Genomic DNA, 56,719 nt, shown 5'->3' with positions numbered 1-56,719 from the left:
CAGCGGGCCAAGATCGCCAAGACGAAGGCAGGCGAATGGGTGCTCGTCTCGGGGGCGAGCAACCGTCCCTTGCGACGCCAAGTCGTCTGCATCCAACAACGCTCGCTTGAAGGTTCCGTGGACTATCCGACGCCAGCCGTTACCGGTTGCCTCATCGATCCCGGCTGGCGTCTTATGACGAGCTTCGATTGCTCGGCGCTCACAACCTAGGCGGCAAACTCTGCGTGCGGGAGGAGTCATCACGATCTTTCAACAGCTATTTGGAATTGGAGCGTCGTAGATCTCCTTTTTCAAGCCATCCGAGCGCCTTTTCTGTTTCCTCGAACGCGAAGACGCGGATTGTCGGATGCACAAAATAGCGGGCGAGCCGTGGAATGACCCTCAGAAATCGGCTCTCGGTCACCACGGCAACGCGTTCGATCGATCGGTGGTGAGCTGCGATAAATTTCAGGTGGGCTGTGATTGCCTCGAACGTCTCCCAACCTGGGAACGATCGCGTCTTGATCAGTAATCCCGTCAACTTGCCCGTTGAGGCTACCGCGCGTTCAAACTCATTTGCGATCGTCTGAAAATCAGCCCGCGTGAGCGGACCCTGCGGGGTAATAAGGAGGATTTTTTTATCCCTCACGGTGTCAACGCTTATCATCGTCCTCCCTCTATGCCTCCAGTTCCCATTGACTAGATCCCACGTTCCACGTCCCTCTCGCGCTGCGCGCAGGCGTGAAATCTCTTGCAGGACGTCGGCCTCAATCTCAGCGCATATCTTTTCATACTCCCCGAGCCGGGCGCCATCACGCGAATATAGGCTGTGGCGGAACCCGTCCAAAGCGGAACACGCAATGCCGTAGGCTTCGAAGACTTCATCGAAGGCCGATCCCTCCGCGATACTCTGGATTTGTGATCGCGCAGCGGGAAGTTTCAGCATCAGCCTGGTTCGACCAAGCCGCGCCGCCCTCTTGTTTTCTTCGGTTCTCCCGGTATTGCGCGCCATCGAGCGCTCCCTCCATTTCTCCGAGCATGTCATGATGCCCAGCGCGTGCGAAGTATACTACGGTAACCACTGTAGTGCGGAACCGATCCACCGCGTTTCAAACGTATCGCAAGGCGGAACGAGATCTCAGGAAAGTTGAATCCATTTTGGGTTTTACGGATTTTTTACGCTCTCATTTACCGTTACGTACTTCCTCACCGCATGTCTTCGTGCGTTGATGCGGCGTTGTACTGATCTTTTTTCCTTCTGCACACGTGATTGCCTATCGAGCGGAAATCAGCGATTTCTTTGATTGTCGGGAGGGCCCAATGAATTGCGAGGCAGGCAAGTTTGATCCGCGGGATCCAACCGTCCATGACATCGAGCAGCAGGTTGAGCGAATCCTCGAAAGCAATCAGTTCCGAATGCCGAAGCGTGGGCGTGATTTCCTTCGCTTCGTGGTTGCTGAGACGCTTGCTGGCCGTGGCGACTACTTGAAGGCCTTCACCATCGCGCAATTGGTTTTCGGGCGCGATGTAACTTTCGATATCCAGAATGACCCATGCGTGCGAATCGAAGCGGCTCGGGTAAGACGCGAGTTGGAGCGCTATTACCTGGTAGCCGGCGGATCGGATCCGGTTATCATCACTATACCGAAGGGCCGCTACGTTCCCCGGTTCGAGATCAATGAAATTGAGCAAGTGGCCGGACCTAGCCAGAAAGGGATGGTCGACGTTCGCGAGCTGGTCGCCGCACCCCCGATAGGGGCAAGCCGCGAAGAGCGGCCAACGCACGCGTGGTTCCACACGTCGCTCGCAGCAAGCGGCGCGGTGATTGTCTTAGTTGCGTTGGCGGGTTGGTTGTTCCGACCTGTCGCTTGGTCGGATGCAGGAGTGCAAGTGCCACTGCGCATTGACAGCCGTCCAACGGTGCTCGTGGAGCCCTTCGAGAGCGAAGACGGGCTTGCGTCAACCATTTCGCAAGGCGTTAATGACGAAATACTGAATAAACTGGCACACATCAAGGAAGTCATCGCCGTAACACGCGTGCGCTCTCCAGTGGAACCGCCCCGATTTATGCTTCAAGGCAGTACCAGGCTCCAAGGGAACAACGTTCGGTGGTTTGTGCGGCTCGTCCGGACTGCAGATGGAGCGATTGTTTGGGCGAACAAATACGAGGCGAATCTTCTGACGCAGGGTGCTTTGGAAACCCAGAAGACCTTTGCCGACAGTATTTCGGCAGCCATCGCAGGTCCATTCGGCGCTATATCCCGGAATGATGCGAATAACGCATCCGGGAAAATTGGAGCACTAACGCGCATGGAATGTCCCGGTGACCGCAGCGAAATGGCGGGAGGTCACGAGGTCGGGGATTTGTTCACGCCCTGACGACAAGCCTAAGCGGGACATCAAGCCATCTCAAGAGCTTGGAGCCGCGACCGGCGAACCACGCGGGCGTTGGTTGGGGCCGCAAGATCCGGGTATAATGGCTCTGCCAGTCTGACGACCAGCTTGCTGGGCTTCTGCCGGCATGCGGTATTGCAATTGCTTTTGTCGTTAGCCGAGCGGCAGGCCTATCTCGCCCGCCGTGGCGATCGTCTTGGGCGGTCACCTCGTCAAGCCTTGCGCTGTCTTGCTTGTTCTGTGGCCGAAACAATCCCGCCGAGCCGGCGACGCATATCGCGGCCGCCAGGGCACTTGAAAGGGCTTATATCTGAAGATCGTCGGTCGCCGTTGAGCAGCCTTCACTCGTGCCGCAATGCAATTTGTGAGACTATCAAGCGCGCGCGTGACACTGAGGAGGCTACACAATCTCTAACGACATTCGTGCCTATGAGAGTGCCCCATCATGAGGCGCAAAGACGCCGCTTCCTTGTATTTTTGGGAACACCTGCGGGTAGATTCTCGGGCGAAAAGGATGCCAAGTTCGCAGACAACCCAAAAGATGAGCCAGAGCGCTCAGGCTGATTGCCCGTGTCACGGCGGTATTCTGGTTGCTTTCGTCAGCGTTGCGATGGAAACCTGCCTCGGATCCGCTTATGTTTCGTTCTAGGCGAGAGCGTTCATACGGTGAAAGGCACGACAATGACCGATGTAGATCGGTCTGCCCAGCGCTTCGGACACTTTCCGAAAGGCGCGTCCGGTGAGTGACGGAGCAATTGAATGTACGCTGCAGTCAACACATTCGTACTCGTACTCGCGTCGGTCTTTCCGGTTGTCAATCCGCCCGGATCTGCGCTCGTTTTTCTAGGATTAACCAGCGGCGCCACCCCCGATGTCCGTGCCGCCCTGGCACGTCGAATCGCGCTAAATTCGTTCGTTCTGCTTGTGTGTTCTTTTCTGCTGGGCGCGCTTATTCTGCAATTTTACGGGATTTCCGTGCCGATCCTTCGCGTCGCCGGCGGGATCATTGTCGCTGTGTCAGGGTGGCAGCTTCTTAACGAAGGAAGTCGAAAGGAACTGGATGCAGCAGCAGGCGATGTTTTTCGAGGCAACTTGTTGGATCAAGCCTTTTATCCCCTGACGCTGCCACTAACGACGGGGCCGGGGTCGATCGCAATTGTCATCAGCATCGGACTTTCGGACGCAACCATCACCGGCCCTGCCGACAGAATCATATTCCTCTTAGCGAGCCTGCTCGCCATTGCTGTCCTTGCACTGACGATCCTGGTCTGTTTCGCCTACGCGGATCGCGTCCAAAGGCTACTCGGCCGGGGCGGAACCGACATAGCCGTGCGACTGTCTGCATTCATCCTCTTTTGCCTGGGATTGCAAATCCTCTGGTCGGGCGCGAATGACCTATTGAGAGCCGTCCTCTCCGCAGTCCCCATACAGTTGTTCCCAGAACCGTGAAAAAGCCGCCAGGCGGGTTCGACGTTTTACCACGGCTCATTGGCGCGGGGACCTTAAGCCCCTCTGCATCGCACCGTCGAGCGCCTGCTGTTGACGTTCATCGGCGGGAAGGCGATTGGTGCGGACCAGCATTCTTTACCTAGGTTAAACTGCAAATTGCCACACTGCAGACCACGCTTGCCACAACAATGCGCGATCACGCTGCTTCCGCTGGTCAATGGAAAAGCGAACTCCGACCGCCCGATCCCAGAGGGACACGTTAAGCTTTGAGGACCGGCAGCAAACTACCAACCCTGCGCTGCCGCGTGGACTCCCCCGTTCGCGCGGAACACAAAGATGCCCGGCCGGGAGTTTCGTGCACCTTGCCCGAGAGCCGCAAGCTCGGCAGCGTACTGGGGCAACGAAGCGAAGCGGGCGTGTCCGAACCCCTCGGCATCCTTCAAAGAGGTAATGTCGATAACGCGCACATCGTAGCGCTTAGCGGCGGCCCGAACCGCTGGATCGTCGGCCGACAGGCTTCCCACGCGCTTTCTTTCGCCTGCTATGAAACTCGAGAGCCTCAGGGCCCGGTCTTTGTTCGAGACGAGCAGGGTTATAGGCGTCGATACTCTACCGATCGTCTCCACCTGGGTCCTGAATACATCCGCGTCTATGTCTGGGGCGGCAAGGACGATGGAAAGCCTCTCCACGACATCGGTCCGCCCCTCAAGCTTCAACTGTCGCGCGGTCTCCATCACGAGGAAGCCTCCCATGCTGTGCCCGAACAAAACGATCCGTTTGACGCCCGGGTCGGAAGCCAGGCTGATCAGCAGCGAAGCGAGGGCGTCTCTTGACGTAAGACTGGAATCCTTGTCGGCAAGATAAGCAGTCGCTTTTGCCTGTGACGGCCAGGAAAACAGAATTGGTATCGCCTTCAGATTCGCGTCGGATGCGATCTGAGCAAGCCGGAACAAGCCTTCCTGGTAGCTATAGTTGTAGCCGGGTACGAAGAGACCGATGGTGCCGTCCCCCGCCGCCGCAGCGACCAACAGACGGTCCTTCGAAAGCCTTGTCCGGGACGTGACTACGAAGTCGGAAAGAGGATTGGGCGTGGTGCCAGGATATTCGATCACCGAAGCCTTGTGATCAGGAGGGACGGACAGAATATACTTCTCGAAGGTCAGCATGTCTGCCCGGTCGCCACCGAAACCCCCATCCGGTGCCTGTTGGCGGTTCGTCGCCGAGAGAAGGACCACCTCTCTTTTCGCCAATGTGACGGGCGTTGCCCTCAGGACGGTCGCATCGGGGCGGCTGGCGCAGCCTGCAAGTGTGCAAGCCAAAATGACGGCGAACATCATAGCAATGGCCAGAGATATAGTCTTCCCAGTTGGCGATAAGATCATGTCCCGACCAATCCCATTTCGCTTCGGCAAGTGCCGCGGCGCCGCCGATCGCGTAACGGGCGAGCCAATCCTCAGCTTTCCGTCGGTCTTGGGCTTCCTGCCGATGGCGGGAACAACTTCGGAGAACTGCTCTTCGCCACTATGGGCATAATGCTTGGCGCCACAATAAAAAACAGCGCGTGCGCTGAAGATGATCATCGGTTTCGACGCCCATGGCTCCGGCGGTAGTGCCTGTGAGGAGCGTTTGGTGCGAACTGCTCCGGCCCACGTGCTGGTGGCACAATGGCATGCATGACATACTCTGTGGCAAGCATGCCGCGGAGGTCGCCCCCCGGCGTTGCCGTTCTGTACGATCCCTTCGTCAAGGAACGGGCGTCGTGAACGCGGCAATGCGATTTGGTCAGGAAAAGGACTCCTGCGTAAATTCTATAAAAATGCGGGTATTCCTCAGCCTATCGTGCTATTATTAGTTGTTTCTAAATTGCGACCTGCCGCGGTCGGTTCTGGCTACGGCCCTTGTGGTTTCCAAACACATCACCGCACACACGAGCACTCGCTCTGGCAGGGCGAGGCTGTTTGGGAGGACGACTATGATACGTCTTGTTTCAATTGCACTAGCAGTTGCGGGCCTTGGCTTGGCAGGCCAGGCATTGACCGCGGAAGTCGACATGTCGAAGGTTACCTGCAAGGAAGTCGGCGACATGCCGGCCGCCAAGACCATTGGCGTGGCCATGTGGGTGAACGGGTACGTTCATGGCAAAGCTGGCAGCGCCATGATTGACGGCGACAAAGCCCACGCGAATGCGGAGAAGGTCGCTGCCTATTGCAAGAGCAACACGAGTGCTACGCTTGCCGACGCCATGGAAGCAGTCTCGAAGATGTAGGATATTTTGTCGGTGGCGGCAGTGAGGCCGCCACCATTGCATTGAGGTCATATCGTGACCTCTGTGAGGAGGACGAACCATGTCTGTATTCAAGTCACTATGTGCCGCGTTTGTAGCTGCGATCATCTTGGCAGGCGCACCTGCGATGTCCTGGGCAACAGAACAGGGGCAACAGCGCAAGGCAGCGCGTGATGTCCGCCAGGACAGCCGTCAGGGCGCGCGAGCTACCAAGCAGGAGTGCCGCTCCGCCAACGATAAAAGCAACGCGGCGTGCCGACAGGACAAGCGCGACACCAAGCAGACCGGGCGTCAAACCGGCAGAGACATCAAATATTGAGCGCATGCATGCGGACCAAGGGCAGTGTCTGAGTACCTGACTTTTTGCTGAAAGCGCGAAGGGAGGCCGGGGTTCACCGACCAATCACCCTGCGCTAAAGCAATTCGATGTGGATGGCTTACGGTCCTTTGCCGATCATATCAGGCTCGGCCAAGCCATTGTCCACATTGAAAAACGTGACCATGACGCTGCGCTCCAGCAGAAGATTCCGATGCCCGTTGATTGATCGTGCGCAATGCGCGCCCGACGCGGATGAGTATCTTGTAGAACGACGCTCGTTTTGCCTTCGGGAGGCTGAGATGTGGAAAATAGGCTTGATGACAATTATTTCTCTGTTGGTTGTGATGGATGCGATCCCTCTTCAGGCCCAGCAGGACAGACGTGAATTTCGCAGGATGAACTTGAGTGAGAGTCTCCCGGATGCGGTCCGGACATATCATGGGAAGCGGATCTCTATCGTAAGCTACAGAACGGCAAGCTTTTCGGAGACCGGTTCGCATCCATCGCCGGGGAGTGCTCAGCATGTCGAGGCGATCAGGGCTGCCGCACGATCAAACAAGTGGCTCGTCGGGCAGCTCAGGGCCAAAAGGCTGACGCCCAACGATATCGAGTGGGTCTGGCGTGCACGCAATGGCAATATGGTGTTTTATGTCGAATGAATGATGCCCGACGCGGTGTCCCGGCTTCCGTTTCGGCGTTCGTGCGCTCGTCGCAGATGTTCCATAAAATTGACTACGCCGCAAGGCAGGAAATTGCAGCTACTTAAGTGAGTTGTACGCCGGGGGGTAGGTTGCAGGACAGGCGAGCGATGTGAAAAGAGGCGGCGCCTGTCAGGTGCGCGCAAATTCCAGCAGCGGCGCAATATCATGATTGTCTGCTGCGCGCAGGGCTGCGACGTATCGAGCACGTAATTCGCCAACGTCGGCCAGACTCCCGCCGCCCCAACTGAAACGCTCGCTGCCCATGCGTTCGATCAGAAGGTCAGCCGCCAGGCGAGCGTGACGGCCATTTCCATTCGGAAACGGGTGAATCGCGACCAGGCGATGGTGGAACCTCATCGCAATCTCATCCGGTGGAAATGTCTCGTGCTCGATCCAATAACGAATGTCGCTCAACAAGCCAGCAAGCTCTACGCCAATACGGTAAGCCTCAACACCGATGTTGCGCTCCGTCGTTCGGAACGTGCCGGCCCACTCCCAGACGTCTCCGAACATCTGCCTGTGCAGGGTTCGCATGAGGTCTTCGCTGAGCATTCGCTCAAGTGACACGCGCCGGCGGCCGCGCGCCCAAGCTGCACCCTCGACGATGTTTTCCTGCTCCGCCTCGTTGAGGTCGCGGCGATGTGTTATCCATGTCTGAAGCAATCCCTCTCGCTCATGCGGCTCAAGTGGAGTAGCGTCCTCAGGCTCCTGAAACAGGTCCGTCATATCTCGTTCCAGAGGTCGCGTTCGGAGAGTTTGTCGCGAATGTATGCCTGGACGCGGGGTTCGAAGTCTGCCTCGTCTGTGCCTTGTGCTTCGAGCCGCATCGTATGCGCGACGCGCTGAAGCTCGCGCGTTGCGATTTTCCGCGCGCGCGTCTCGATGACAGTCTCAAGTGAACTGTTTGGAACGAGGGCGTAGACGAGCGTGCAATCCAGCGCCTCGGCGGCGCGACGTAAGGTGTTGAGTTGGATCGTGCCTGCGGCTTCCGACTTCTCGATGGCTTCAACAGTTTGAGGGCGGACGCCAATGCGTTTGCCGAGTTGCGCTCCCGTCATCCCAAGCGCGTCGCGTAGTGCGCGCACCCATCCCTTCGGCGGCGCCCTGAACTGATCGATCGGTTTGAGCGCTCGAAGTCTTTCGTCGAGTCGCAAACGCCCCCTCTTTCGACCGTCGCTCTTCATCCCTTGACCTCAGACTGTAAGCTGATCACAAGATCAGTAATTATCAGTATATCGGCTGATTATCAATACATATAAATCAGTCTGTGAATTGATATACGGAGTAAAAATATCAGTCTGCACTCTGCTGATGATTCGCGAAAAATCAGTCTGTAGTCTGTCAGATACTATCTGTTCAAGGGATTCCAACAATTTGGTCCTTCTTCAAGGCGGACCAACTGCCCCTGTGATGTGATTGCCGATGGGAAGAGCGTTGGTGCACGGATCGTTTAGCGGTGGTGGTGTAGGCGATCGGCAACCTCAATAACCGATCAGTGGCCTTGATGCCTTTCAAACATAATGCGGCCCGCCGCCATCGCATAGACAGGATGAATTTCAGGGTGGCGAACTGACCGGAGTATGAGGCGGGACTTCGTCGGCGTGGCAGTCTGACTTTGTGGCTGACACCAGACGCCCTGTCCGGATGGCAAGCACCAAGACGCAAGACCCGGGGCGGCCAGCACCGTTATTCCGATCTGGCGATCGAGACCGCCTTGACGCTGGGCCTGGTGTTTGGTCTGCGGCTGCGCCAAGTAGAGGGCTTGTTGGAATCTGTGCTGCCATTGATGGGGCTGGCGCTTGCCGTCCCCGCATACCACCCTGAGCGAATTTCTCCTGGCTCGAAACCCGCAACAGCCCGGCGGAAACCCATCTCGGTTTTGACAATTCGGAATGCTTCCCGGTCCAGCCGAGGTTGGACGGCCCCTACTATCCAGTGTCTGACGCTGTGGGACTTGGGATCGAAGTGAATGAGGAGCTGATTGCAAAGCAGAGTTTCGAATATTGGGAGGCTCCGCATCTCAAGCGGCGCGATGGCTCGGTGACAAACTGGTAGAGTATCGGGACGTTGGCAGGGAGAGAGAAATGCTGAGCACATCAACGCGGTGGAAAACCCACGTCGGCGCTTCCGCCATTTGGCTCTTCCAGGCTGGAGCGGCATCCAGCGGCTGGCGCATCTCGTGTTCACCACGCGTCACGGCCTGCCGCCCGGAGTAGGCAAATTCATCGCCAGCGTCGTCGCTGGCTTTCAAAAGGATGCATTGGGGTACCCAATACGTTTCGCAAGACCAAAGCCTTGGAGCGCGTTAGGCAGATCCTCGTGCAACGAGGCTGCAAGGCAGCCGTACGACGCCGGGTTCAAATTTCTCGCCGCGAGAAAGCCCAAGGATCGCCAAGCCCGCCCGATGACCGAGTTCCTTGAGTTCCATGTCGATCGTCGTAAGCGGTGGCCGCGTCTGCCTCGAGACGACTTCCCAGTTATCAAACCCGACGACAGCCACGTCGTCGGGGATCGAAATACCGCGATCACGAAGCGCATCGATAACGCCGCGCGCAATCTCGTCGCTGCCACAGAAGATTGCATCGGGTTTCGGAGCTGATCGGGAATAGACCGCATCTATCGCGGAATGCCCCCATTCCTCGGACCACTCACCGAACATCACCTGGCCGTAAGACCCCGCAAGTTCCCTGTAGGCGTCCGCCCGGATGCGGGCAGCGAGATAGTTCTGCTCGCCGGTGATATGCAAGATGCGTGACCTGCCCAAGGTCTGGAGATGTTGCACGGCGATGCGCGCCCCCTGGGCATCATCAGGATGGAAGCTCACGCTATCGGAGGGCCCCTGCGCGAATGCGTAGATAACAGGAATCCGGAGTTTCAGGAGCTCCGGCGGGGGCTCCAGGTCGATCCGCGTGGCGGTGAAGATGATCCCGTCGACCTGGCGGTCCAGCAGCGCATCGATATGGAGCTTGGCAAGTCGCGGATCATTGTTGGTCGCGCAAAGGAAGAGCGAGACCCCATGGTCGACAAGGATCTCGGAGACACCCGCCGCCATCGGGAGCGTCAGTCGGCCATAGGTATCGTTCGTCAGCATTCCGATGGCATGGCTTCGCTTTGTTAGCAACCCACGCGCGAGTGCATTCGGCCGGAAGCCAAGCTCGTCGGCGATCCGCTTGACCTTTTCGCGCGTTTCGGCGTTCGTCCTGCCGATGCCGTTCAGCGCGTTTGAAGCGGTTGAAATGCTGACGCCCGCCGCTTTCGCCACATCGCGGATTGTTCGTCGCTTGTCGTCCGGACTGGTCAAAGTTCGGTGCTCCTAGTCTGTGTGATAAAACCTTTTAACAGAAAAAATATAGGAGATAAAAGGTTTTATCAAAAACACGCCTTTGGCGCCTGGCACGCTGTCGACATAAAGTATTTTCTGATCTAACGTTGCCTTCGTCTTGAGGTCATGAAGCCTCGCATAAGAAAAGGGGAACCCGCATGTACCGTCTAAAAACTGCGATTGCAGCTGTTGCACTGCTGGCGAGCACTTCTCTCGCCGGTGCTGAAGAAATCACGCTATGGGTGCGGACGTCATCTGGGGCAGTGCTCCAGGGGCTGGCTGAAAAATACAACGCCGCCCATTCCGATAAAGTCAATGTAACCCAGATCACCGCTGAACAGATGGTGCCGAAGCTCGGTGCCGCGATCGCCGGCGGTGCGGCGCCCGATGGCGCGGTTCTCGACCTCATCTACCTCCCGACCTTTGCCGCAAACGACAGCCTTGAAGACATCAGCGATTTCGTAAAGGGTCTTCCATACGCCGCCGCGCTCAGCCCCTCGCATATTCGCCTGGCCACCTATGATGGCAAGGTTTACGGCGTTCCAGCTTTGCCTGATGCTTCGATCATTGCTTACAACACCGACCTCTTCAAGAAGGCCGGTCTTGATCCGGACAAGGCGCCGGCCTCTCTCGAAGAGATTGCTGCCGACGCCAAGAAGATCCATGCGCTCGACAAGGAGACCTACGGCTTCTATTTCGTCGCCAATTCCGGCAGTTGGCTGATCTACGACTTCCTGCCGCATCTCTGGGCAGCCAGCGCCGATGTGCTGAGCGATGACGGCCGCACCGCGACCGTCGATACGCCGGCGCTGCGCGATACGGTTGCCGCTTATCGCGACATGTGGAAGTCCGGCGCCATCCACCCGACCTCACGTTCGGGCAATGGCAACAACGCGGTTGAAGCCTTTGCATCGGGTAAGGTCGGCATCCTCATGACCGGCTCCTATATCGTCAACCTGCTCACCAGCAAGTATCCGGACGTCAAGTTCGCGGTTGCTCCGATTCCCGGCCCAAAGGGCGGCGCGTCGAGCTTTGCCGGCGGCGATACACTGGCGCTCATCAAGGGCGTCAGCGAGGAAAAGAAGAAAGTCGCCCTCGACTTCGTGAAATTCTACATGGAGCCGGAACAGCAGGTCTACATCACGCAGGAATCCGGCATGCCGTCGCGCACGGATCTCACCAAGGAAGCCTACGCGAAATTCGACCAGCGCAACCTCATTGCCTATGACATTCTGGCGAAGGCCCGCACGCCTTACACGTTCTCGTCGGATGAGCTGTTCGTCAGCCGCACCGGACCGTTCCTCAACCTGATCCAGGGCACGATCTTCGGCGATGATGTCGATGGATCGATGAAGAAGGCGCAGGACGATTTCACCAAGATTCTCGACCGCACCAACCCGTAATAACTGAGTGCGGGGTGGGCCTTTCCGCCCCGCACTTGTCCAATCGCTGATGCGCATTTTCGAGCTCTTCGAGGGATGATAGTGGTCGATACCCCGACAAAGGATATGAAGCAGCCAATCTCCGGGGAACCGGAGCCGCGAGGTTGGCTCGGACTGGCATTCATCCTGCCGGGCTTCCTGTTTATCCTGGTCCTGTTTCTTGTTCCGCTCGCCATGACGATATGGATGAGCTTCTACAACTGGCCCCTGCTTGGGCGGAAGAAATTCATCGGTTTTGCCAATTACAGTGAACTCCTTGGCGATATGCAGCTCTGGCACTCGCTGGGCTTCACCATGCTTTACACGGTGCTGGTAACGGCTGCGATCTTTGCCGTGGCCTTCCCCTTGGCGCTGCTTGTCGATCGCCCCCTTCGATCGGCTGGCGTCTTTCGTACGATCTTCTTCATGCCCGTTGTCATTGGCTTCGGTGCGGCATCCACGCTCTGGATGTGGTTGCTCAACCCCGATAGCGGCGTCTTTGCCCAGGTCCTGCGCGGCATCGGCCTTATCAGCGCAGCACCACGCCCGCTTGAAAGCTTCTGGCCGGCGCTTGCCGTAATCATCCTGATGGTCGTCTGGAAGACCGCCGGCTTCACCATGGTCATTCTGCTGACAGGTCTGCAGGGCATTTCCAACGACGTGATCGAGGCTGCCAAGATCGATGGCGCCAGCGTCTTCAGTCGCTTTCGCCGGATCACACTGCCGCTCATGCGCAATTCCCTTGTGCTGGCCCTGGTTCTCAACGTCACCTCGTCGATGCTCGCCTTCGATCAGTTCTTTATCATCACGCAAGGTGGCCCCGAAAACAGCACGATCTCGGCTGTGTTCTCGATCTATCTTGCATCCTTCTCATCCTACCGGCTCGGTTACGGTTCTGCGCTCTCCTTTGCGCTGCTAATCGTCCTGGTTGCCATTAGTGCCATTCAATTCGTGCTGTTGCGCGAACGCGCGGAGGAAGGTTGATGACCTCCACCCAATCCAATCCGAGTAGCAACCCACGCGGCAGTCAGGTCGGTTACCTGCTCTTCCTGATCGTATCGATCCTGTTTGCGATCTTCTTTATCATGCCGATCGTCTGGTCGCTGGCGAATTCGTTCAAGCCAGCCGCGGAAGCGCTCGCCAATCCGGCCGCGTTGTTCTCGAAGACCTTCTCGCTGGAAAACTACCGTCGCCTCGAGAATGTCGGTGCCGGATGGTACGTCTATGCGGGCAACTCGGTTTTGATCGCGATCGGGACGGTCCTGCTGACAATCATCGTTTCGGTGCCTGCCGGCTATGGCTTCTCCAAGTTCAAGTTCCCCGGCCAGTCGATGCTCTTCGTCTTGATCATGGCGACGATGATGATCCCGTTTCAGTCGATCCTGACGCCGCTGTTCCTCATCCTGAAGATGCTCAGCCTGCAGAACAGCCTGTTCGGGCTTGTTCTGATTTACGCAACGTTCCAGCTACCGTTTTCCGTCTTCATGATGCGCAATGCCTTTGATGCCGTGCCCAAGGCGCTGATCGAAGCGGCGCGCATTGACGGCGCTTCGCAGGCGACGATCCTGCGGCGGATCATGTTACCGATCGCCTTGCCTGGCGTAGCGACGGTGGCGATGTTCGCCTTCCTGAATTCGTGGAACGAGTTCCTGGCCGCGCTCATCTTCTTGTCGGACCAGAACAAGTTCACCCTGCCGATCATGCTGGTGAACGTTTCCTCGGGACTCTACGGCATCATCGATTGGGGCGCACTGCAGGCTGGCATCGCCGTCACCATGATCCCCTGCATCATCCTCTTCCTTCTTCTGCAACGCTACTATGTGCGCGGCCTGACGGCTGGTGCCGTGAAATGAGAAGCGGTCCGTCCGCTCAAGGAGTCTTCATGTCTAATGCCCAGAAAGCACAGCCGCGGTTGCCGATCGACCGCTACGTTCCGGCCGACCATACGCGCGTCACGTTCGACGGCGGTTTTTGGAAAAGCTGGACGGACACCGTCCGCGACGTCACCATTCCGACCCAGCACATGCGGTTGGACGAGGAAGGCTTCCTCGAAGTTCTCGACTTCGACAAGCCGGCCGGTCCGCTTGCTCGCCCGATCCAGCCGAGCGGCCTGTCGATGCAGCACTTCTTCGATTCCGACTTCGGCAAGTGGATCGAGGCCGCGAGCTACACGCTGAAGAACAGCCCGAATCCTAATGTCGAGGCAAAGATCGATGCGATCGTCGAGAAACTCGAACACGGCCAGATGGCTGATGGCTATTTGAACAGCTGGTTCATTCGCCGCGAGCCGGAGAGGCGTTGGACCAACCTGCGTGATCTTCACGAGATGTATTCGATGGGCCACCTCCTGGAAGGAGCTGTCGCCTATTTCGAAGCAACAGGAAAGCGTCGCTTCCTCGACGTGATGATCCGCGCCGTTGATCATATCATCGATACTTTCGGTCGCGAGCCGGGCAAACTTCGCGGCTATGATGCGCACGAGGAGATCGAGCTGGCACTCATCAAGCTCTACCGCGTGACTAAGGATCCGCGCCACCTGAAGCTGGCGACCTACTTTGTCGACGAGCGCGGCCAGATGCCTTCATACTATGACGATGAAGCGCGCAAGCGCGGCGAGGATCCCGCGAGCTACGTCTTCCAGACTTATGCCTATAGCCAGGCTCACATGCCGGTGCGGGAACAGACCCAGGTCGTTGGCCATGCCGTACGCGCGATGTACCTGTTCTCAGCCATGGCGGATCTCGCCTTCGAGAACGACGATGAAAGCCTGAAGAGCACCTGTGACCGGCTGTTCGACAATCTGGTCGGGCGTCAGCTCTATGTCACCGGCGGCCTCGGCCCATCGGCTTCCAACGAAGGCTTCACGCGCGAATACCATTTGCCGAACGAGACGGCTTATGCCGAGACCTGTGCGGCTGTCGCGCTCGGCTTCTTCAGCCACCGCATGGCCCAGATCGAGCTCGACAGCAAATTCACCGACAAGCTCGAAACGGTGCTCTACAATGGCGCCCTTTCCGGAATTTCGCGCGACGGCGAGCATTACTTCTACGAGAATGTTCTGGAGAGCCACGGGCAGAACCGTCGCTGGAAGTGGCACTACTGCCCTTGCTGTCCGACCAACATCGCCCGGTTCATTACGTCGCTTGGCCAGTATTTCTATTCCACGAAGGCCGATGAGGTGGCGATCCATCTCTACGGGGAGAACACGGCCGAACTTTCCGTGGGTAATGCCTTCCTGCGCCTGCAGCAGAAGAGCCAATACCCGTGGAACGGTGATGTCGCCATCTCGCTTGGCCTTGATCAGGCAAAGCGCTTTGCCCTGCGGCTTCGCATTCCGGGCTGGTGCCGCGACGCGCGCGTCTTCGTCAACGGCGAGGCCATCAAGCTCGATGTCACAAAGGGCTACGCGGCAATCGAACGGGAGTGGAAAGACGGCGATACGGTCAGACTGGCCTTCGACATGCCGGTCGACCGCCTCTATGCCCATCCCGCGGCGACTGAAGACAACGGCCGCTTTGCGCTGCGGCGCGGCCCGGTGATTTTCTGCGTGGAGGAGGCCGATCTTGGCACCGAACCTCAACGGCTGAGACTGCCGGCGCAGGGCGAGATCGCCGTCAGCTTCGACGAGACGCTTCTTGGCGGGGCCACCGTGCTTGAAGGTGATGCACTCGAAGCAGATGCATCCGATTGGCAGGAGACACTCTATCGCACGCAGCCGCCGGCGCTAAAGCCGACGCGCTTCAAGGCAATCCCGTACCACCTCTGGGCAAACAGAGATCCGGGCGCGATGGCCGTTTGGCTGCACGAGAAGTAGGGGAATACGATGGCTCGCCTTGAACTTCGCAATGTGTTCAAATCCTACGGCATCTACGAAGCCGTGCGCGGCATCAACCTCACGATAGAGGATAACGAGTTTGTCGTCTTCGTCGGCCCGTCTGGCTGCGGCAAGTCTACGACGCTTCGCATGATTGCCGGCCTGGAACATATCACCGGTGGCGACATCGTCATCGGCGATCAGGTCGTCAATCGGCTCGGGCCCGGCAAGCGCGATATCGCCATGGTCTTCCAGAACTATGCGCTCTATCCACATATGAATGTCAGGGAGAACATCTCCTTCTGCCTGGAGCAGCAGAAGCTGCCGAAAGCGCAGATCGACGAGCGCATCACCCGCGCCGCCGAGACGCTGCATATCACCGAACTCCTGTCGCGACGTCCCGGCCAACTTTCGGGGGGGCAGCGACAGCGGGTCGCCATGGGGCGTGCCATCGTACGCAACCCGAAGGTCTTCCTGTTCGACGAGCCACTTTCCAATCTCGACGCCAAGCTGCGTGTTCAGATGCGCACCGAGATCAAGCGCCTGCATCAATTGCTTCCGACGACGACGGTCTATGTCACCCATGACCAGGTGGAGGCGATGACAATGGCCGATCGCGTCGTCGTCATGAACGGCGGCATCATCGAACAGGCGGGGCCGCCGCAAGAGATGTACCATCGCCCGGTCAGTCAGTTCGTGGCAGGCTTCATCGGCTCGCCGTCGATGAATTTCCTAAACGCGAGGCTTGAGAGCGTTGGAGACGGGTTGGTTGTCGTTCTCGACGATGGTAGCCGGCTTGCCGTTCCCGTATCTCGGACCGCCGAATACAGGCCGCATGCGGGCAGGCCGGTCGTATTCGGTATCCGGCCTGAATCGATATCGAGCCTGGCGCCGAAAGCTGGCTATGAAACGGTCGAGGCGAATATCGATCTCGTTGAACCGCTTGGACCGGAAACAATGATCTACTTCAATATCGGGCCGGTCAGTCTTTGCGCCAATGTCGATCCGGAAAGTGAACCGCGTCCGGGTACGCGCATGCCGCTTTCCTTCAACATGAACCGCATGCACCTCTTTGATCCGGCCGGGGGCCGCTCGCTCTCAGCCTGATGGTGTCAACGATGCGCGGATAGAGGCGTCCTGGCACAGTCGCCAACCAGGACAGGCAGCTCTTGGTTCTAGCCGAAGAGGACGCCACGCTCGCGCACCATCTGCCGGAGGCGGGCAAAGACGGTCGAGGACTGGCGGATGCCGTCGTGCTCGAACTCGTTGGTCACCCAAGCCTGGACATTGCCGACATCCTTCGCCGTCGCCAGCGACAGTTCGGCATCGACGTACATATCGTCAAAATAGACGGCCGCGGCAACGGGAATCTCGCTTGAGGCCAGCCGAGCGGGATCGTAGAGCGGCTCGAACTGGTCGTAGCGGGCGAGCGCCTCGACGGCGTCCCGGAACGGCCGCAGCGAGCGAATTTCCTCGAACATCCATGGGTACATCATCTCGCCGGTCAGGAGCAGCGGTCGGCTTCCTTCGCCAAACTCAGAGAATTCTGGCCTTACTCGTTCGGCAGCCCAACCTGTCGCGCCCACGCCTTGGCCATAGATGCTTTCCTGCAGCGCGGCGAACATCGGGTTGCCGTCATACGAGGTGAGCGACATGACCGATGCCAGGAAAGCGTCGGAGAAGCGTGTTTCCTCGTGGTCGGAGAAAGCCTCGTCGACCAGCCAGTGGATATTTTCGTATCCCGGTGCCATGCCGAAATCGATGCCGACGGTCTGCAATCTGCGGATCGTCAACCGATCGCCATCAGGAAGACGGATATCCTCCGCCGCAAGCTTGTCCGCGATCCGACCGATGCGGTCGCGGTCGGCAGGGTATCGCTTGTAGTATTCGCGGTTCTTGGCAGCGACACGCGGATAGGTGCGCCTGTAAACGTCGTCGGCGGTCGCTGAAAGTCCTGCAAGGCCGCCCGTAACATAGCAAGCTGCCAATCCGTCGGGCGCTCGCGACAGATATGTCAGGGTCAGGAAGCCGCCATAGCTCTGGCCAAGGGTCTCCCAACGCGCGCCGCCAAAGACGGTCTTTCTAAGATGCTCGCAATCGGCAACGACGCTGTCGGCCCGAAAGTGGCTGAGATAACGGGCTCCAGTGTTTCCATCGGCAAACGCAGCCATCGTGGCGCTTTCGATACGCGTGCTTCTGCCGGTGCCGCGCTGGTCGAGCAGGATGACGCGGTAATTCTTGAGCGCTTCTCCGAGCCATGATGGGCCTCCCCCGACGGGACGCGGTGACTTGCCGCCTGGGCCGCCTTGAAGGAAAAGCAGCGTGGGAAGCGTTTCATTCTTACGTGCGGGATCGCAGACCTCGCGCGCGAATACCTTGATCGTTGCGCCACCCGGCTTCCTCCAATCGAGAGGCATATCGACGAGGTGGTCGCGGACATGGACGCCGGGGATCGTGTATTCGCTGACGAGCATAATGAAATCCTGGAGAATGTTGTGTCCCGACTGGGCTATAGCCGAGGGACACGGGTATCAAGCCTCAATCGCTACAACGTGCGGTGCTTGCGGCGAAATCCCTTGGGTCAATGTATGGCAACCGCCCAGCTTCGGTGTTTCGCCTCCGGGTGTCGTTTGGCACTTAAATGTCAGGGCGGCATTCGTCGACTGGCCCAAAGCCGGCCGAACCACCGTCACACGTGGCCCACCCGGCGGCGATTGAGTATAATTCACCGCCAGCTTTGCAAATCTGTTCGCGGGGCTACGATGCTGACCTCTGTGACGGTTGCAAAACCTCCGTTAGTGGATTTTTCAGTGACTGCTCCGACTTGGCGTCGAAGATCTGCACTTTTGTGAGATCCGGCCTGATCGCGATCGTGTCTCCTGACTGAAGTGCAAGACGATCGCGAATGGTGGCCACGATCTGTGCTGGTCCCAAGGTGGCCGATATCTGTGTCTCGGCACCGGTCGGTTCGATGAGCGTGACGTCTGCTATGGCTCCGCCTTGGTTGATGACGAGATGTTCCGGGCGGATGCCATAGATGACCTCCTGTCCTCTATCCAGCGGCAGGCCGGCGGGGAGCGGCAGTCGTGCGCCTCCCTCCGCCACGAATTCGACCGGACCCTCGGCGCTGACCTTGCCGTTGAGGAAATTCATTCCCGGCGAGCCGATGAAGCCGGCGACGAAGAGATTGGCAGGCCGGTCGTAGAGGTCGAGGGGCGATCCGATCTGCTCCACGTAGCCATCGCGCATGACGACGATGCGGTCAGCCATCGTCATCGCCTCGATCTGGTCGTGGGTGACGTAGATGGTCGTGGTCTTTAGACGCTGGTGCAACTGCTTGATCTCAGAACGCATTTGCACGCGGAGCTTGGCATCCAGGTTGGACAGCGGCTCGTCAAACAGGAAGACCTGCGGCTGACGGACGATCGCGCGACCCATGGCAACACGCTGGCGCTGGCCGCCGGACAGGTTTCTAGGGTGTCGATCAAGAAGATGCTCGAGCCCCAAAATCTGCGCCGCCTCGCGCACGCGTCCCTTGATCTCTTCCTTCGGCGCTTTCGCCAGCCGCAGCGAGAACCCCATATTGGCCTCGACCGTCATATGTGGATACAGGGCGTAGGACTGGAACACCATCGCGATGTCGCGTTCCTTCGGTGCCACGTTGTTAACGACCCGGCCACCGATTGAGATCCGCCCATCGGAAATCTCCTCCAGACCTGCGATCATCCGCAGCAAGGTGGATTTTCCGCAACCCGACGGGCCGACCAGAATGACGAATTCCCCGTCCTGGATGTCGATATCGACTCCATGAAGGATTTCCAGATTACCATAGTTCTTGCGGGCATTCGCGACGCTGACTGACGCCATAATTCTCTCCAGCTGAAATTCTCAAATGCAAGGCCGCCCGAAATTGTCAGGCGCTTTCGAAACTTAGTGGCGGCTGGCCGTGGCCGCGGAATAGGGTGCAAGTGCCGCATCGATCGCGGCGAGGCAGAGATCGCGAGCCCGCGGGGCCACGCGTCCTGTGACGACATCAGGATAAACACGGGCCAGATACTGACTGATCAGCGTTTCCGGAATTTGATCGGGAAGTCCCGCGATCAACGCATCTACCGCGCTGGAAGCCCGCTCGTCCGGCCAATAGTAGCGAATTCGATCGCTGTAGCTGAAATGGCGCTGCAGACGTATTTCGTCGAACGAACCGGTGTAGTGACCCGCCCAATGCTGCGGCTGGGTCAGCATGATCGCCTCCATCTCGGCATGAAGGCTGTCCGACCCGCCATCGAGTGCGTGCCTGATAGCGTCGAGCCCGTACAGCGCCTCGCGCAATGCGAAGGTCAAGCCAGGGCCGACCTTCAGGATGGCGAAGCCGTCCTCGACAAGAGCCGAAAGCTCGCAGCCGGTCTGGTAGTCCGTCGAGTGCGCCTCGAAGAGAAGTCCCGGCATCCGGAAAAGTGTGGATGCCAGTCCCTGGGTGCGATCCGGTTTGTACAGGACGACATTGGCGTTCCCGAACTCGACGCCCGGCTGTACGACGATACCGATCACCCGGTCCATCGCCGACCCGACGCCAGCCTTCTCGAAGGCCGTTGCGTGGATATCGAGCGTCTTCAATGCCGCTTCGGGGTTCGTCACCTCGAGTTCTTCGATCGCGTGCGTCGCACCGCCGGGGGGAGGGACTTCAGTGCCTATGACATAGACCGGCGGGCGCCGCCCATTGCGGCGCGCCGTCTCCTCCGCGACGCTTGCCAGACGTGCTGCCCTTTCGGCGGTCACTTCATCGTCAAGTGCCGCCGGTTCTCCCGCGCATCCCATCGACGTGTCGAGATGGAGCTTCTCGAAGCCGGCTTCGACATAAGCCGCGACCATCTCTTCTGCTCGCGCCATCGCTTCGTCCGCACCCAGCTTCTTCCAGGGATTGGGACCGAGATGATCGCCACCGAAGATGATGGACTCCAGCGGAAACGCGACCTCTTTGGCGATCCGCTCGATGAACCGCCGGAAGGCAGCTGGCGTCATTCCGGTATATCCGCCTTCCTGGTTGACCTGATTGCACGTGGCCTCGATCAGAACCACAGCGCCTTCCATCGTCGCCCGTCGCAAGGCGGCTTCGATCACGAGCGGATGGGCTGAGCAGACCGACGTGATACCGCGGGGCAGAGTGCCCTGGCGCGTGCCGAAGAGCTTGGAGAAGGCACTCGTGCGGTTTTGATCGAGAATGTCGGTCATGCCAGCGTCACAACTTTTGTCAGGTGCCGTGGCGATACAGTGTCGATGCCTCTCGATTGCGCGACACGCTCACCGAGGATCTGCAGGGCGGGGAGAACGACGAGTGCTGCGACCGAGAGATCGGCATCAACAGGCAGTTCGATATCGCCAGGGCCGCCGAGGCCGATGACGATGGCTCCCTTTTCCCGGAGCTCTTCGACGAGCTTGGCTTCGGCATCCTTCTGATCGGGGCTGTAAAGCATGATGACCGCGGTCTTCTCATCGACAAGGCTGATCGGGCCGTGTCGATATTCGAGCGGATGGAACGGCTGCGTCAGGACCTGGCTCATTTCCATCAGCTTAAGCGCGCCTTCTGCGGCAATGCCGAAGAGCGGACCGCCGCCGAGAAAGACGAAATGGCTGCGATCCAGAACGCGTTTGCTGAGGGAAGTGTCGAGCGCATCGGCGAGCTTGATTGCGGATGCGACGGTCGATGCCGGGATCGTATGGCCGATCATCTGCAGACCGAGCAGCAGCATGAGACTGGCCGAGACCGACATGACGATGCCTTCTTCGCGGTGGGTCGGCGAGGCAACGACGTTGTCACTGCATTTCGCAAGCGAGCTCTCCGCCTCGACGGTCAGGGCGGTGACGAAGGCGCCGTTCTCGCGGCCCTTCCTGGCGGCGGCGACCGTCTCGGTCGTTTCTCCGCTGCGTGAGATCGCAACCACATGCGTGTTTTTCCACTCGGGCCAGAAGAATGACGGGCGATTGAGCCATTCGGCACCGGGTACGGCGATTGCGCGGCGTCCCGCACTGTTCGCATAGGCTGCCAGCGACATGGCGAGATAGTAGGACGTTCCGCAACCGACATAGACGAGCACATCGTCACGCGCGGTCGCGGCGTTTGATCCTAGCGCCTTCTCCCAGAAGGGGAACTGTTCGCGGATGACTTTTTCGGTCGTGTTCATGGTGGCTCCGATTACTTGACCGAGCCGGCCAGCAGACCGCTGACGAGGTATCGGTTGAGGAAGATGACGACGAGGGCCGGGATGACGATCGCGATTGAACCGCTGGCCGTGATCAGCCCGTAGTCGATGAAGTTTTTCGTGACGAACTCGGGAATGAGAACAGTCAATGGCTTGGTCGCCTGCGGCGAGAAGATGAGGGGCACGAGGTATTGTCCCCAGGCGCCGAGGAAGGTGAGGATCGCCGCGGCCGTGAGACCTGGGCCGGCGAGCGGCAGCACGATGTTGAAGAATATGTAGAGACGTCCCGCGCCATCGAGCTGTGCGGCCTCCTCCAGTGCCAGCGGCAGTGCCTCGAAGACGCTGCGCAGCAGCCAGAGCGAAAGCGGCAGGTAAGCCGAGACATAGATCAGAGCGACGCCGACATAGGTGTCGACGAGATGCATCTTGATCATGATCTGGTAGAGCGGGATCAGCACGGCATAGGCGGGGATCGCCAGCGTCGCGACAACAAGGCCGAAGAGTGCGTTGCGGCCAGGGAAACGCATGCGGGTGAAAGCATAGGCACCCAGCGCGGAAATGGCCACGCATAGCAGCGTTGCTGCTACCGATGTGACGACGCTGTTTAACAGTGCCGCGCGAAACTGCCGCCATACCTCCACGCCGCCGATGCGGTCGACGTTGATGCCGAGCAGGCGGGAATAGTGGTCGAAGGTAAAGTGCTGCGGGAAGAAGTGGATCGGCCTCACCGAGAAGTCGTCCGTCGGCGTCACGGAACTGGCGATCGTCCAGTAGATCGGACCGAGCGACCAGATCAGCAGCACGGCGACGCCGATCCATATCAGAAGGCGATAGAGAAGGGTGGGTTTCATCAGTCGAACCGTGTGTTGCGATAGACCTGAAGGACGTAGATGAGCGAGACGAGAAGCGAGACGAAGGTGATGACGACAGAAAGCGCCATGCCGTAGGAGAACCGCAAGTTCTGGAAGGTCTCCAGATAGATCTGCACGAGGATCGGGCGCGTCTCGAGACTGGACCCGGCAAGAACCCAGGCTTCGTCGAATAGGTTGAAGGCGTTCACCGTGGCGTTGGTCATGGCAACCGCAATGGCGCTGCGAACAAGCGGAAGCGTAACGAGCGCGAACATCTGCGGACGCGTCGCGCCATCGATGCGCGCTGCTTCGTAAAGATGCGAGGGAATGCTCTGCATGGCCGCGAGAACGATGACGATCGTCAGGGGCATCATCCGCCATACATGCACGACGGTGACGGCGATGATCGCGCTCGTCCGATCGTTGAACCAGACGTGGTTTTCGAACGGAAGCCCGAGCGACGTGAGGATGCCGTTCAGGAGACCGGCGCCAGGCTGATAGATCCACAACCAGATCACGGAGTTGACGACACCCGGAAGCGCCCAGGGCAGGATGACCGCGGCAAGAACCCACTGCCGACCGACCCTCAGCTGATTGATCAGAGAGGCGGCGAGCACGCCGAATATCGTTTCCGCGAGCACGGCCAGTACGACATAAATGAGGGTGTTGACCCAGGTCGTGCCGAGCTGCGCGTCGGACAGCATGCGCGTGTAGTTCTCAAGCCCGACGAAGGGCCTGCCAGCCTGCATCGGGTTCACCCGGTGGAGGCTGTCCCACAGCGTTCGCGCCATCGGATAGAAGACGAGCGCCGCCATGGTGATGAGGATGGGGGAGACCAGCAGCACCCCCAGAGTGGTGTCGGCATTTGAGCCGACACCCTTCTTGGCTGCAGTCTCCTTATAGGCGACAGCGGTCATTGCGCCATCGCCTGCTTGGCGGCGTAAGCGATGCTCTCGACAGCCTGGTCAACCGTCATCTGGTCCTTGGCAGCGCTGTTGATCGCGGTGTTCACGCCGCTGGAGAACTGCGGATACCACGGAGGCGTACCCTGCGGGAACAGTGCCTCGACCGTCTTCGACTGCGCGACGAGCGCATCGCCGCTGTTCAGCTTGCCTTCCGAGTTAAGCTCGGCCAATGCCGACGTACGGGTCGGCAGGAAGCCGTTCGCTATGTTTTTCTTCTGGAACTCGCGGCTCGTGAACCACTTGACGAAAGCAACGGCCGCTTCCTTGTTGGGCGAGACGTTCGGGATCGCCAGAGCTTCCGGCAGACCGAAGCTGCGGGTCTCGCCGCTCTCGGTCGGCACCAGGATCGCTTCGACCTGGCCGGCCACCTTCGACTGCTTGGGATCGTTCATCTGTCCGAGACGGCCGGGCTCACCCGAGATCATGATGCTGGTGAGGCCCTGGGAGAACATGCCTTCGTTGATCTGGCTGTCCTTGAGGCCGGTGGAGGCCGGATCAACGAGACCTTCCTTCAGGAGCATCAGTTCGAAGGCCAGCGCCTTGTAGCCGGCGGAATCAGGCTTGGTGAAGAGCGGGTTGAAGTCCTTGTCGAACAGTTCACCGCCGAATGCCTTGGTCAGGAGGTACCAGCTCGTCGAGGCGCCTTCTGTTGCAGACACCGGCAGGCCGATCGGATAGGTGGCGATGCCCTTTTCCTTGATCTGCTTGGCGGCTGCCACCAGTTGGTCGAGCGTCTTCGGGGTTTCGGTGACGCCGGCGTCGGCGAAGTGCTTCTTGTTGATGAGCATCACGCGGAAGTCGTTCGTATAGGGCACGCCGAGCAGCTTTCCGTCGACCGTAAAGATCTTGGCAACGCCGATGTCCTTGACGGAGTCGGCATCAATCACGTCGTTGAGCGGCATGTACCAGTCGGCTGCTGCGAACTGGCCGGTCCAGGACCAGTCGAATTCCGTCACGTCGGCCGGCGCCGTGCCGGCAACCAGCGCTGTCACCAGCTTCGGTCGGATGTCGTCCCACGACAGCGTCTGCAGGTCGACATGGATGCCGGTCTCTGCTTCGAACGCGGCTGCGATGTCGGGCCCCTGCGGCGACGGCATCAGCACGGTAATTGATTGCCCGGCGAGCGGTTTGTCTTGCGCCGCGGCGGGAAGAGCAACAGCCAGGGCGGCTGAGGCGAGCAGTGATAAGATTGTTCTACGCATGGTTCCCATCCTTCTTTGTTATCAAGGCTTTACATTATTTTATTGCGCAAACGCCGCTTTTGCCGATGCGGCGACGTGCCCGATCCAGCCTTCGTCTGTGGGCCAGTCGAGAAGTTGGGCGGCAGCGAAAAGCGCTCCGCCGATCGGTGGTAATTTCGGAGCAATCGGTGGGCGGCCGATACGTCGCTCGAGCGCCTTCCGGAGCACTGTGCTCCGGAACGTACCGCCGGCAAAAGTCCAGTCGGCTCTCGGCTCGCAGTGACCGGCAATCGCGCAGTGGTGCTTGGCGAGTTCGTTCGCCGCAAGGTCGAGCAGGCCAATGGCCGCGGCGTCTCCGCCGAGCGCAGTGCGATCGACCACTGCGGACAGGGCGGCAATACTTGACCGGTTCGCACATGACGTCGCCCAAGCACCGAGGCTGTCCATCAGGTCGGCCTGATCGAGCCCAAGATGATCGAAGACCGCCTTGGCCAAGGCGGTCGGCGGCAGGCGTCCATCAAGGCTCTGGCTGATCACGTTGAGTGCCAGCCGGCCAATCCAGTAGCTGCTCCCTTCGTCGCCAATGACGTCGCCCCAGCCGCCGGTTCGAGCAGGCTTGCCCTCGGCGTTGCGGGCCCAGGCCATGGATCCGGTTCCGGAGAGGATGAGAATGCCGGACTTGCCAGCCAGTGCGCCGAGGTGAGCTGCATCGACATCGTTAAGGACGCGTGTCCGCGCATTCGGAAAGGCTTGTTCGATGGTCTCTTCGAGAAGGAGCGAGAGATGGGCGACCTCTCCGTAGACGGGCAACGCTGCCGCGACAGCGGTCAGGCGCTTCTCGCGGCGAAACGGCTCGATATGCGTCTCGAGTTCGGTCCGCCAATCCGGGTTGTCCATGGCGTTCACACCGCCGGCCAGACCGGTGCGAAGGATGCGTCCGCTGCGATCGGCAAGCGCCACCATCATCTTGGTGCCGCCGCCATCGATGCCGAGGATCAGATCTTCGCTCAAGACTTCGCTCCCTGATCGGCAAAAATGGTCTCGACACCCAGATCAATGAGCTGTGCACGCCAGTCCTTTGAGAGATCAGCGTCGGTGATCAGCTTGGCGCTGTTTAAGGGAGCAACCTTGTAGGTCGCCGTCGTGCCGAACTTCGAGGAATCCGCCAGGACGAACCGATTGCTGGATCGCGAGAGCATCTTCCGGTTCAGGCTCGATTCGGCGCTGTCCACACTGTAGATCGCGCCATCGCCGCTCACCGCGCTTGCACCGAGAAACAGCTGGTCGAACCAGATCGTTTCCAGCATGGCTTCGGCCTGCGGACCAACCAGCGATGCGTTTTCGCTGCGCAACTGCCCGCCGAGAAGGACGACGTCAAGGTTCGGGACGTTCATGAATTCCTGCGCCACGATCAGGCCGTTCGTGAAGATGCGCAGCGGCATGGGATCGATGCGGATCAGCTTGGCAAGCTGAAGCACCGTCGTGCCGGCATCCAGGAAGATTGCGGTCCGTGGAGACAGGCGCTTATAGGCAGCATTCGAGATCGCTCGCTTGGCGCCCAGCTGACGTTTTTCGCGCTCCTGAAACGCCAGTTCGACTGAAGACCCTTTGGCGATGCGGGCGCCGCCGTGAACACGATCAATCGCACCAGCCTCCTGCAACAGCTGGAGATCGCGCCGCACGGTCGCAAGCGATGCGCCGACGGCATCCGCGATGTCCTGGATCGTCGAAAAGCCGTTGGCATAGAGATGGCTGCGGATGAGACCCTGCCGATCAGTCTTGAGGCCGCCGCTCTGGTTCAAGGCAGGTTCCCTTTTGGCTATCTAATTTCACTCAGATTTTCATTTGGAAAGATCAATGTCAATCATCATTGTGATGTTTTTTGATCGTTTTGTTTACGTGTAAAGAAAACGGCGCCTCCGGGAAGGCGCCGCTGATGAAGGGGTAGGGCTTGGTCAGTGATACTTGGGCAGCAGGTCACCGTGTTGTTCGATCAGATCGTCGACCATGTGCCAGATCTCGTCAGGGGATAGTTCGGCCGATGTGTGAGGATCGAGCAGGGCCGCCTGATAGATCCGGTCTCGTTTCCCGGTCAGCGCCGCTTCCACGGTCAGTTCCTGCACGGAAATGCTCAACCGCATGACGGCGGCCAGCTGGGACGGGATCCTGCCTATGCGGGTCGGCTGGATGCCATTGCGATCGACATGGCAGGGAACTTCCACAATGCATTCCGGCGGAAGATTTTCGATCATGCCGTTGTTCGGCACATTGCCGTAGATCAGCGCCGGTTTCCCGGTTACCGCCGCGTGGATGATGCCGGCCGCATATTCGTTGCTGCGGCACACCTCGATCGGCTTGCCGCCTTCGAGCTCCTGGCGCAGCGCATGCCATTCGGCGATCTGCACCTCGCAACGACGGATATATTCGTCGAGCGGAATGTTGAGCTGCTCCACCATTTCCGGCCGCCGATCCTTGATGTACCAGGACGTATACTCCGAGAAGTGCTCGCTGGATTCAGTGACGAAGTGGCCGAGCCGTTTCAGGGCGTCGAAACGGACCCGGTCGTCGGTGGGAACCTTGCCCTCGGCGGCAAGCGCCTTGAGCCTCGGATACAGGTCTTGGCGGCCACCATTGGCGTCGACCTTCTCGTACTTGAGAAAGAACGCGATGTGATTGATCCCGGCCGAGAGGTAGTTGATGCCATCGATGTTTTCGCCGAGGCAGCTGGCAAGATGCTGCGCGGTGTGCTGCACACTGTGGCAGAGGCCAACGTTGCGGATGCTCGGCGCGATTTCTTTTATAGCCCAGCAGTTGATCGCCATCGGGTTGACATACTGCATCAGCAACGCATTGGGGCACACCTCCTCCATGTCGCGGCAAATCGCCTCGAGGACCGGGATTGTTCTGAGGCCCCGGAAGATGCCCCCGATGCCGAGTGTATCGGCGATCGTCTGTCGCAGGCCGTACTTCTTCGGCACCTCGAAATCTGTGACCGTCGCTGGCTTGTAGCCGCCGACCTGCATCATGAGAATCACAAAGTCCGATCCTCTTAGCGCCTGCCGACGATCAAGCGTCGCTTCGATGCGCACCGAATTGAGCTTCAGCGTCTCGCATATGCGTCGCGCAACGATCTCCGATGTCTTTAGACGTTCGGGGTCGATATCGAACAGGCTAATGACATAGTCGTGCTTCGATGGCGTCGACAGGACGTCGCCGAGGATGTTCTGGGCAAAAACGGTGCTTCCGGCTCCGACAAGGCAAATTTTCGGCATGTGGTTCTCCTCTGGTGGGTCGAACCGTAATGCCTCTTCCAATCGGGATTTTCTTCCTGCAAAAAGCAAAAGAATTCTCGGATCGGAGCAATCGTCTATGAGCGGGGGGAATAGCACAGCAGAGAAGTGGGTCGGATCGCCGCGCGATTTTCTAATCGAGCAACATGTGGCCGATACGATGACATCGGCGCATTGGCATGATCACATAGAGATCAACCTCCTGCTCGAGGGATCGATGACCTACCTGTTCAACGGGAAGCAGGAATATGTCGAGGCCGGGCGCCTTGTTCTGTTTTGGGCGGCCATCCCCCACCAGACCATCTTCGTCACCCCGCAATCGCCGCTTGTCTGCGTCTATCTCCCGCTCGTTGATTTTCTCGCGATGCCGATCGAAACGAGCGCAAGACAGGCGATTTTGCAGGGGGCGTTCATCCACGAGCCTAATCCTTCCGATGGCGCCTCGGGTGCCCGCTGGCTCGATGAGTGGGGCCGTGGCGATCAAGCGTGGCGGCAACTGGTGACCGACGAGGTCAGGCTGCGTGTGCGGCGGCTGATCCTGGATCATGCGGATGTCGGTTTCGATCGCCGCGAAGCGACGGCGTTGGCAGGACCCGGCATCAGGTACACGCAGGTTCTCACTGACCTGATCAGCACGCGCTATGCGCAAGCGCTGACACTCACCTCGATCGCGAAACTCGCGCGCGTTCATCCAACGACGGCAAACCGGGCATTCCGCGATGTGCTTGGAATTTCTGTGATGGAATATCTCACGCGTTTTCGGCTGGCTCGCGCGATGCAACGGCTGGCCGAGACGGACGATCCAATACTGGAGATCGCCCACGACTGCGGCTTCGGCTCGGCCGCGCGCTTCTACGACATATTCAGGAAACGGACTGAAACAACGCCACGCCAGTTTCGTCTCATGACGCGATCGGGGTAGGTTGGGACCTTGCACAGTGCTAGTGTTGGGACTCCGCACAGTGCTATTGATGCCTGCAAAGCGATGTCTCAGTGACTGCCGAGCGCACAATTGGGCGGTTTAGTTTCGACTTGGAATTTTTCCCAGCTATCGTTGGCCGAAACTGCACCCGTGGCTAAAATTACCGCTTGCCCTTGGCCGCAAGTTTCTTGGCCTGGGCTTTGGTGGTATTCGCGAGCAGGCTTGGCCAACCTAGCTGCAAGATGAAATTGTGTACGTTCAATGCGCCACATGTGATGAACTTGCCGGAACGAAATCCCCTCTCGCGCTTATTGCTTGAATCCATACCGGAGACCGCGATAGTCGCTTAGTATGCCTGTCGCCTCATGGGCGACCGCCAACGTTTCAAGCCATCCGGCAAGTTTCTCTGGGATTTCTTCTTCGCCCGATTCCCACGCATCAACCAGTGCGAGATCGCATTGCAGCAGACTCGCCAGATTCATTGGTGTCCAGCGGATATGGAGAAGGCATTCGGTAAAGCGCGCAGGGGTCATCGGCTCACGATTCAGGCTCCGGTAAGCCTTGCCGAAACAGAGCTTCTAGTCAAGTTTCCGCATCACATCGACTGATATCCGCCATCTGCTAGCCCGACATTTTAAAGGCATGGGGCGATCGGGCCCAGGCGCAGTCAAGTGGTATCCGGCCTCAAAAACGTCATGCGCGAAGTCGCAACGTCGTGCCCAATTGCAACACCGCGTTCAGGCTGATGTCAGTAAATGAGGTCATCGGGATCGATTGGCGGAAGGCAAGTCTCAAATTCTGAGGTCTTCCACGTTGACCGTTGCGGAGACATTGAGTTGATTGAGACTAAATCCATACGTGGCGCGCAGGTTTTCCGACCTGAAATTGGAAGCGTTATGCTCTGTGTGTTGGCGACGGCTTATGTGCTGATCGCCACAAACAAGACTTTCTGGTGGAAGGCGCTTGGGTATTTTGCCGCCGATCACTTCGCATTCGCTCTCTTCGTTCTTGGCATTGCCGCGGCCAGCATGGCTGTAGTCACAGCCTTCTCTGCGAAGTACGCAACCAAGCCGTTTCTGATCTTCTTGATAGTTTCCGCTTCAGCGGCATCGTGGTTCACGGATGAATTCGGCGTGACTGTGGACAAGGAGATGATCCGAAACGCCGCGGTTTCGACAGGCGCAGAAGCGGGGCATCTGATTACCGCGAGATTTGGCCTGCATCTTTTCCTTACCGCTGTCCTGCCATCGCTGCTCATCCTTTGGGTTCGGGTTCGGCATCGGCCCCTTCTCCAGAAGCTTGCGCACAATACAGCCGTCATTTTGGCCTGCGTCGCGGTCTTTGCGGTTGTGGGCCTCGGAGACTATCGGACATTCGCTGGAGTAGGGCGTGCGCACAACGACATACTGGATACGCTCAACCCCTTTGCCCCGATCACCAATGCAATCAAGTTTGCCGTCTCGTCCGGGCAGGATGCCAATGTAGTCGCTCATCCTCTGGGATCAGACGCCCACGTCGTCAACAGCAACGGAACGGGCAAGCCCCGAGTGGTGATTGTCGTTGCTGGCGAAACAGCAAGGGCGGACGATTTTTCGCTCGGCGGGTACCAACGCGAGACGAATCCGGAGCTGGCGAAGCGGGATGTCGTGTACTTTCCGAACACAAGCAGCTGCGGCACGGCCACTGCAGTATCGCTGCCATGCATGTTCTCGGTCTACCCCAGGACCGAGTATACGCACCGCAAGGGTCTGGAAACGCAAAACCTTCTTGATGTTTTCGTCCATGCCAAGGTGAATGTCACTTGGCTCGACAACGATACTGGAAGCTACCATATCACGGACCGGGTTCCTTACGAGTTTCTCCCGGATTCGGCGGACCCACGGTTTTGCAAGGACGGTGAATGCCAGGATGCCATCCTCCTTGACAGGGTCGATGGTTGGCTCGACCAGGTAAAGTCGGACAGTGTCCTTGTCCTACATCAGCTCGGGAGCCATGGTCCGGCCTACTACGCGCGATACCCCGAGGCTTTTCGTCGCTTCAAGCCGGACTGCCGCGCCGATGATTTCGGGAGCTGCTCGCCTGAAGAGATCAGGAATGCTTACGATAACACTGTCCTCTATACCGACCATGTGGTTTCCACTGTTATCGAAAGGCTGAAACAACGGTCTGACCGGTTTGTCACATCCATGGTCTATGTCTCCGATCATGGAGAGTCATTGGGGGAAAATGGCATCTACCTGCACGGCGCGCCCTATATCATTGCGCCGCCGCAGCAGACACATGTTCCCTTCATGGTATGGCTGTCGCCAGAATTACAGACGACGGCCGGCTTCGACATGGCATGTTTGGCAAGGACGGCACGCGGTCAACACTCCCACGATAATTTCTTCCACAGCCTCCTTGGCCTGATGGACGTTGCCACCAAAGTCTACCGGCCAGAGCTCGACGTCTTCTCAGGCTGCAGGAAGGAACGCACGCACGTCGCCAGCGCTGATACGAACGCGGACGGGCGGGCACGCACGTTCCGATCCCCTTCGGCGCCTCTAAGTTCGGGTGGCCGACGATCTAGTTGAGGGTCGCGATGGCGCCGGGTCGGCGGCGGCCATATCTGCACTAAGGTCGAAACGTCACAACGGAATCGACGAATTTTTATTGGTCAGCGCATGCGCAGTTCGACCGTTTTGCCGGGTCGCGTCATCATCGAGTTTATGCCGCGAGAACGTGAAAGCCGAATGGCACTTAACGCTGGCGGCCGAGCGCAAATAACAACGCTGTTGGTGCGGGCCGAAAGCCGGCCCGCACAGGACTTTCACGCCGCCCGCTTGAGCGCTTCGCTGATCGTTGAAACAATTTCGCCGATCTGGGACTTCTCAATGATCAGGGGAGGCGACAGGGCGATGATGTCGCCGGTCACTCGGATCAGGAGACCCTTCTTGAAGCAGTCGACGAAGACGTCGTAGGCGCGCGTTCCCGGAGCACCGTCGCGCGGTGCCAGTTCGATGGCGCCGACGAGACCCAGGTTTCTGATGTCGACGACATGCGAGGAACCTTTCAGGGAGTGGAGCGCCTCCTGCCAGTGTTCGGCGAGTTCGGCGGCGCGGGTCAGAAGGCTCTCCTCCTCGTAGATTTCCAGCGTGGCAATGCCCGCCGCGCAGGCGACCGGATGTCCCGAGTAGGTGTAGCCGTGGAACAGTTCGATCGCGTTTTCCGCGCCCACCATCAGTCCGTCATAGACCTCGCGACTTGCAAAGACCGCCCCCATCGGAATGGTGCCGTTGGTGAGGCCCTTGGCGGTCGTGACGAGGTCGGGGACGACGTCGAAATAGTCGGTGGCGAACGGAGTTCCGAGGCGGCCGAAACCGGTGATGACTTCGTCGAAGATCAGCAAAATGCCGTACTTGTCCGCGGTCGCGCGAAGTTTCTGGAGATAGCCCTTCGGAGGAAGAATGACGCCTGCCGAACCCGACATCGGTTCGACGATGACGGCGGCGATCGTCTCTGCTCCGTGGAGCTGGACGAGGCGTTCCAGATCGTCCGCCAGTTCGACGCCGTGCTCTGGAAGGCCCTTCGAGTAGGCGTTGCGTTCGATATCCAGCGTATGGCGCATGTGGTCGGCCGGGATCTGCGGGAACATGCGGCGGTTGTTGACCAGGCCGCCGACCGAAATGCCGCCGAAGCCGACGCCGTGATAGCCCTTTTCACGACCGATGATCCGGGTACGGGTTCCCTGGCCGATGGCGCGCTGATAGGCGATCGCGATCTTCAGAGCGGTGTCGACTGACTCCGATCCGGAGCCGGTGAAGAAAACCCGGTCGAGCCGGTTGTCAGGTCCGCCGGGCGCGATCTTCGCAAGCTTTGCGGCGAAGTCGAAGGCGATGGGGTGGCCCATCTGGAAGGTAGGGGCGAAGTCCAACGTCGAGAGCTGGCGCTCGACCGCCTGGGAGATCTTCCTGCGCCCGTGGCCGGCGTTGCAGCACCACAGGCCGGCGGTGCCGTCCAGCACCCGGTTACCGTCAACGTCGGTGTAGTACATGCCCTCGGCCGAGGCGAGGAGACGCGGCGCAGCCTTGAACTGGCGGTTCGCGGTAAACGGCATCCAGAGGTTATCCAGCACCGGTTCGTTCTTAATATTGATCTGATCCATCTTGCCCTCCTTCGGCGTCACGCAGGTTTCAGTCATTTCAGATTTCCGAACAAGCCCTTTTCTTCCGCGGCGTAACCCATTGAAATTGATGTGGCTCGGTGTATTGTTTTGGCTATCTTGAACAACGCGAACACTCGCCCATGACGTTTGATATCGGAAACCGGCTGCGATACGTCCGGACCGCACACAACCTGTCGCAACGCGAGCTTGCGAAGAAGACCGGCGTGCCGAACTCGACGATCTCGCTGATCGAGTCGAACAGCACCAATCCGTCTGTCGGAGCTTTGAAGCGAATCCTTGACGGCATCCCGATCGGCCTGGCCGAATTCTTCGCCATCGAACCGGAGGCGCCCAAAAAGGCGTTCTACGCGGCCGAAGAACTCGTGGAAATCGGAAAGGGGGGCATATCCTACCGACAGGTAGGAGAGAACATGTTTGGAAGAAACCTTCAGATCCTGAAAGAGTGCTACCAGCCAGGCACAGACACCGGAAAGGTGCCGCTCGTCCACGAAGGCGAGGAGGGCGGCGTCGTTTTGTCCGGAAGGCTCGAGGTCACCGTTGACGACGAGCGGCGAATCCTTGGACCCGGCGACGCCTACTACTTCGAGAGCAGGCGTCCGCATCGGTTCAGATGTATTGGTCCCGTGCCGTGCGAGGTTATCAGCGCCTGCACGCCTCCGACCTTTTAATCACTTTGCATCATCTGCTGCGAACTGGTCGACGTGGAGCACGAACTCTGAATGGCTGCCGTCGGGTTGTCGCTATTCGGCAGCCTTCATAGGTCCTAGCGCGACATCCGTCGTATAGTTCTCACGCATGAAATTGATGAAGTTGTCTTGAAACTGCCTTGTGTGGGCATGCGCCAACTCATCTGCCAGATCGACATTACGATCGCGGATCGCCTCGAACATCTGGTTATGTTCGTCCGTCAGGAGATAACCCTCGTGCGTCCTCTCGAGATATTCGAAATGCAGATGAAGCATGCGCTGGCCCTGGGAAAGAAGCTTCTCGTAGAAGGACGCGAGGTATTGGTTCTTGCCGGCATAGGCGATCGCCATGTGGAACTCCTTGTTGGCTTCCGACATGGCGAGATGGTTTCCGGTCTTGACCGCCGCCGCGAACGCCTTGTCGCGTTTGGCGATGACCTTGAGATCGGCGTCAGTCCGTAGCGCTGCAGCCAGACGCGTGTTCATCCGTTGCGCGATATCGAGCGCTTCCACGTACTTGGGGAACGTCGCCACCTCGATCGGGGCGACGATCGTGCTGCGGTTTGAAAGGGTGACGACCAATTCGTCAGAACCGAGCCGGATGAGCGCTTCCCGCACCGGAGCGCGAGACATGTTGAAACGCTCGGCAAGGGTTGTCTCGTCAAGGAGCTGCCCTGGCGGGAGAGCGAGCGAAAGGATCTCGTTCCTCAGGCTTTCGTATACGCTTCGCGAGCCGGTTCCACGCGCGCGTTTCATTTCGGTCTCGTCAGACACTTAGGTCCCTTTCCTTCGCAGGTGCGGTATTGGGCCAGAAAATCCGGCTGCTCGCAATGTAATTTTTCTGCTTGACTTTGTCGACACGCTGTTGACAAAATAACCTCAGTCGACACCAAGCCGACAGATAAAAGCAAGAAAAGCGGCTTCAGCCGACGAGTGGAACAACGCGCTTCGCGCACAGCAAAGAGGAATGCCGATGCTTTCGAAGATGATTACGTCCGCCATGCGGGCGCTGCCCGCGCTCGCCCTTTTGGCAGGCATGTCCGTCACCTCTGCTCACGCCCAGACTGCCGAAGGATATTGGCAGGGCGTACAGAAGGCAGGCGTTCTGAAATGTGGTGCGGCCGTCGCCCCGCCATACATCATGCGTGATCCTGCAACCGGCGAATACTCGGGCTTCTACGCGGATCTTTGCCGGGAATTCGCCGATGCCCTGAAGGTCAAGCCGGAGTTCGTCGATACCACCTGGGACAACATTGTAGCGGGTCTGCAAGCGGGTAAATGGGACGTCTCCCTGGCGCTCAACCGGACGCCAGCACGGGCCATGGCTGTACAGTTCTCGATCCCGGCGATGGAGTATCAGATCTCCCTCGCTTACAACAAAAACAACCCAAAGGTCCCGCAGGGCGCGAGCTCGGTCGCGGATATCGACAAGGCGGGCGTGACGCTCGCCGTCATGTCCGGCACCGCGCAGGACAAGGCAATCTCGGCCGCGGTGAAGACCGCGACCATCATGCGCCTGCCTGGCAACGACGAGACGCGCATGGCGCTGACGTCCAAGCGTGCCGACATCCTGGTGGACGCTTCCGACACAAACCTGCTTCTGACGCAGGCCAATCCGGACTGGGCGGTCGCGCTTAGCCCGACGCCGGCGCTCGCCAAGCAAGGCGTGTCCTTCGGTCTGCCGCACGACATGTCGGCTTCCGACGTCGAAGTGGTCAACATCTTCCTGGAAGAAAAGGTGGCGACCGGCCACGTCGACGAGCTGATCAAGAAGGCCGTCGATCAGGTCCTCAAGGGCTCGAACTGACCATCGCAGCAGCGCCGGCGTTAAAGTCGGCGCTGTCCCGCACTCGATGTGAACCGAGATCGGCCATGACCATGTCTTTCAGTCTTCCTCTCGTAAAAATGCAGGCGCTGCACAAGAGCTACGGCGATGGTGCAGTCCAGGTGCTCAAGGGCATCGATATCGAAATGAAGCCCGGCGACCGCGTCGTGGTGATCGGCCCGAGCGGCGGCGGCAAGAGTACTTTGCTTCGCGTCATGATGGGCCTCGAACAGATCGACAGCGGCACAATCAGTTTCGACGGGAAACCGTACATCTCTTCGGAAGGACGCGGTAAGAAAACCGCAATCGACACGAACGTCCGCCGATCGATCGGCATGGTGTTTCAGCACTACACGCTGTTCCCTCATCTTAGCGTCATACAGAACCTGATGCTTGCGCCATGCAAGGTTCGCGGCGAACCGAAGGCGAGGGCGCAGGCCCGCGCGCAGGCACTCCTTGAGCGGTTCGGCTTGGGCGCAAAAGCCAAGGCTTACCCCGCCCAACTATCCGGTGGCCAGAAGCAGCGCGTCGCCATTGCACGTGCCTTGATGCTTGATCCGAAGCTGATGCTGTTCGACGAGGTGACTTCTGCGCTCGACCCGGAACTTGTCAGTGAGGTCGAGCAGGTCATCATGCAGCTTGCCTCCCAGAACATGCCGATGATGATCGTGACGCATGACATGTGGTTTGCCAAGAACATCGCATCGCGCGTGATCTTCTGCGCCGGCGGCGTCGTCGTCGAGGACGGCCCTCCCGAACAGGTGCTGGGTTCTCCGAAGGAAGAGCGCACCAAGGAATTCATCGACCGCGTCTTCCACATCAAGCAATAGGAGGTGGCGATGAACTACACGTTCGATTTCAACTCCATCTCCTTTGGGCCGCTTTTGCGGGGACTGGTGGTTTCGCTCGAGCTTACCGTCGCTGCGAACGTCATCGGCATCGTCGCGGGCTTTGGCCTCGCCCTGCTGCTGATGAGCCCGTACCGGCTCCTGCGCATGCCGTTCATGCTGTTCGTCGAGTTCTTTCGGTGTACGCCGGCGATCGTCCAGATCGTCTGGATCTTCTACTGCGTGCCCATGCTGTTCGATGTCTTTCTCGATCCGATAACCATGGGGGTGCTGGCGCTCGGGTTGAACCTGACGGCCTTCAACGCGGAGGCTTACCGCGCATCGATCCAGGCTGTTCCGAAGGAACAGATCGACGCCGGCATCGCGCTCGGTCTCAATCCCTGGCAACGCGTTCTCTACATCGTGTTTCCGACTGCCTTTCGCGCCTCGGTCCCCGTGCTTCTGACGAACGGCATCGTCATCTTCCAGCAGAGCGCGCTCGTCGCCATCGTTGCGATCGCCGATCTCATGTACGAGGCGAAGTCGCTTGCGACGGAAACCTATCGTCCGATCGAGACCTTCACCGTCGTCGCTCTCATATACTTCGCGGTCTCGTTCCCCGTCACCCAGATCGTCGGCCTGCTCGAACGCCGCCGCCAACAGCTCGCAAGCTAGGAGGTTCAAATGTCGCTTGATTTCTCCGTCCTCGCCCGGTTCGAACATGCGCTTCTTCTCGGGCTCATGACGACATTGGAGCTTACCGTCGTCTGCATCTTGCTGGGATGCACGCTAGGCTTCCTGGTAGGACTCGCACGGACATCAAGCAGCACCGTCCTTCGCCTGATCTCGGGAACCTACGTCGAGTTCTTCCGCGGCACGCCTGTGCTCATCCAGCTTTTCTGGATTTTCTTCTGCCTGCCTCTGATCCTGGGCGTCGAACTTTCGAACTTCGCTTCCGGCGTCATCGCATTGACCCTCTACATGGGCGCTATCACCAGCGAAACCTTCCGGGCGAGCCTCAAGTCTATCGGCCCTGAGCAGAGGGATGCATGTGTTGCACTCGGTCTGCCCCCGCGTGTTCAGGTGACGAGCGTTATTCTGCCTCAAGCGGTGCTGCGCGCGATCCCGACGCTTCTCTCGAACTGCGTCAGCCTCTTCAAGGAGAGCGCGCTGGTTTCGGCCGTCGGCATGGCCGATCTGATGTTCGTCGGCCAGAACATATCCAACAACACGGCCCGGCCAGTCGAAGTGCTGACCGTCGTCGCCCTGATCTACTTCGTCATCGCCTTCCCGTTGACCCGAGCAGTCACGCTCGTCGAGGGACGCATCCTCAAGAAACTCGCAATCTAGCGGTCCGTTACAGGAGATTATTCCATGAAACTTTCCGGCGTCATGCCAGCTCTCATCACCCCGTTCGACGCGAATGGAAAGGTCGACTTCAAGGCCTACGAAAAGCACCTGTCCGCGCTCCGTGCGGCCGGTGTCACCGGATGGGTCCCGATGGGATCGACGGGCGAATATTCCGCCCTTTCCAACGACGAGCGCCTGGAAGTGCTAAAGTTCGTCAAGGACTTCGCGAACGAAGACGAAATCCTGATTGCCGGCACGAACGCGCCCGCGACCCGCGAAGTCATCGAGAACACCCTCGCGGCCAAGGAGATCGGTTATGATACCGTCTTGCTTGCCACCCCGTTCTACACGCGACCGACGCAGGACGAACTTCTCGCGCACTTCCAGACGGTGTTGAAGGAAACGGACGTCAACCTTGTGCTCTACAGCTATCCCTACAAGGACGGTGTGGAGATCGGTTTCGACATTCTGGACGCTCTTGCCGACGATCCGCGCGTGCTTGGGATCAAGGAGAGTTCCGGTTCGCTCCAGCGTGCCATCGATATCCACGCCCGCTACAACGGCCGCATCGATCTCGTCTCAGGATCCGACGACATAGCGCTCGACTTCATGTTCTGGGGGGCCAATTCATGGATCTGCGGGCCTGCCAACTGCATGGCAAAGGCCTGCGTCGATCTCGACCGCACCTTCCGTTCAGGCGACCTGAAGGCCGCGCGGGAAAAGATGATCGTCCTCTACCGCGCCATGAACATTCTGGAGAGTGGGAAGTTCGTGCAGAAGGTGAAGTACGGCTGCGAACTCCAGGGGCTTCCAGTCGGCATCACCCGTGCTCCTCTCGGAGAGCTGACCGCTGAAGAAAAGGCGGAATTCAAGGGCGCGATGCAGCCGATCCTGAACTGGTAAGAGATGCTGTCGGCCGGGGTCGAACCTCCGGCCATCTTCTCTAGATCGAGGAACTGAATTGGCTCAAACCATCGTCATCGGTGCCGGGATCATCGGCACAGCAATCGCCTATCAGCTACAGCGACGTGGCGAGACGGTCGTGCTCTTGGACCGGAACGCTCCGGGGACCGGCGCGTCCTACGGCAACATGGCCAGCATCGCCGTGACGGAGTTCATGCCGGCATCCCGTCCAGGGATCTGGGCGCAAATGCCTGGATGGATGCTGGATCCCGAGGGGCCGGTTCGAATTCGGCCCTCCTACATGCCGAAGCTCATACCCTGGTTCCTTCGCTTCGTGTCCGCTAGCCGTCCTTCGAAGCTTCGCGAGCTCGAGGCGGCGGGCGCCGTCCTATGTCGCCGGGTCTACCAAGACCTCGACGCGCTGCTCGCCGAAACCGGCCTCCAGTACATGATCTCCGCCGAGGGCTGCCTCAGCGTCTATACCGACGAGGCGGAGTTCAAGGCCGACCACGAACATATCGAAATTCTTGACCGCTTCGGTTTCCGCTACGAAGTCATTGGCGGGAACGCAATTCGCGACCTCGAACCCGCCGTCACGACAAAGATCGGCAAGGCGGTGCTCTTCCCGGATAACAGGTCCATCGCCAATCCCTACGCGCTCGTCGTCGCGCTTGCGGACCAGTTCAGGAAGCTTGGTGGTTGCGTTGAGAGAGGCGAGGTAGTGAGCTTCGAACACGACAGCGCAGGCGTTAATGCCGTGCGCATGCAGGATGGCCGAAAGCTGCAGGCGGGCAGGGTAGTCCTTGCCGCGGGCGCCTTCACCGGGCGCCTTTCTGCCATGCTCGGCGAGCCAATTCCGCTTGAAACAGAGCGGGGCTACCATACCCAAATCCAGGCGCCTGGCGTCTCCATGCGTCATTCGCTGATCTGGCCGGCGCGTGCCTTCATGGTGACGCCGACCGCAGGCGGCATTCGTGTCGGGGGCACCGTCGAGATGGCGGGGCTCGATGCGGCCCCGGACTACCGTCGCGCGAAGGTGCTGGTGAAGAGAGCAAAGGAAGCGCTTCCCGAGCTGAAGGTCGAGGGCGCCTCGGAATGGATGGGCCACCGTCCCGCAATGCCCGACACGGTACCGGTCATGGGCCCTTCCGCCAAGCGGTGCAACGTCTGGTACGCGACGGGTCACGGACATCTCGGCCTGACCTACGGCGCCACCACCGCCCGTCTCATGGCGGATCTCATTACGGGCGTAACGCCGCCTGTCGACATGAAACCCTATCGCGTCGATCGGTTCTGATCCGATTACGACCAACGAAAGCAAGGGAACTAAATGCGAAGCGAACTATACATCGACGGCAAATGGGTAAAGCCCATCAAGGGCGGCACCTCCGATGTCACAAACCCGGCAACCGAGGAAGTCATCCAGACTATCGCCTCTGCCACTGCCGAGGATGTCGATATCGCCGTAAAGGCCGCCCGTCGGGCATTTGACAAAGACGGCTGGCCCAAGCTGACGGGTGCGCAACGCGCCAAGTTTCTGCGTGCCATCGCAGAGGGCATCCGCGCCCGACAATTGGAAATCGCCCGGCTCGAAGTCCTCGACAACGGCAAGCCATTTCCCGAAGCCGACTGGGATATCGCAGACGCGGCAGGTTGCTTCGAATTCTATGCGGGCCTCGCCGAGCAGCTCGACAGCAAGCCCGAAGAGATCATCTCGCTCCCCGATGACCGCTTCACATCGAAGGCGGTCAAGGAACCGGTGGGCGTCGCCGGCGCGATCATCCCGTGGAACTTCCCGCTCCTGATGGCGGCGTGGAAGGTCGCGCCCGCACTTGCAGCAGGCTGCACGATGGTGCTTAAGCCTGCCGAACTCACCTCGCTGACCGCACTGGAGCTTGCAGCGGTCGTGGACCAGGCGGGCCTTCCGCCAGGCGTTTTGAACATCATCACGGGCTCCGGCTCGGTCGCCGGGCAGGCCATTATTGATCACAAGGGTGTCGACAAGCTGGCCTTTACAGGTTCCGGTCCTGTAGGCTCCAAGATCATGGCTGCCGCCGCGCGTGACATCAAGCGCGTCAGCCTCGAACTCGGCGGCAAGTCGCCTTTTGTCGTCTTCGAGGATGCTGACATTGACGATGCCGTTGAATGGGTCTTGTTCGGCATCTTCTGGAACCAGGGACAGGTCTGCTCTGGTACGTCGCGTGTTCTGGTCCAGGACACGATCTACGACCGTTTCATGACCCGTCTGGTCGAGGAGACGAAAAAGATCAAGATTGGCAACGGTCTCGACGAAGGCGTCCTTCTCGGACCGCTGGTTTCCAAGAAGCAGCACGAGAACGTTGTCGCTGCGATCGAAGGCGCGCGCAAGGCGGGGGCCACCGTCGCCTATGGCGGCGAGCGTCCGGAAGGTTTCGACAAGGGCTACTATCTGCAGCCCACAATCCTGACAGACGTGCCGTTGGACAGCGACGCCTGGATCGAAGAGATCTTCGGGCCCGTAGTCTGCGTCAAACCGTTCAAGACCGAGGAAGAAGCAATCGAACTTTCGAACGACTCCCGCTTCGGTCTTGGCGCGGCAGTGATGTCAAAGGACGACGTCCGCGCCGAACGCGTTGCGGCTTCCTTCCGTGCGGGCATCGTCTGGATCAATTGCTCGCAGCCGACATTCACCGAAGCACCGTGGGGCGGCTACAAGGAGTCAGGCATTGGTCGTGAACTTGGACGCTGGGGTCTCGAAAACTACCTCGAGACCAAGCAGATCACGAAGTACGTGACCGACAAGCCCTGGGGCTGGTACATCAAGTGAGGTTCACGAACATGGAATCCGGGAAGCATCTCGAACTCCTGCTGGTCCATTGCCAGGGCGAACTTGGCCACGTCTTGATCGATGGTGCCCCGGAGATCCCCGGAGCGACCATGCTGGACAAGATGAACCACATCAACAACGTCGACGACAGCCTTCGGCGCTTCGTCACGTTCGAGCCACGCGCCAACGTCGCCATGTCGGTGAACCTGCTCGTCCCTCCGACGCGACCGGATGCCGATGCTGGTTTCATAGTCCTGCAGGCAGACCGTGCGCATCCGATGTCCGGCAGCAACTGCATCTGCGTCGTGACGGCTCTGCTGGAGAGCGGCCGCATTCCAATGAAAGAACCCGAGACTACAGTCCGGCTGGATACGCCAGCCGGACTAATCGTTGCCCGTGCTCGTTGCGAGAACGACCGTTGCATCGGTGTCAGCCTCGACAACGTCCCGAGTTTCGCCGAGTTGCTCGACCGTGAGGTCGATACTCCCGAGTGGGGGCGCATTAAGGTCGATATCGCCTTCGGCGGCGTCTATTACGCTTTGGTGGATGTCGGACAGGTCGGACTGACGATCATTCCCGACAATGCTCGTGCGCTGGCCGAGGCCGGTATAGAGCTCAAGCGGCTCCTCGCCCAGCAGATCCTGGTCTCTCATCCGACGCTGCCGGGCGTGGACGAGATCGCCTACGTCATGTTCCGTGACAAGGAACCGGATGGCGCTGTACGCACCTGCACCACGCTCCAGCCGGGACGCGTCGACCGCTCTCCATGCGGAACGGGAAGCTCCGCAAACCTCGCTACCCTTCATGCGCGCGGTCTCGTCCAAGTAGGCGACGCCCGCACGTCCAGATCGATCATCGGCGGTGAGTTTCTAGCCGAAGCGATCGGAGAGACGGAGATTGGAGGCCGCATGGCCGTTCTTCCGCGCATCACGGGACGCGGCTTTGTTTATGGTCGCACCGAACTGCGTGTCGAAAATGATGACCCGTTCATGACGGGCTTTGCGCTATCGGATACCTGGGGGCCGCAAGTCGGCCTTTTGAAATAGGATGAGAACGTGACCACCATGCTGGAAGGGCAAACCATACTCGTGACTGGTGCCTCAGGGGGCATTGGCGCGGCGATCGTCAGGCAGCTCGCTGCTGAAGGCGCCCGGCCAATTATCCACTATGGTCGGGACAAGGCAGGTGCCGAGGCGTTGCTGTCCGAAGTCGGCGGCAAGGGTTGGATCATGCAAGCCGATCTGTCGTCGGATCAGGGTGCGTTCGATCTCTGGGAGAAATCAGTTGCTGCGGCGGGACGCATCAATGCGCTCGTAAACAATGCCGGGATCCGTACCGAGATTTCGATCGAAGCAACGCCTTCTGACTGGAAATCTGCTTGGCAAAGGGAATTTCAGATCAATTTCTTCGCTGCCGCCGATTTGTCGAAGGAAGCAATCCGGCACTTCAAGGAGAACGGCGGGGGACGCATCGTCAACATCGCAAGTCGCGCCGCGCAGCGTGGATATGCCGCCGATGCGATGCCGTATGGGGCGACCAAGGCGGCACTCGTCAATCTGACCAAATCGATCGCCCGCAGCTTTGGTGCCGATGGCGTGACGGCGATCGCGATTGCGCCCGGTTGGGTTCGCACGGACATGGCGGAAGAGTTCATCGCAACACACGGAAAGGCCGCCGCAGTGGCGGACATCCCGATCGGCGAGATGGCCGCGCCGAACGAGGTCGCAGAGCTGGTCGCGTTCGTTCTACGTCCGGGGCAGGCGTCGCTCAATGGCGCGACGCTGGATGTCAACGGCGGCAGCTACATCAGATAACGAGGAATATCTCCATGAAGCGGTTTGAGAATAAAGTTGCGATTGTTACGGGTGCCGGCGGTGGTATTGGTTCTGCCATCGCGCGCCGTCTATCGGCCGAGGGTGCGCTCGTTGTCGTCACTGACGTAAACGAAGAGGCCGCTCGGGAAGTGGCCAAGGGAATCGAAGCGGAAGGTGGCGTGGCTAGCGTCATTGCGGCGGACATTTCAAAGAAAGAATCCTGTTTTGAACTTGTGGAGAGAGCTTTTGCGCTCAACGAGCGAATCGACATTCTTGTCAACAATGCGGGAATAAACCGTCGTGGAAACCTGCTCTCTCTATCCGACGAGGACTGGAACATCAGCTTCACAGTGAATCTCGACTCGATGTTCCATCTTTGCCGCGCCACCCTTCCGCATATGATAGCAGGTGGCGGCGGTGCCATCGTCAACACCGCTTCGCAGTGGGGGCTTTATCCGGCTCCGAACCACATCGCCTACAACACAACGAAGGCGGCCGTCGCCGCCTTCACGCAGAACCTCGCACGGGACTATGCTCCAGACAAGATTCGCGTGAACGCTGTTTGCCCGGGCGAGATCCATACGCCGATGCTGGAAGCAGGCGTTAAACGGTCGGGTCGCACAATTGCCGATCTTGATAGGATGGTACCATTCGGCCGCATCGGAAAACCTGATGAGGTAGCGGCGTTGGTCGCGTTTTTGGCTTCCGATGAGGCCGCGTTCATGTGCGGATCATTGGTAGAGATCACTGGGGCACAGGCGGTGGCTTGAAAATGATATACGGCTTTATCGGAACAGGTACCATCACTGCTGCCATGATCGAGGGCATGATGTCATCGGCCCTCCCGGTGTCGGGGGTGATTGTTTCGCCAAGGAATGCTGATCTTGCTTCAAGTCTTGCCGAGAGGTTTTCCCAGGTACGGGTTGCCACAAGCAACCAGGCCGTAGCCGACGAAGCGGAAGTGCTCGTACTCGCGGTACGACCTCAGATCGCAGAGGATGTGCTCACATCTATCAGCATCCCGCCCGGTCGGACGCTGATAAGCGTGATCGCTGCGACGAGCCACGAGATGCTTTCAGGCTGGACTGGATATGATGCGGCGCAGATTGTCCGTGCCATACCGCTCCCATTCGTTTCATACCGGGAAGGGGTGACTGCAATATTTCCGGCGAACTCGGCGGCATCGAAGCTTTTCGGGGCAATCGGTCAAGCGATCGAAAGCGACGATCAGGATGAGTTCGATGTTCTCGCTGCAGCAAGTGCCATGATGGGTACTTACTACGGCTTGATGGAGAACATCTCGGGCTGGATGGAATCGCACGGCATGCCGGAACACAAGGCACGCGCCTATCTCACGCAGCTTTTCGGAAGCCTGTCACAAGTTGCGGCGAGATCTCCCTCCATCAGCTACGATCAGCTTCGGCGCGATTTCTCGACGATAGGCGGACTGAATGAGCAAGTCTTCAAGGGGTTCCACGAAAACGGCGGGTCGGTGGCGTTGATCGACGCGCTGGAAGGGGTTCTTGCTCGTATCAAGAAATAGGTTCTAAGCGATAGCGGCCGGAACGGCTGAAATATTCCCGGGCTGTCCTCATGAACCACATCAAGCAGTACTGGCGCCGATGCCCTACGGTCCGTACTCAATAAGGTTGCGCCCGCGCTGTTTGGCTGATTCATTGTCGCGACGTTGGTCGAGGGGCGGAGATTGGTTGAGCGATGTGGAGTAGGCTCCTAGGGCTTTGCGCCGGATCACGCCAGGGTCGATCGCCTCGTTCTTGATCCGCTCGTGAATAAACAACGGCCAATTTCCAACCGGGGCACCAGATTGAAGGCACCAAGACGAACGACGATATTAATATATGAAGATCGAGTTACATGAGGCGGGGCAGCTCGAGAGCCAGATGATCCAGGGCAATCCGGATCTTGGCGGTCAGTACGTCTTTGTGCCAGAGAGCGTGGTTGTGATAGGAGTAGCTCCGGCCTAAAAAGGGAACAGATACAAGCTCTCCGTCCTCAATGCGCTTGCGAACCAGCCAACTCGGCAGCCACGCGAGGCCGCGTCCTGCCGCAGCCGCGTCCGCAATCGCTGCAAGATCGTCCATCACGAAACGTCCGTGCGGCTCAATCTCGATCGGAATTCCATCCTCATTGGTGAACCGCCATCTCTGTGGCCGCGCAATTCTGCCGAATGCGATAGTCTCATGAGCGGTGATGCCGGCATGATCTATCGCCTCCCCTCGCTCGGCCAGATAAGTTGGCGAGGCGCATATGAGCATCTGATGGGTCGATAGACGGCGTGTCATCATGCCAGCGCCCCCGGCAACGCCATCGTGGTGTTCGCCCAGACTCCGGATCGCCAAATCATAGTCGTCGAGATCAACTATATCATCGCTGAACGACATTTCGAGTTTAAGCCTGGGAAGGTCAACAGCCATCCGCAGCAGGATAGGTGCAATACAGACCCGACCGAGCAAGCTTGGCATCGTAACGCGTAGTCTGCCTTGCGGCGCGGCAAGGTCTTCCGAGGCCGCGGTTTCGGCCGCGTCGATATCGGCCAGAATAGTCCGGCATTGGTCGTAATACACGCGGCCGGCCTCGGTGAGTGATTGACGCCTGGTCGTGCGATTGATCAAGCGCACCCCCAGACGCTGCTCCAGCGAATGGACGTGTTTTCCCACCATGGGAGCGGAGAGCCCAAGTATATCGGCGGCCTGAGCAAAAGAGCCGGTTTCTACCGCCCTAACAAATGCTGTCATGCTCGCAACCCGGTCCAATTCGAAACTCCTAGTTTCGTGAGAATTGCCAGTAAGGGCATTTTTCAAGCATTTGCAATCTGCGATCAACCAATTCGAAAATGCATATAAGGAGTTACCATGTCACGAATAGTACGTTTCCATGAAATCGGCGGACCAGAAGTCCTGCGCATCGAAGACATTGCCCCTACTGCGCCAGGTCCGGGCGAAGTGCGTATCCGGGTCAAGGCCATCGGCGTGAATCGTGCGGATATTCTGATGCGCTCCGGCACCTACATCCAGACACCTTCCCTTCCCAGTGGGTTGGGACTTGAAGCAGCGGGGTTTGTTGACGAGATCGGTGCTGACGTCGAGGGACTTTCACCCGGCGACAGAGTCAGCGTGATTCCCTCCGTGTCCATGGAACGATGGCCGGCGTATGGGGAGATGGCGATTTTTCCGGCGCATCTGGTAGTCAGGCATCCCTCGTCGATCAGCTTTGAGGTAGCAGCAGCAAGCTGGATGCAATACCTGACGGCATACGGCGCGCTGATTGACATTGCTTCAGTGAGCGCAAATGAACCCGTCCTGATCACTGCTGCATCCAGCAGCGTTGGACTTGCGGCCATCCAGATCGCCAACCTGGTAGGCGCTCGCCCGGTAGCGGTTACCCGTGGCGGAGCTAAGGCGCGGGCGCTCCGAGAGGCTGGTGCTTACGATGTGATCTTCTCGGAAGACGATGATTTCCAAGCTCAACTGATCGCCGCAGGTGGGGAAAGTGGATTTCGGGTTGTGTTTGATCCCGTCGCGGGTCCCGCCTTTACGGCTATCACGACCTCAATGGCTGTGGGTGGCATTCTGATCGAATACGGCGGATTAAGTCCGCACCCAACGCCTTTTCCGGTGGGGCCTGTACTTTCGAAGAGCCTGATATTGAAGGGATATCTTGTTCACGAAATCGTTCGAGATCCTGTCCGTTTGGACAAAGCGAAGAACTTCGTCATTAGCGCCCTCGTCTCAGGTGCTTTGAAACCGGTGATCGCAAAGACATTCGCCTTTGAAGAAATCGCAGAGGCGCACCGGTTCCTTGAGACAAACCAACATCTGGGAAAAGTGGTTGTAACGGTCTAGGGCAAGGCAAGGGCCGTACCGCTGACAAGTTCGGCAGGGAAACAGACTCCCTGCCGAACTTGGGTTTCACCGGGCTGAGCTTGTTGCGCGTCTGGTTCGGCATTTTGGAGGCGCTCACCGGACATAGCGGTGTGTGGGGAACGATGGCGATCGAGCTACCCACATTAAGGCACATCGCTCCGCAGCCGGCGCAAAAGGGCTGGCGCGGCGGCTGGGTGCTGGCTGCTGGAGCGGCGACGGATTGGGGATCCGGCCGTAAAACGGAAAACTCGGGGTGGGACACCCGCCCGCTTCGGCTGGATTTGTTTCGCTGGCCCTGGCCTGTGCTCGTCCTTCAAGCGTGACGTGCCGTCCCGTTATATGTAGCTTGCTTCGAACAATTCACGCGAATAGGCGTCATGCGTCGTGCCGGTCTCGAGATCCCGTTTCGAGAGTTCGTCAATGAAACGACCATTCTTCATGATCAGAACGCGATCGCACATATGCGCGATCACGGCGAGATCGTGACTGACGAGGAGATAGGTCAGTTCCCTCTCATCACGTTGGTCCGCCAGCAGATTGAGCACTTCCGCCTGTATCGAGACATCGAGCGCCGAGGTCGGCTCGTCGAGAAGCAGGATGGGCGGCGACAGGATCAGCGCTCTTGCGATTGCGACGCGCTGGCGCTGACCGCCCGAAAGTTCGTGTGGGAAACGGTTCGAGAATGCAGCCGGCAGGCCGACCTGCTGAAGAGACCGTTCCACGGTTTGCCAAATCTCCGGTCTACCCATCGCCCGTAAAGGCTCTGCCAGCGCGGTCCCGATCCGGTGGCGTGGGTGCAGCGAGCCGTAGGGATCCTGGAACACCATCTGGGCGCATTTCAGGTCATCGAGGCTTCTTGATTTGCCGACAGTCCTGCCCGCAAGCCTGATTTCTCCCGACCACCCTCTTTCCATGCCCGACAGGCATCGCAGGACGGTGGACTTGCCGCAGCCCGATTCACCGACGATGCCGAGCGTTTCGCCACGAGCCACGCTGAAGCTGACATCCTTGACGACATGGTTTTGCTGTTTGCCGGACGAGAATGTGACGTCGAGACCGCGCACTTCGATCATCTTGCCTGCTCCAGGTCGATTTTAGAACGGTCGAGAACCGCAAGACGTCGCACCGGATGCCTCGGGTCAGGCAGCGCCGCGATCAGCCCCTTTGTGTAGGAATGTTTTGCATCCTCTAGCCGCGTCAGCGTCTCGACGATGCGCCCGGCATACATGACAATGATCCGCTCGCAGAATGCCGAGACCATGCGAATATCATGGCTGATCAGCAGCAGGCCGGAATTGTTTTCCCGGACCAGCTCGTCCAGCAGCGTCAGCACATCCTTCCGGACGCTGACATCCAGCGCGGAGGTTGGCTCGTCGGCTATCACGAGTTTCGGCTTGGCAAGAAGCATCATGGCAATCATCACACGCTGGCCCATTCCACCGGAGATCTGGTGTGGATATTGTGCCAACACACGTTCCGCGTCCGTGATCCGAACCCGCTGGAGCATGGCTTTGGCCGCAGCGGTCGCCGCGCCGCCGCGCAGATTGAGATGCAGGCGGGCCGCTTCGGCGATCTGCTTTCCAACCGTCAGGACCGGATTGAGCGAATATCGCGGGTCCTGCATGATAAGCGCGATATCCTTGCCGCGTATCTTTCCCATTTGCCGCTCGGACAGGGACAGGAGAGGATTGCCGTCGAGTTCGAGACGGCCTGCCGAGATTGTAGCGCCTGCCGGCAGCAGGCGCATGATCGCCCGCCCAGTCGTCGATTTCCCCGAGCCGGACTCGCCGACGATGCCGACGCGCTCGCGACCAACATCAAAGCTTACATGAGAGACGGCAGGAACAGCGCTTTGGCCGAAGCTGACGTTCAAGTCTCTGACGGAGAGGACTGGCTTCATATCAAGATCTGGCATGGCGAGGATCCAGAATGTCGCGAAGCGCGTCACCTGCGACGTTGAAGGCAAGACTGGTGACCAGGATGGCAACACCGGGCATCACTGCAACCCACCAATAGTCCAGCATGAACTTGCGCCCGCTCGAGATCATCGCACCCCATTCGGGTGCTGGAGGCTGCGCACCCAGACCGAGGAAGCCAAGTGACGCCGCCGTTAGAATGATCCCGGCCATGTTCAGAGTCACGCGCACGATCACCGACGGGATGCACATGGGAGCAATGTAGACGAACAGGATTCGCAAGGGCGAAGCGCCATAAAGGCGGGCCGCCGCGACATAGTCGGCGTTCCTGACGACAAGTGCCTCGGCACGCGCCAGGCGTGCGATTGGTGGCCACGCCGTCAGTGAAATCGCGATGATTGCGGTCGTCAGTCCTGCGCCTAGTGCGGCGGCAAAGGCCAGCGCCAGGATCAGCGAGGGAAAGGAGAGCACGATGTCGGTTGCCCGCATAAGGATCGCGTCTGTCCGGCCGCCGAAGAAGCCGGCGACGACACCGATCAGAAGACCGATCGGGCCGACGATCAGAGAGATGGAAAGAACCGTCTGGATGTTGATCCGCGTTCCGTAGATAAGGCGGCTCAGGATATCGCGGCCGAACTCGTCCGTTCCCGCCCAATGCGCCGCACTCGGCGGCTGCAACGCGTCGGACAGAACCTGGATGTTGGGATCATAGGGCGCGAGAAGAGGTGCGAGGACAGCGACAAGGCAGAGGAGCGACAGGATGATGAAGCCCGCCATGCCGAGCGGCTCGCGCCCGAGCCTCGAGACGATCCGCATAGTTGAAGCCGAAATCCGCGCAGGTAGGCTCGGTGGACGCAGGGCGAGATCGGTTTGGATCGCGTCGCTCATTGTGCAGCCTCCCGGGTTCGCGGATCGAATATCGCATAAGCGATGTCCGCAATGAAATTGAGGAACATGAAGATGAAGCCGATGATGATGGTGCCTGCAACGACGGCGTTCATGTCGCCGATCATCAGGGCGTTCGTCATGTACTGGCCAATACCGGGCCAGGAAAAGACGATCTCCGTCACCACCGCGCCTTCCAGAAGGCCGCCATAGGAAATCGCCAGGATGGTGATCAACTGCACGGCGATATTCGGCAGGACGTGGCCGATCACCGTGCGAGCCGGCCCAACGCCCTTGGCGCGAGCAGCAATCACATAGTCCTGGCTCAACTGCTCCAGGGTGAAGCTCCGGGTCATACGGGTGATGTAGGCCATGGCGGCATAGGCCAGGATGACGGCGGGAAGGATGATGTGCGAGAGCGCATTCCAGAAGATCTCCGTCTCCCCCTGCAGCAGGCTGTCGACCAGCAAGAGGCCGGTCTGCGGCGTCACCATGCCCTCGTAAAAGACGTCGACGCGTCCCGGGCCCCCGACCCAATTCAGCCCGGCATAGAAGATCACCAGGCCGACGATCCCGAACCAGAATACAGGAATGGAATGGCCGACCAGGGCCACGACACGGGCGATCTTGTCGATGAAAGTGTCCCGAAAGAGCGCCGCCGTCAGACCGAGTGGGACGCCGAGGAACGTCGAGATCAGGATCGCCAGGGTGGCAAGTTCGAAGGTCGCCGGGAATGCCTGGGCAAGATCGGCCGAGACCGGATTGCCCGTCAGCACGGCAGTTCCGAAATCGCCATGCGCCATGCCGTTCAGATAGATGAGGAACTGCTGGTAGATTGGCAGGTCCAGACCGAGTTTTTCGCGCATGGCGGCATAGGCGGCGGGGTCTGCGAGTTCCCCGACGATGGCTCCGACAGGATCGGCAGGCAGGATGCGGCCGATCACGAAAGTGACGCACAGCAGGATGAACAGGCTGGCGACGAGGTGTCCAAGCCGCCGCGCCAGTTCCTTTACGGATAGTTCCTTCATGATCGGCGACCTTGCTTAATCGGTCTCGGCTTTCGTCACACCTTCAAGTCGCGTCGTCTGGCTCGGATGCCCGACATAGCCTTGGACCTTGCTATTCAGCACGATGGGCTCGAAGCGCTCGAACATCGGCAAAACCGCCGGCTTTTGCTCGACGAACATCTTCTGCATCTCGACATAGAGCTCTCCGCGTTTCTTCGGGTCAGGCTCGAGCGAAGCCTTTGCCGTCAGCCCCGTCAGCTCGGGAATATCCCATGCCGAGCGCCAGACGAAATTGCCGGCATTGTTTGCCTCGAGAGAATTGTCGGGATTGGATGCAAACTGCTCCATTGCTCCAAGCACATTCGGCATGTAGGCGCCTGTCTGCGGAATGAGGAGATCGAAATTGCGCGCGCGATGGGCCGCGATGATATCGGATCCGTTGCCCTGCTGAATGTCGACCTTGATGCCGATCTGCGCAAGCGAGGCCTGGATTGCCGTGGCGAGGTCGATGCGCGGCGTCTGGGCGATGGTCTTCAGATTGACCGTAAATCCATCCTTGAAACCGGCTTCGGCGAGAAGCTCTTTCGCCTTGGCAATATCGAGGTGCCAGTCAGGGCTTGGAATTGCATACTCGAAGTTTACCGGGACCGGCACTGTACGCGCACGTCCGTAAGGCCCCATGATGGTCTTCTCGATACCTTGGTAATCAATCCCGTAGGCGATGGCTTCGCGCACCTTCGGGTTCGACAGATACTTGTTACCGGCATTCATCGATAGAACGTAGAATCCGCCGGTCGGCACACGCTGGATCTCGAAGCCCTTCATGTTGTCGAAGGTCGCAAGATCCGATGCCGTCAGCGCGCTCGCGATGTCGATGTCACCGCGCTCCAGCATCAGACGCTCGACCTGACTTTCGGGAACATGGCGGACGATGACACGGCGCATCTTCGGCGGACCGGCCACATAGGTCTTGTTCGCGTCGAGGATGACCAGCTCGTTGGGTGTCCAGCGGTTCAACGTGAATGGTCCAGAGCCGGCCGAATGGGTTCTGAGCCAGGCGTTGCCATAGTCGTCGTTGGCGACATGCTTCTGGACTTCGACGCTGTCGACGACGCTCGCAATGACCATGGCGAGGCGGTACAGCAAAAGCTCGGAGGTCACATCGCCCGAAAGCTCGATACGGACGGTCTTGTCATCGATGGCTTTGACCAGTTGATCGACGTTGTCCTTCGAATAGCCGACGCGCTTCAGGTTTGCCGCCGCGGCCTGATCGAGCTTGAGCAGGCGGCCGAGCGAATAGACGACGTCCTTGGATGTCACCGGATTTCCCGAGGCGAAGCTCGCTTCCCGCAGCTTGAACGTGATCCCCTTGTCGTCAACCTGCCAGCTTTCGGCAAGCTGCGGCACGATCTTGCCGTCGGGTGTCGAGGCGACCAGCCGGTCGTACAGGTTCGACATGATTTCGTTGGCCTTGGCCTCGGTCGCCTGCTGCGGGTCAAGCGAAAGCACCTGCGCAAGCGAGGTTCCGATCACCAGCTGATCGGAAGGCGTCGCCGCCTTGAGCGAAGGCGCCGCCAAAGTGAGGGCGCAGAATGCGACACCGACAAAAAGGCTTCTGGAAAAATGCTTCATTGCAACTCCTCCCTGAGTTACTATACAAGACATAATATGTCGTCCGTATGTCGTATTATGACTTTTCGCAGACGTTTGCAAGCGCCATACGGACGAGGATGAAGAAAATGGGGATTGACGAAATGGTGGTGGGCACGCGCGGCAGACAGCGCCTGGCGCAGCAGGTTATCGACCAACTGCGACTTCAGATCGAAACGGGAAAACTGCGCGAGGGAGATCAGCTCCCGACCGAGCCGCAGCTCGAAGCAGCCTTCGGCGTCAGCCGCACGGTGGTGCGCGAGGCAATCGCCGACCTGCGCGCTGCTGGCTTCGTCCGTCCCATTCAAGGCAAGGGGGTCTTCGTGTCCGATCCCAAGGCGCATGGCGGCTTGATCCTGACCCCTGTCGAGGCGAAGAGTATTCCAGAAACGCTGGAATTGCTGGAGTTTCGCATGGCTGTTGAGGGAGAAGCAGCCGCCATTGCCGCCTATCGAAGGACAGCCGAGCAGGAAGCCGCAATCAGGGCGGCCAACCGGAAAATGGCGCAACGCATCGAGAGCGGCGAGCCCACCGTCGAGGCCGACTACGAGTTCCACACGGCGATAGCCAGCGCATCGAACAATCGATTCTATATCGACGCGCTGCGTCACTTTGGACCCCGGGCGATCCCGCGTGGCCAGTTTCCAACCTTGCCTGAAGCCAACGACCGTGCCTATCTCGAGAAGGTTCATGCCGAGCATGGCGAGATCCTCGCAGCCATTGCCGAGCAGGATCCGGACAGGGCGAGACAGGCCATGCGCGCTCATATGATGGCGAGCCAGCGGCGCTACAGGATGCTCGCAGAACAGCAATGAGGCTCGACAAGATCCAAAATTCATATTATGTCATATGATATAGTTTGAATGATGGGAGATTAATCGTGTATTTGGGAACCCAGGTCGCCGCACGCGACGATGATGATTTTCGAGTTTTTGCCCAGCTGGGCGTAAAGCATGTTTCGGCCGATCCCCAAGGCGCGCCATCGAGCTGGACATTGGAGGATCTCGAGCGCCACCGCGACCGTGTCGAGAGCTTCGGTCTTGTTCTCGACATGATCCAGCTTCCTCTGCCATCCAAGCCGATCGAAAACGCTTCCTATCCCGATATCCTTCTGGCCGGCCCGGAGCGCGACCGCCAGATCGATGCCGTCTGCCGGATGATCGAGAACTGCGCGAAGGCCGGCATTCCCGCGACCAAATACAATCTCAATCTCATCGGCATTCCGCGCACCGAGCTTGAAGTGGGCCGCGGCGGCTCGCTCAACGAGGCATTCCGCTGGGACAGGGCCGATCAACACGCCGCGCCCGGCCTCGCAGGCGTCCTCTCCGAAGATGATAACTGGGAGCGCATCGACTATTTCCTCGAGCGTGTCGTGCCGGTCGCCGAAAGCAACCGCGTTCGCCTCGCCTGCCATCCGCACGATCCCTATACGCCGCCGGGCTATCGTGGCGTCACGCGGGTCCTTGGCACTGTCGATGGCTTGAAAAAGTTCGTGCAGATGCGCGAGAGCCCCTATCACGGCCTGAATTTCTGCCAGGGGTCGATCGGCGAGATGCTCGACAACCCGCGCGAGGAGATCGACGACATCATCCGCTGGTTCGGAACCCGCGGCAAGATCTTCAACCTGCACTTTCGCAATATCAGTGGCGGCAAGCTGTCCTTCATGGAGACCTTCCCGGACGAAGGTGACATGGACATGGTCCGGTCGCTGAAGGTCTACAAGGAGGTCGGCTACAAATACATGGTCATGCCGGACCACGTGCCGCGCATCAGCGGCCGCGATGCGACCGGTGTCGCCTTCAGCTTCTGCTACGGCTACATCGCAGCGATCCTCGAGGCTATGGAAACCGGTCACATCTGACCGCCGCCGCCCAATCTTTCGATACGATTTTTTTCAAGGAAAATGACATGGATCCCAACGCCATCAAGAAAGCCGTGGGCGACGGCCTGCTCTCCTTCCCGGTCACGCATTTCGATAGCGAAAACAAGTTCAACGAAGCCGCCTACCGCGAACATGTTGAATGGCTCGCAGGCTACGATGCGAGCGCTCTGTTCGCCGCTGGGGGTACGGGCGAATTCTTCTCGCTCAACCCCTCCGAGGTTCCCTTGGTCATTCGCGCCGCAAAAGCGGGGGCCGGCAAGACACCGATTATTTCGGGTACCGGTTACGGCACGTCGCTAGCCGTGGAGATCGCGCGCTCGGCGGAGAAAGCCGGCGCAGACGGTCTTCTTCTGCTGCCGCCCTATCTGATGTTTGCCGAACAGGCCGGACTTGTCGCCCATGTGAAGGCCGTCTGCCAGTCGGTCGGGATCGGTGTGATTGTTTACAACAGAGACAACGCGATTCTTTCGGCTGACAGTATTGCGCGCCTGTGTGATGCGTGCCCCAATCTGATCGGCTTCAAGGACGGCGTCGGTGACGTCGATCGGGTCATCGAGATCACGACCAAGATCGGCGACAGGTTGGTCTATGTCGGCGGCATGCCGACCCACGAAGTCTACGCGCAGGCGTATTTTGCCGCCGGCGTCACCACGTATTCCTCGGCGGTCTTCAACTTCGTGCCGGCACTTTCGCAACGCTTCTACAGGGCTCTTCGGGCCGGCGAGCAGAAGACCGTTGACCAGATCCTGAAGGATTTCTTCTTCCCCTTCGTGGCGCTGCGCAATCGCAAGAAAGGTTACGCGGTCTCGATCATCAAAGCCGGGCTGAAGGTGATCGGCCGTGATCCCGGTGCTGTGCGTGCGCCGCTGACGGATCTCACGGCCGAGGAGATTTCGGTCCTGGAAGCGATTATCGAAGCCAACGACGTTGCGAAATTGGCGGCGGAATAAGGCCGCAGTCGCTGCAATTGCCTGTCCGCGCTAATGCGGACGGCTTTATCAGGCCGTGTAGACGAGTTCATCGGCGAGCGGCTTCGACGATTGGCCGCACCATGTTTGTCGGCGTTCATGACCTCATTGAAGCGAACGCCACCGCTTCAATGAGGCCCTGAACGCCATGCCATGAAAATGAACGGCGTCGGTCTACCGGTATGAACCTAGAAATTTACCTCATCCGCTGTCGCGTTGGACAGATAGACGCGCCCGCGCGATTACCCCTTTGAGCATCGCGTCCTCGTGGCGGTGCGGAAAACAAACCGCACTCAGCGGGACGGGAGCAACACGTTCGAGATTGGGTCGTTCTCTGCGATCGTGTCCATGGGAGTGGTGTAGCTGACGGCTGATTGCCGTGCTTTCCGACGTCGGGTCGGAGGGGATATCAGCGTGCCACAGCGGGCAGACTGATTTGCGGATCATCGCTCATTTGNTGTAGCTGACGGCTGATTGCCGTGCTTTCCGACGTCGGGTCGGAGGGGATATCAGCGTGCCACAGCGGGCAGACTGATTTGCGGATCATCGCTCATTTGGGCCATCGTCTCAAGCGTCATATACCTTGCGCGTTGGACGGCCCATTCATCATTCTGTTCGAGCAGCAGTGCACCGACGAGACGGACGATGGCTTCGTCGTTCGGAAAGCGTTTGATTTCGCCGTTGAGACGTTCAATTGGATTCGTCGAGTGGAGTTTTGCCCGGTGCTCTTTCGGGAAGGTCATATRGGCGAGCACGTCCTCTTCAGCGTCGTCCATGATGGTGGCRAGCTTGGGCACTTTCGGTCTGATCTGATCGGCGACRCTGCGCCACTGAGCGCTGGCTGTCTCCGGCGTCTCTTGGGCAAACGCCGTTGCGATGAAGGCGGATACCACCCGCCTGCCGCTCTTTCCGGCATGTGCCAGGACGTTCCGTCATTGTTTTCGAACGCTTCCTCAGCGACCGGGCGTCAATGGCCGGCTGAGACAAGATCGAGCGCGCCAGTCGGTCCAGCATCGAGCGCACGTCTTGATGCTCTTTTAATTATGAGGTCCATAATTTACA

At 59.1% G+C, this 56,719-nt stretch carries 53 protein-coding genes and 3 pseudogenes (1 of these 56 cut by a window edge); 31 read left to right on the top strand and 25 right to left on the bottom strand.

Features of this window, described 5'->3' with window-relative positions; all coding sequences use genetic code 11:
- On the top strand, nt 1-210 hold the 3' portion of the coding sequence (locus ASC97_RS20185) for a hypothetical protein (RefSeq protein WP_057470140.1). 18 nt of this gene lie to the left of the window's left edge; the window shows 210 of its 228 coding nt (coding positions 19-228); its start codon lies off the left edge, out of view; its stop codon occupies nt 208-210.
- 46 nt (nt 211-256) lie between these two features.
- Here the strand turns inward: ASC97_RS20185 and ASC97_RS20180 are convergent, their stop codons facing one another.
- A complete protein-coding gene (locus tag ASC97_RS20180; protein ID WP_057470139.1) occupies nt 257-991 on the bottom strand; it encodes an STAS/SEC14 domain-containing protein in 735 nt (244 codons plus the stop codon).
- 308 nt (nt 992-1,299) lie between these two features.
- Here ASC97_RS20180 and ASC97_RS20170 point away from each other — a divergent pair, with 308 nt between their 5' ends.
- Nucleotides 1,300-2,358 (top strand): hypothetical protein, encoded by a 1,059-nt coding sequence (locus tag ASC97_RS20170; RefSeq protein WP_156390414.1) that lies wholly within the window; start codon nt 1,300-1,302, stop codon nt 2,356-2,358.
- 774 nt (nt 2,359-3,132) lie between these two features.
- On the top strand, nt 3,133-3,822 hold the full coding sequence (locus ASC97_RS20165) for a MarC family protein (protein ID WP_057470136.1): 690 nt from the start codon (nt 3,133-3,135) through the stop codon (nt 3,820-3,822).
- A 284-nt stretch (nt 3,823-4,106) separates the two neighbouring features.
- Here ASC97_RS20165 and ASC97_RS20160 read toward each other — a convergent pair whose 3' ends face one another.
- Nucleotides 4,107-5,156, bottom strand: coding sequence for an alpha/beta hydrolase (locus tag ASC97_RS20160; protein WP_443216764.1), 1,050 nt, complete (start codon nt 5,154-5,156; stop codon nt 4,107-4,109).
- A gap of 638 nt (nt 5,157-5,794) precedes the next feature.
- Here ASC97_RS20160 and ASC97_RS20155 point away from each other — a divergent pair.
- The 3 genes from ASC97_RS20155 to ASC97_RS20145 all read left to right on the top strand — a co-directional run bounded on the left by ASC97_RS20155 (nt 5,795) and on the right by ASC97_RS20145 (nt 7,084).
- Nucleotides 5,795-6,088, top strand: coding sequence for an HdeA/HdeB family chaperone (locus tag ASC97_RS20155; protein WP_057470135.1), 294 nt, complete (start codon nt 5,795-5,797; stop codon nt 6,086-6,088).
- A gap of 79 nt (nt 6,089-6,167) precedes the next feature.
- Nucleotides 6,168-6,425 carry a hypothetical protein gene (locus ASC97_RS20150; protein ID WP_057470134.1) on the top strand — a complete coding sequence of 86 codons (258 nt, stop codon included), beginning with the start codon at nt 6,168-6,170 and terminating at the stop codon, nt 6,423-6,425.
- A 317-nt stretch (nt 6,426-6,742) separates the two neighbouring features.
- Nucleotides 6,743-7,084, top strand: a complete 342-nt coding sequence (locus tag ASC97_RS20145; RefSeq protein WP_443216763.1) for a hypothetical protein — start codon at nt 6,743-6,745, stop codon at nt 7,082-7,084.
- Between the two features lie 171 nt (nt 7,085-7,255).
- Here ASC97_RS20145 and ASC97_RS20140 read toward each other — a convergent pair whose 3' ends face one another.
- A complete protein-coding gene (locus ASC97_RS20140) occupies nt 7,256-7,852 on the bottom strand; it encodes a mobile mystery protein B (protein ID WP_057470132.1) in 597 nt (198 codons plus the stop codon).
- The gene (locus ASC97_RS20135) at nt 7,849-8,310 is read right to left on the bottom strand and encodes a mobile mystery protein A (protein WP_057470131.1); all 462 of its coding nucleotides are present in this window, start codon (nt 8,308-8,310) and stop codon (nt 7,849-7,851) included. Before ASC97_RS20135 ends, ASC97_RS20140 begins: the two co-directional genes overlap by 4 nt.
- Before the next feature lie 425 nt (nt 8,311-8,735).
- Between ASC97_RS20135 and ASC97_RS33190 the strand changes: the two are divergent.
- Together ASC97_RS33190 and ASC97_RS33185 are read left to right on the top strand one after the other, a co-directional pair.
- Nucleotides 8,736-8,952, top strand: a pseudogene (locus tag ASC97_RS33190) (transposase); the annotation flags it as partial.
- A pseudogene (locus ASC97_RS33185) lies at nt 8,951-9,181 on the top strand (mandelate racemase/muconate lactonizing enzyme family protein); the annotation flags it as partial. The pseudogenes ASC97_RS33190 and ASC97_RS33185, both read left to right, overlap by 2 nt.
- A 250-nt stretch (nt 9,182-9,431) precedes the next feature.
- On the opposite strand, the gene ASC97_RS20130 reads toward ASC97_RS33185, so the two are convergent.
- On the bottom strand, nt 9,432-10,427 hold the full coding sequence (locus ASC97_RS20130; protein WP_057470130.1) for a LacI family DNA-binding transcriptional regulator: 996 nt from the start codon (nt 10,425-10,427) through the stop codon (nt 9,432-9,434).
- 179 nt (nt 10,428-10,606) lie between these two features.
- On the opposite strand from ASC97_RS20130, the gene ASC97_RS20125 reads away from it, so the two are divergent.
- From ASC97_RS20125 to ASC97_RS20105, 5 genes are all read left to right on the top strand, one after another.
- Nucleotides 10,607-11,851 (top strand): ABC transporter substrate-binding protein, encoded by a 1,245-nt coding sequence (locus ASC97_RS20125; RefSeq protein ID WP_057470129.1) that lies wholly within the window; start codon nt 10,607-10,609, stop codon nt 11,849-11,851.
- A 105-nt stretch (nt 11,852-11,956) separates the two neighbouring features.
- Nucleotides 11,957-12,853 carry a carbohydrate ABC transporter permease gene (locus tag ASC97_RS20120; RefSeq protein WP_443216762.1) on the top strand — a complete coding sequence of 299 codons (897 nt, stop codon included), beginning with the start codon at nt 11,957-11,959 and terminating at the stop codon, nt 12,851-12,853.
- Nucleotides 12,853-13,722, top strand: a complete 870-nt coding sequence (locus ASC97_RS20115) for a carbohydrate ABC transporter permease (protein ID WP_057470127.1) — start codon at nt 12,853-12,855, stop codon at nt 13,720-13,722. Before ASC97_RS20120 ends, ASC97_RS20115 begins: the two co-directional genes overlap by 1 nt.
- Before the next feature lie 29 nt (nt 13,723-13,751).
- The gene (locus tag ASC97_RS20110) at nt 13,752-15,683 is read left to right on the top strand and encodes a glycoside hydrolase family 127 protein (protein WP_057470126.1); all 1,932 of its coding nucleotides are present in this window, start codon (nt 13,752-13,754) and stop codon (nt 15,681-15,683) included.
- A gap of 9 nt (nt 15,684-15,692) precedes the next feature.
- Nucleotides 15,693-16,790, top strand: coding sequence for an ABC transporter ATP-binding protein (locus ASC97_RS20105; RefSeq protein ID WP_057470125.1), 1,098 nt, complete (start codon nt 15,693-15,695; stop codon nt 16,788-16,790).
- A gap of 68 nt (nt 16,791-16,858) precedes the next feature.
- Here ASC97_RS20105 and ASC97_RS20100 read toward each other — a convergent pair whose 3' ends face one another.
- From ASC97_RS20100 to ASC97_RS20055, 10 genes are all read right to left on the bottom strand, one after another.
- Nucleotides 16,859-18,157, bottom strand: a complete 1,299-nt coding sequence (locus ASC97_RS20100) for an alpha/beta fold hydrolase (protein WP_057470124.1) — start codon at nt 18,155-18,157, stop codon at nt 16,859-16,861.
- A 283-nt stretch (nt 18,158-18,440) separates the two neighbouring features.
- Nucleotides 18,441-19,550, bottom strand: a complete 1,110-nt coding sequence (locus ASC97_RS20095; protein ID WP_057470123.1) for an ABC transporter ATP-binding protein — start codon at nt 19,548-19,550, stop codon at nt 18,441-18,443.
- 63 nt (nt 19,551-19,613) lie between these two features.
- A complete protein-coding gene (locus tag ASC97_RS20090) occupies nt 19,614-20,912 on the bottom strand; it encodes a D-tagatose-bisphosphate aldolase, class II, non-catalytic subunit (RefSeq protein WP_057470122.1) in 1,299 nt (432 codons plus the stop codon).
- On the bottom strand, nt 20,909-21,862 hold the full coding sequence (locus ASC97_RS20085; protein WP_057470121.1) for an SIS domain-containing protein: 954 nt from the start codon (nt 21,860-21,862) through the stop codon (nt 20,909-20,911). The genes ASC97_RS20090 and ASC97_RS20085 overlap by 4 nt, the downstream gene beginning before the upstream one ends.
- Nucleotides 21,863-21,873: 11 nt before the next feature.
- Complete coding sequence (locus ASC97_RS20080; protein WP_057470120.1) at nt 21,874-22,731, bottom strand: carbohydrate ABC transporter permease; 858 nt, start codon at nt 22,729-22,731, stop codon at nt 21,874-21,876.
- Entirely contained in the window at nt 22,731-23,648 is a 918-nt protein-coding gene (locus tag ASC97_RS20075; protein WP_057470119.1) for a carbohydrate ABC transporter permease, read from the bottom strand. The genes ASC97_RS20080 and ASC97_RS20075 overlap by 1 nt, the downstream gene beginning before the upstream one ends.
- Nucleotides 23,645-24,898 (bottom strand): ABC transporter substrate-binding protein, encoded by a 1,254-nt coding sequence (locus ASC97_RS20070; RefSeq protein WP_057470150.1) that lies wholly within the window; start codon nt 24,896-24,898, stop codon nt 23,645-23,647. The genes ASC97_RS20075 and ASC97_RS20070 overlap by 4 nt, the downstream gene beginning before the upstream one ends.
- 39 nt (nt 24,899-24,937) lie before the next feature.
- Nucleotides 24,938-25,888 (bottom strand): N-acetylglucosamine kinase, encoded by a 951-nt coding sequence (locus ASC97_RS20065; protein WP_057470118.1) that lies wholly within the window; start codon nt 25,886-25,888, stop codon nt 24,938-24,940.
- Entirely contained in the window at nt 25,885-26,679 is a 795-nt protein-coding gene (locus ASC97_RS20060; protein WP_057470117.1) for a DeoR/GlpR family DNA-binding transcription regulator, read from the bottom strand. Before ASC97_RS20060 ends, ASC97_RS20065 begins: the two co-directional genes overlap by 4 nt.
- A 153-nt stretch (nt 26,680-26,832) precedes the next feature.
- Entirely contained in the window at nt 26,833-28,149 is a 1,317-nt protein-coding gene (locus ASC97_RS20055; RefSeq protein ID WP_057470116.1) for an alpha-glucosidase/alpha-galactosidase, read from the bottom strand.
- Nucleotides 28,150-28,246: 97 nt separating this feature from the next.
- Here ASC97_RS20055 and ASC97_RS20050 point away from each other — a divergent pair, with 97 nt between their 5' ends.
- Nucleotides 28,247-29,089, top strand: a complete 843-nt coding sequence (locus ASC97_RS20050; protein ID WP_057470115.1) for a helix-turn-helix domain-containing protein — start codon at nt 28,247-28,249, stop codon at nt 29,087-29,089.
- Between the two features lie 308 nt (nt 29,090-29,397).
- Here the strand turns inward: ASC97_RS20050 and ASC97_RS33180 are convergent, their stop codons facing one another.
- A complete protein-coding gene (locus ASC97_RS33180) occupies nt 29,398-29,622 on the bottom strand; it encodes a hypothetical protein (RefSeq protein ID WP_082530086.1) in 225 nt (74 codons plus the stop codon).
- Nucleotides 29,623-29,943: 321 nt separating this feature from the next.
- On the opposite strand from ASC97_RS33180, the gene ASC97_RS20040 reads away from it, so the two are divergent.
- The gene (locus ASC97_RS20040; protein WP_274534162.1) at nt 29,944-31,662 is read left to right on the top strand and encodes a phosphoethanolamine transferase; all 1,719 of its coding nucleotides are present in this window, start codon (nt 29,944-29,946) and stop codon (nt 31,660-31,662) included.
- A gap of 236 nt (nt 31,663-31,898) precedes the next feature.
- Here ASC97_RS20040 and ASC97_RS20035 read toward each other — a convergent pair whose 3' ends face one another.
- On the bottom strand, nt 31,899-33,233 hold the full coding sequence (locus tag ASC97_RS20035; RefSeq protein ID WP_057470149.1) for an aspartate aminotransferase family protein: 1,335 nt from the start codon (nt 33,231-33,233) through the stop codon (nt 31,899-31,901).
- Nucleotides 33,234-33,373: 140 nt separating this feature from the next.
- Here ASC97_RS20035 and ASC97_RS20030 point away from each other — a divergent pair, with 140 nt between their 5' ends.
- On the top strand, nt 33,374-33,922 hold the full coding sequence (locus tag ASC97_RS20030; protein WP_057470113.1) for a cupin domain-containing protein: 549 nt from the start codon (nt 33,374-33,376) through the stop codon (nt 33,920-33,922).
- Between the two features lie 72 nt (nt 33,923-33,994).
- On the opposite strand, the gene ASC97_RS20025 is transcribed toward ASC97_RS20030, so the two are convergent.
- On the bottom strand, nt 33,995-34,714 hold the full coding sequence (locus ASC97_RS20025; protein ID WP_057470112.1) for a GntR family transcriptional regulator: 720 nt from the start codon (nt 34,712-34,714) through the stop codon (nt 33,995-33,997).
- Nucleotides 34,715-34,913: 199 nt separating this feature from the next.
- On the opposite strand from ASC97_RS20025, the gene ASC97_RS20020 reads away from it, so the two are divergent.
- The 11 genes from ASC97_RS20020 (at nt 34,914) to ASC97_RS19970 (ending at nt 45,008) form a co-directional block, all read left to right on the top strand.
- Nucleotides 34,914-35,747 carry a substrate-binding periplasmic protein gene (locus ASC97_RS20020; protein ID WP_057470148.1) on the top strand — a complete coding sequence of 278 codons (834 nt, stop codon included), beginning with the start codon at nt 34,914-34,916 and terminating at the stop codon, nt 35,745-35,747.
- Between the two features lie 65 nt (nt 35,748-35,812).
- Complete coding sequence (locus tag ASC97_RS20015; protein WP_057470111.1) at nt 35,813-36,595, top strand: amino acid ABC transporter ATP-binding protein; 783 nt, start codon at nt 35,813-35,815, stop codon at nt 36,593-36,595.
- Nucleotides 36,596-36,604: 9 nt separating this feature from the next.
- Nucleotides 36,605-37,267, top strand: a complete 663-nt coding sequence (locus ASC97_RS20010) for an amino acid ABC transporter permease (RefSeq protein WP_057470110.1) — start codon at nt 36,605-36,607, stop codon at nt 37,265-37,267.
- 9 nt (nt 37,268-37,276) lie between these two features.
- On the top strand, nt 37,277-37,942 hold the full coding sequence (locus ASC97_RS20005) for an amino acid ABC transporter permease (protein WP_057470109.1): 666 nt from the start codon (nt 37,277-37,279) through the stop codon (nt 37,940-37,942).
- 24 nt (nt 37,943-37,966) lie between these two features.
- Nucleotides 37,967-38,845 (top strand): 4-hydroxy-tetrahydrodipicolinate synthase, encoded by an 879-nt coding sequence (gene dapA / locus ASC97_RS20000; RefSeq protein WP_057470108.1) that lies wholly within the window; start codon nt 37,967-37,969, stop codon nt 38,843-38,845.
- Between the two features lie 58 nt (nt 38,846-38,903).
- Nucleotides 38,904-40,142, top strand: coding sequence for an NAD(P)/FAD-dependent oxidoreductase (locus ASC97_RS19995; RefSeq protein ID WP_057470107.1), 1,239 nt, complete (start codon nt 38,904-38,906; stop codon nt 40,140-40,142).
- Nucleotides 40,143-40,175: 33 nt separating this feature from the next.
- The gene (locus ASC97_RS19990; protein WP_057470106.1) at nt 40,176-41,651 is read left to right on the top strand and encodes an aldehyde dehydrogenase family protein; all 1,476 of its coding nucleotides are present in this window, start codon (nt 40,176-40,178) and stop codon (nt 41,649-41,651) included.
- 11 nt (nt 41,652-41,662) lie between these two features.
- A complete protein-coding gene (locus tag ASC97_RS19985; protein WP_057470105.1) occupies nt 41,663-42,697 on the top strand; it encodes a proline racemase family protein in 1,035 nt (344 codons plus the stop codon).
- 18 nt (nt 42,698-42,715) lie between these two features.
- Entirely contained in the window at nt 42,716-43,465 is a 750-nt protein-coding gene (locus ASC97_RS19980) for an SDR family NAD(P)-dependent oxidoreductase (RefSeq protein WP_057470104.1), read from the top strand.
- A gap of 14 nt (nt 43,466-43,479) precedes the next feature.
- On the top strand, nt 43,480-44,235 hold the full coding sequence (locus ASC97_RS19975) for an SDR family NAD(P)-dependent oxidoreductase (RefSeq protein ID WP_057470103.1): 756 nt from the start codon (nt 43,480-43,482) through the stop codon (nt 44,233-44,235).
- Between the two features lie 2 nt (nt 44,236-44,237).
- Nucleotides 44,238-45,008 carry a pyrroline-5-carboxylate reductase gene (locus ASC97_RS19970; RefSeq protein ID WP_057470102.1) on the top strand — a complete coding sequence of 257 codons (771 nt, stop codon included), beginning with the start codon at nt 44,238-44,240 and terminating at the stop codon, nt 45,006-45,008.
- Between the two features lie 328 nt (nt 45,009-45,336).
- On the opposite strand, the gene ASC97_RS19965 is transcribed toward ASC97_RS19970, so the two are convergent.
- Entirely contained in the window at nt 45,337-46,308 is a 972-nt protein-coding gene (locus ASC97_RS19965) for a LysR substrate-binding domain-containing protein (RefSeq protein WP_443216761.1), read from the bottom strand.
- 30 nt (nt 46,309-46,338) lie between these two features.
- Here ASC97_RS19965 and ASC97_RS19960 point away from each other — a divergent pair, with 30 nt between their 5' ends.
- The gene (locus ASC97_RS19960; protein WP_057470100.1) at nt 46,339-47,328 is read left to right on the top strand and encodes a zinc-dependent alcohol dehydrogenase family protein; all 990 of its coding nucleotides are present in this window, start codon (nt 46,339-46,341) and stop codon (nt 47,326-47,328) included.
- 356 nt (nt 47,329-47,684) lie between these two features.
- On the opposite strand, the gene ASC97_RS19950 is transcribed toward ASC97_RS19960, so the two are convergent.
- From ASC97_RS19950 to ASC97_RS19930, 5 genes are read right to left on the bottom strand one after another with little or no spacing between them, the layout of a single operon-like run.
- Nucleotides 47,685-48,422 (bottom strand): ABC transporter ATP-binding protein, encoded by a 738-nt coding sequence (locus ASC97_RS19950; RefSeq protein ID WP_057470098.1) that lies wholly within the window; start codon nt 48,420-48,422, stop codon nt 47,685-47,687.
- Complete coding sequence (locus ASC97_RS19945) at nt 48,419-49,264, bottom strand: ABC transporter ATP-binding protein (RefSeq protein ID WP_057470097.1); 846 nt, start codon at nt 49,262-49,264, stop codon at nt 48,419-48,421. Before ASC97_RS19945 ends, ASC97_RS19950 begins: the two co-directional genes overlap by 4 nt.
- Nucleotides 49,251-50,153: an ABC transporter permease gene (locus ASC97_RS19940; RefSeq protein WP_057470096.1), complete on the bottom strand. Its 903-nt coding sequence runs from the start codon at nt 50,151-50,153 to the stop codon at nt 49,251-49,253. The genes ASC97_RS19945 and ASC97_RS19940 overlap by 14 nt, the downstream gene beginning before the upstream one ends.
- Nucleotides 50,150-51,178: an ABC transporter permease gene (locus ASC97_RS19935; protein WP_057470095.1), complete on the bottom strand. Its 1,029-nt coding sequence runs from the start codon at nt 51,176-51,178 to the stop codon at nt 50,150-50,152. The genes ASC97_RS19940 and ASC97_RS19935 overlap by 4 nt, the downstream gene beginning before the upstream one ends.
- Before the next feature lie 15 nt (nt 51,179-51,193).
- A complete protein-coding gene (locus tag ASC97_RS19930) occupies nt 51,194-52,789 on the bottom strand; it encodes an ABC transporter substrate-binding protein (RefSeq protein ID WP_057470094.1) in 1,596 nt (531 codons plus the stop codon).
- A gap of 122 nt (nt 52,790-52,911) precedes the next feature.
- Between ASC97_RS19930 and ASC97_RS19925 the strand changes: the two genes are divergently transcribed.
- The 3 genes from ASC97_RS19925 to kdgD all read left to right on the top strand — a co-directional run bounded on the left by ASC97_RS19925 (nt 52,912) and on the right by kdgD (nt 55,639).
- Nucleotides 52,912-53,622 carry a FadR/GntR family transcriptional regulator gene (locus tag ASC97_RS19925; RefSeq protein WP_057470147.1) on the top strand — a complete coding sequence of 237 codons (711 nt, stop codon included), beginning with the start codon at nt 52,912-52,914 and terminating at the stop codon, nt 53,620-53,622.
- 65 nt (nt 53,623-53,687) lie between these two features.
- Nucleotides 53,688-54,668, top strand: a complete 981-nt coding sequence (locus ASC97_RS19920; RefSeq protein WP_057470093.1) for a mannonate dehydratase — start codon at nt 53,688-53,690, stop codon at nt 54,666-54,668.
- Nucleotides 54,669-54,715: 47 nt separating this feature from the next.
- Nucleotides 54,716-55,639: a 5-dehydro-4-deoxyglucarate dehydratase gene (gene kdgD / locus ASC97_RS19915; protein ID WP_057470092.1), complete on the top strand. Its 924-nt coding sequence runs from the start codon at nt 54,716-54,718 to the stop codon at nt 55,637-55,639.
- A gap of 527 nt (nt 55,640-56,166) precedes the next feature.
- Here the strand turns inward: kdgD and ASC97_RS19910 are convergent.
- A pseudogene (locus ASC97_RS19910) lies at nt 56,167-56,589 on the bottom strand (transposase); the annotation flags it as partial.
- Between the last annotated feature and the right edge of the window lie 130 nt (nt 56,590-56,719).

The sequence above is a fragment of the Rhizobium sp. Root1203 genome (genome assembly GCF_001424945.1).
GTDB lineage: Bacteria > Pseudomonadota > Alphaproteobacteria > Rhizobiales > Rhizobiaceae > Rhizobium.
Note: the sequence above shows the minus strand (reverse complement) of the source record. Positions and strands in the feature narration are given on the sequence as shown.

Bases quoted from the DNA above. Each gene is read 5' to 3' on its own strand.
- ASC97_RS20180 (WP_057470139.1), bottom strand. From the start codon at position 991: ATGGCGCGCAATACCGGGAGAACCGAAGAAAACAAGAGGGCGGCGCGG.
- ASC97_RS20170 (WP_156390414.1), top strand. From the start codon at position 1,300: ATGAATTGCGAGGCAGGCAAGTTTGATCCGCGGGATCCAACCGTCCAT.
- ASC97_RS20165 (WP_057470136.1), top strand. From the start codon at position 3,133: ATGTACGCTGCAGTCAACACATTCGTACTCGTACTCGCGTCGGTCTTT.
- ASC97_RS20160 (WP_443216764.1), bottom strand. From the start codon at position 5,156: ATGTTCGCCGTCATTTTGGCTTGCACACTTGCAGGCTGCGCCAGCCGC.
- ASC97_RS20155 (WP_057470135.1), top strand. From the start codon at position 5,795: ATGATACGTCTTGTTTCAATTGCACTAGCAGTTGCGGGCCTTGGCTTG.
- ASC97_RS20150 (WP_057470134.1), top strand. From the start codon at position 6,168: ATGTCTGTATTCAAGTCACTATGTGCCGCGTTTGTAGCTGCGATCATC.
- ASC97_RS20145 (WP_443216763.1), top strand. From the start codon at position 6,743: ATGACAATTATTTCTCTGTTGGTTGTGATGGATGCGATCCCTCTTCAG.
- ASC97_RS20140 (WP_057470132.1), bottom strand. From the start codon at position 7,852: ATGACGGACCTGTTTCAGGAGCCTGAGGACGCTACTCCACTTGAGCCG.
- ASC97_RS20135 (WP_057470131.1), bottom strand. From the start codon at position 8,310: ATGAAGAGCGACGGTCGAAAGAGGGGGCGTTTGCGACTCGACGAAAGA.
- ASC97_RS20125 (WP_057470129.1), top strand. From the start codon at position 10,607: ATGTACCGTCTAAAAACTGCGATTGCAGCTGTTGCACTGCTGGCGAGC.
- ASC97_RS20120 (WP_443216762.1), top strand. From the start codon at position 11,957: ATGAAGCAGCCAATCTCCGGGGAACCGGAGCCGCGAGGTTGGCTCGGA.
- ASC97_RS20115 (WP_057470127.1), top strand. From the start codon at position 12,853: ATGACCTCCACCCAATCCAATCCGAGTAGCAACCCACGCGGCAGTCAG.
- ASC97_RS20110 (WP_057470126.1), top strand. From the start codon at position 13,752: ATGTCTAATGCCCAGAAAGCACAGCCGCGGTTGCCGATCGACCGCTAC.
- ASC97_RS20105 (WP_057470125.1), top strand. From the start codon at position 15,693: ATGGCTCGCCTTGAACTTCGCAATGTGTTCAAATCCTACGGCATCTAC.
- ASC97_RS20100 (WP_057470124.1), bottom strand. From the start codon at position 18,157: ATGCTCGTCAGCGAATACACGATCCCCGGCGTCCATGTCCGCGACCAC.
- ASC97_RS20095 (WP_057470123.1), bottom strand. From the start codon at position 19,550: ATGGCGTCAGTCAGCGTCGCGAATGCCCGCAAGAACTATGGTAATCTG.
- ASC97_RS20090 (WP_057470122.1), bottom strand. From the start codon at position 20,912: ATGACCGACATTCTCGATCAAAACCGCACGAGTGCCTTCTCCAAGCTC.
- ASC97_RS20085 (WP_057470121.1), bottom strand. From the start codon at position 21,862: ATGAACACGACCGAAAAAGTCATCCGCGAACAGTTCCCCTTCTGGGAG.
- ASC97_RS20080 (WP_057470120.1), bottom strand. From the start codon at position 22,731: ATGAAACCCACCCTTCTCTATCGCCTTCTGATATGGATCGGCGTCGCC.
- ASC97_RS20075 (WP_057470119.1), bottom strand. From the start codon at position 23,648: ATGACCGCTGTCGCCTATAAGGAGACTGCAGCCAAGAAGGGTGTCGGC.
- ASC97_RS20070 (WP_057470150.1), bottom strand. From the start codon at position 24,898: ATGCGTAGAACAATCTTATCACTGCTCGCCTCAGCCGCCCTGGCTGTT.
- ASC97_RS20055 (WP_057470116.1), bottom strand. From the start codon at position 28,149: ATGCCGAAAATTTGCCTTGTCGGAGCCGGAAGCACCGTTTTTGCCCAG.
- ASC97_RS20050 (WP_057470115.1), top strand. From the start codon at position 28,247: ATGAGCGGGGGGAATAGCACAGCAGAGAAGTGGGTCGGATCGCCGCGC.
- ASC97_RS33180 (WP_082530086.1), bottom strand. From the start codon at position 29,622: ATGACCCCTGCGCGCTTTACCGAATGCCTTCTCCATATCCGCTGGACA.
- ASC97_RS20035 (WP_057470149.1), bottom strand. From the start codon at position 33,233: ATGGATCAGATCAATATTAAGAACGAACCGGTGCTGGATAACCTCTGG.
- ASC97_RS20030 (WP_057470113.1), top strand. From the start codon at position 33,374: ATGACGTTTGATATCGGAAACCGGCTGCGATACGTCCGGACCGCACAC.
- ASC97_RS20020 (WP_057470148.1), top strand. From the start codon at position 34,914: ATGCTTTCGAAGATGATTACGTCCGCCATGCGGGCGCTGCCCGCGCTC.
- ASC97_RS20015 (WP_057470111.1), top strand. From the start codon at position 35,813: ATGACCATGTCTTTCAGTCTTCCTCTCGTAAAAATGCAGGCGCTGCAC.
- ASC97_RS20010 (WP_057470110.1), top strand. From the start codon at position 36,605: ATGAACTACACGTTCGATTTCAACTCCATCTCCTTTGGGCCGCTTTTG.
- ASC97_RS20005 (WP_057470109.1), top strand. From the start codon at position 37,277: ATGTCGCTTGATTTCTCCGTCCTCGCCCGGTTCGAACATGCGCTTCTT.
- dapA (WP_057470108.1), top strand. From the start codon at position 37,967: ATGAAACTTTCCGGCGTCATGCCAGCTCTCATCACCCCGTTCGACGCG.
- ASC97_RS19990 (WP_057470106.1), top strand. From the start codon at position 40,176: ATGCGAAGCGAACTATACATCGACGGCAAATGGGTAAAGCCCATCAAG.
- ASC97_RS19985 (WP_057470105.1), top strand. From the start codon at position 41,663: ATGGAATCCGGGAAGCATCTCGAACTCCTGCTGGTCCATTGCCAGGGC.
- ASC97_RS19980 (WP_057470104.1), top strand. From the start codon at position 42,716: ATGCTGGAAGGGCAAACCATACTCGTGACTGGTGCCTCAGGGGGCATT.
- ASC97_RS19975 (WP_057470103.1), top strand. From the start codon at position 43,480: ATGAAGCGGTTTGAGAATAAAGTTGCGATTGTTACGGGTGCCGGCGGT.
- ASC97_RS19970 (WP_057470102.1), top strand. From the start codon at position 44,238: ATGATATACGGCTTTATCGGAACAGGTACCATCACTGCTGCCATGATC.
- ASC97_RS19960 (WP_057470100.1), top strand. From the start codon at position 46,339: ATGTCACGAATAGTACGTTTCCATGAAATCGGCGGACCAGAAGTCCTG.
- ASC97_RS19950 (WP_057470098.1), bottom strand. From the start codon at position 48,422: ATGATCGAAGTGCGCGGTCTCGACGTCACATTCTCGTCCGGCAAACAG.
- ASC97_RS19945 (WP_057470097.1), bottom strand. From the start codon at position 49,264: ATGCCAGATCTTGATATGAAGCCAGTCCTCTCCGTCAGAGACTTGAAC.
- ASC97_RS19940 (WP_057470096.1), bottom strand. From the start codon at position 50,153: ATGAGCGACGCGATCCAAACCGATCTCGCCCTGCGTCCACCGAGCCTA.
- ASC97_RS19935 (WP_057470095.1), bottom strand. From the start codon at position 51,178: ATGAAGGAACTATCCGTAAAGGAACTGGCGCGGCGGCTTGGACACCTC.
- ASC97_RS19930 (WP_057470094.1), bottom strand. From the start codon at position 52,789: ATGAAGCATTTTTCCAGAAGCCTTTTTGTCGGTGTCGCATTCTGCGCC.
- ASC97_RS19925 (WP_057470147.1), top strand. From the start codon at position 52,912: ATGGTGGTGGGCACGCGCGGCAGACAGCGCCTGGCGCAGCAGGTTATC.
- kdgD (WP_057470092.1), top strand. From the start codon at position 54,716: ATGGATCCCAACGCCATCAAGAAAGCCGTGGGCGACGGCCTGCTCTCC.